This window comes from Aeromonas sp. CD, assembly GCF_033349375.1.
GTDB lineage: Bacteria > Pseudomonadota > Gammaproteobacteria > Enterobacterales > Aeromonadaceae > Aeromonas > Aeromonas hydrophila.
Window position 1 is genome coordinate 4,118,810 of sequence record NZ_CP137631.1, and the last position, 55,091, is coordinate 4,173,900.

The 55,091-nt window shown below is 60.8% G+C and carries 59 protein-coding genes (2 of these 59 running past the window's edge); 20 read left to right on the plus strand and 39 right to left on the minus strand.

From position 1 onward, the window contains the following. The 10 genes from tolA to ruvA all read right to left on the minus strand — a co-directional run. A protein-coding gene (gene tolA / locus R2E40_RS19065) for a cell envelope integrity protein TolA (RefSeq protein ID WP_011707364.1) crosses the window boundary here: on the minus strand, positions 1-861 show its 5' portion. The gene continues 303 nt to the left of window position 1, outside the view; 861 of the gene's 1,164 nt are visible here — the first part of the coding sequence; it begins with the start codon at positions 859-861; its stop codon lies beyond the left edge, outside the window. A gap of 5 nt (positions 862-866) precedes the next feature. Then, positions 867-1,313, minus strand: a complete 447-nt coding sequence (tolR, locus tag R2E40_RS19070) for a protein TolR (RefSeq protein ID WP_011707365.1) — start codon at positions 1,311-1,313, stop codon at positions 867-869. Then, positions 1,313-1,990: a protein TolQ gene (gene tolQ / locus R2E40_RS19075; protein WP_211274729.1), complete on the minus strand. Its 678-nt coding sequence runs from the start codon at positions 1,988-1,990 to the stop codon at positions 1,313-1,315. The genes tolR and tolQ overlap by 1 nt, the downstream gene beginning before the upstream one ends. Position 1,991: 1 nt before the next feature. Further along, positions 1,992-2,399, minus strand: a complete 408-nt coding sequence (gene ybgC / locus R2E40_RS19080) for a tol-pal system-associated acyl-CoA thioesterase (protein ID WP_011707367.1) — start codon at positions 2,397-2,399, stop codon at positions 1,992-1,994. A 105-nt stretch (positions 2,400-2,504) separates the two neighbouring features. Continuing rightward, positions 2,505-2,816, minus strand: a complete 312-nt coding sequence (locus R2E40_RS19085; protein WP_039213707.1) for a cyd operon YbgE family protein — start codon at positions 2,814-2,816, stop codon at positions 2,505-2,507. After that, positions 2,803-2,919 carry a cytochrome bd-I oxidase subunit CydX gene (gene cydX, locus R2E40_RS19090; protein ID WP_005304933.1) on the minus strand — a complete coding sequence of 39 codons (117 nt, stop codon included), beginning with the start codon at positions 2,917-2,919 and terminating at the stop codon, positions 2,803-2,805. The genes R2E40_RS19085 and cydX overlap by 14 nt, the downstream gene beginning before the upstream one ends. Positions 2,920-2,933: 14 nt before the next feature. After that, complete coding sequence (gene cydB / locus R2E40_RS19095; RefSeq protein ID WP_011707369.1) at positions 2,934-4,070, minus strand: cytochrome d ubiquinol oxidase subunit II; 1,137 nt, start codon at positions 4,068-4,070, stop codon at positions 2,934-2,936. A 12-nt stretch (positions 4,071-4,082) separates the two neighbouring features. After that, positions 4,083-5,639 (minus strand): cytochrome ubiquinol oxidase subunit I, encoded by a 1,557-nt coding sequence (gene cydA / locus R2E40_RS19100; protein ID WP_318164142.1) that lies wholly within the window; start codon positions 5,637-5,639, stop codon positions 4,083-4,085. 936 nt (positions 5,640-6,575) lie between these two features. After that, a complete protein-coding gene (gene ruvB / locus R2E40_RS19105) occupies positions 6,576-7,586 on the minus strand; it encodes a Holliday junction branch migration DNA helicase RuvB (RefSeq protein WP_011707371.1) in 1,011 nt (336 codons plus the stop codon). Between the two features lie 8 nt (positions 7,587-7,594). Continuing rightward, positions 7,595-8,209 carry a Holliday junction branch migration protein RuvA gene (ruvA, locus tag R2E40_RS19110; protein ID WP_016351960.1) on the minus strand — a complete coding sequence of 205 codons (615 nt, stop codon included), beginning with the start codon at positions 8,207-8,209 and terminating at the stop codon, positions 7,595-7,597. A gap of 238 nt (positions 8,210-8,447) precedes the next feature. Between ruvA and R2E40_RS19115 the strand changes: the two genes are divergently transcribed. Continuing rightward, positions 8,448-10,457 carry a methyl-accepting chemotaxis protein gene (locus R2E40_RS19115; protein WP_318164143.1) on the plus strand — a complete coding sequence of 670 codons (2,010 nt, stop codon included), beginning with the start codon at positions 8,448-8,450 and terminating at the stop codon, positions 10,455-10,457. Positions 10,458-10,592: 135 nt separating this feature from the next. Then, positions 10,593-12,317: a proline--tRNA ligase gene (locus R2E40_RS19120; RefSeq protein ID WP_318164144.1), complete on the plus strand. Its 1,725-nt coding sequence runs from the start codon at positions 10,593-10,595 to the stop codon at positions 12,315-12,317. An 85-nt stretch (positions 12,318-12,402) separates the two neighbouring features. On the opposite strand, the gene R2E40_RS19125 is transcribed toward R2E40_RS19120, so the two are convergent. The 3 genes from R2E40_RS19125 to R2E40_RS19135 form a co-directional block, all read right to left on the minus strand. After that, on the minus strand, positions 12,403-13,080 hold the full coding sequence (locus R2E40_RS19125; protein WP_011707375.1) for an SDR family oxidoreductase: 678 nt from the start codon (positions 13,078-13,080) through the stop codon (positions 12,403-12,405). A gap of 64 nt (positions 13,081-13,144) precedes the next feature. After that, complete coding sequence (locus tag R2E40_RS19130) at positions 13,145-13,774, minus strand: TIGR04219 family outer membrane beta-barrel protein (protein WP_011707376.1); 630 nt, start codon at positions 13,772-13,774, stop codon at positions 13,145-13,147. A gap of 95 nt (positions 13,775-13,869) precedes the next feature. Then, positions 13,870-14,310, minus strand: coding sequence for a copper chaperone PCu(A)C (locus tag R2E40_RS19135; RefSeq protein ID WP_318164145.1), 441 nt, complete (start codon positions 14,308-14,310; stop codon positions 13,870-13,872). An 89-nt stretch (positions 14,311-14,399) separates the two neighbouring features. Here R2E40_RS19135 and R2E40_RS19140 point away from each other — a divergent pair, with 89 nt between their 5' ends. Continuing rightward, positions 14,400-15,149, plus strand: a complete 750-nt coding sequence (locus R2E40_RS19140) for an enoyl-CoA hydratase-related protein (protein ID WP_318164146.1) — start codon at positions 14,400-14,402, stop codon at positions 15,147-15,149. A 3-nt stretch (positions 15,150-15,152) separates the two neighbouring features. Here the strand turns inward: R2E40_RS19140 and R2E40_RS19145 are convergent, their stop codons facing one another. After that, the gene (locus tag R2E40_RS19145) at positions 15,153-15,581 is read right to left on the minus strand and encodes a DUF2753 family protein (protein ID WP_318164147.1); all 429 of its coding nucleotides are present in this window, start codon (positions 15,579-15,581) and stop codon (positions 15,153-15,155) included. 290 nt (positions 15,582-15,871) lie between these two features. Between R2E40_RS19145 and R2E40_RS19150 the strand changes: the two genes are divergently transcribed. Further along, positions 15,872-16,537, plus strand: a complete 666-nt coding sequence (locus tag R2E40_RS19150; protein ID WP_318164148.1) for a CatB-related O-acetyltransferase — start codon at positions 15,872-15,874, stop codon at positions 16,535-16,537. 51 nt (positions 16,538-16,588) lie between these two features. On the opposite strand, the gene R2E40_RS19155 is transcribed toward R2E40_RS19150, so the two are convergent. After that, positions 16,589-17,296, minus strand: coding sequence for a ParB-like protein (locus R2E40_RS19155; protein ID WP_318164149.1), 708 nt, complete (start codon positions 17,294-17,296; stop codon positions 16,589-16,591). Between the two features lie 172 nt (positions 17,297-17,468). On the opposite strand from R2E40_RS19155, the gene R2E40_RS19160 reads away from it, so the two are divergent. Further along, positions 17,469-19,073, plus strand: coding sequence for a peptide ABC transporter substrate-binding protein (locus R2E40_RS19160; protein ID WP_318164150.1), 1,605 nt, complete (start codon positions 17,469-17,471; stop codon positions 19,071-19,073). A 112-nt stretch (positions 19,074-19,185) separates the two neighbouring features. Continuing rightward, positions 19,186-19,497: a hypothetical protein gene (locus tag R2E40_RS19165; protein ID WP_168967790.1), complete on the plus strand. Its 312-nt coding sequence runs from the start codon at positions 19,186-19,188 to the stop codon at positions 19,495-19,497. Positions 19,498-19,545: 48 nt separating this feature from the next. Here the strand turns inward: R2E40_RS19165 and R2E40_RS19170 are convergent, their stop codons facing one another. The 5 genes from R2E40_RS19170 to R2E40_RS19190 are packed head-to-tail and all read right to left on the minus strand — an operon-like array spanning position 19,546 to position 22,459. Next, a complete protein-coding gene (locus R2E40_RS19170) occupies positions 19,546-19,965 on the minus strand; it encodes a DUF4426 domain-containing protein (protein ID WP_011707384.1) in 420 nt (139 codons plus the stop codon). Between the two features lie 18 nt (positions 19,966-19,983). Then, positions 19,984-20,283 (minus strand): DUF167 family protein YggU, encoded by a 300-nt coding sequence (gene yggU / locus R2E40_RS19175; protein WP_011707385.1) that lies wholly within the window; start codon positions 20,281-20,283, stop codon positions 19,984-19,986. Beyond that, complete coding sequence (locus R2E40_RS19180) at positions 20,283-20,834, minus strand: YggT family protein (RefSeq protein WP_318164151.1); 552 nt, start codon at positions 20,832-20,834, stop codon at positions 20,283-20,285. The genes yggU and R2E40_RS19180 overlap by 1 nt, the downstream gene beginning before the upstream one ends. 40 nt (positions 20,835-20,874) lie before the next feature. After that, positions 20,875-21,699 carry a pyrroline-5-carboxylate reductase gene (proC, locus tag R2E40_RS19185; RefSeq protein WP_318164152.1) on the minus strand — a complete coding sequence of 275 codons (825 nt, stop codon included), beginning with the start codon at positions 21,697-21,699 and terminating at the stop codon, positions 20,875-20,877. A 58-nt stretch (positions 21,700-21,757) separates the two neighbouring features. Beyond that, a complete protein-coding gene (locus R2E40_RS19190; RefSeq protein ID WP_016351971.1) occupies positions 21,758-22,459 on the minus strand; it encodes a YggS family pyridoxal phosphate-dependent enzyme in 702 nt (233 codons plus the stop codon). A gap of 39 nt (positions 22,460-22,498) precedes the next feature. Between R2E40_RS19190 and tapT the strand changes: the two genes are divergently transcribed. From tapT to yaaA, 3 genes are read left to right on the plus strand one after another with little or no spacing between them, the layout of a single operon-like run. After that, complete coding sequence (gene tapT / locus R2E40_RS19195; RefSeq protein WP_011707389.1) at positions 22,499-23,533, plus strand: type IVa pilus ATPase TapT; 1,035 nt, start codon at positions 22,499-22,501, stop codon at positions 23,531-23,533. Positions 23,534-23,561: 28 nt separating this feature from the next. Then, on the plus strand, positions 23,562-24,671 hold the full coding sequence (tapU, locus tag R2E40_RS19200; RefSeq protein ID WP_017411211.1) for a type IVa pilus ATPase TapU: 1,110 nt from the start codon (positions 23,562-23,564) through the stop codon (positions 24,669-24,671). 31 nt (positions 24,672-24,702) lie between these two features. Further along, on the plus strand, positions 24,703-25,476 hold the full coding sequence (gene yaaA / locus R2E40_RS19205) for a peroxide stress protein YaaA (protein WP_318164153.1): 774 nt from the start codon (positions 24,703-24,705) through the stop codon (positions 25,474-25,476). Between the two features lie 176 nt (positions 25,477-25,652). Here yaaA and srmB read toward each other — a convergent pair whose 3' ends face one another. Further along, on the minus strand, positions 25,653-26,876 hold the full coding sequence (srmB, locus tag R2E40_RS19210) for an ATP-dependent RNA helicase SrmB (RefSeq protein ID WP_318164154.1): 1,224 nt from the start codon (positions 26,874-26,876) through the stop codon (positions 25,653-25,655). Between the two features lie 128 nt (positions 26,877-27,004). Here srmB and R2E40_RS19215 point away from each other — a divergent pair, with 128 nt between their 5' ends. The 3 genes from R2E40_RS19215 to brnQ (R2E40_RS19225) all read left to right on the plus strand — a co-directional run bounded on the left by R2E40_RS19215 (position 27,005) and on the right by brnQ (R2E40_RS19225) (position 30,885). After that, the gene (locus R2E40_RS19215; protein WP_318164155.1) at positions 27,005-27,715 is read left to right on the plus strand and encodes a tRNA1(Val) (adenine(37)-N6)-methyltransferase; all 711 of its coding nucleotides are present in this window, start codon (positions 27,005-27,007) and stop codon (positions 27,713-27,715) included. 191 nt (positions 27,716-27,906) lie between these two features. Beyond that, a complete protein-coding gene (gene brnQ / locus R2E40_RS19220) occupies positions 27,907-29,214 on the plus strand; it encodes a branched-chain amino acid transport system II carrier protein (protein WP_011707394.1) in 1,308 nt (435 codons plus the stop codon). Positions 29,215-29,607: 393 nt separating this feature from the next. After that, entirely contained in the window at positions 29,608-30,885 is a 1,278-nt protein-coding gene (gene brnQ, locus R2E40_RS19225) for a branched-chain amino acid transport system II carrier protein (RefSeq protein ID WP_236665452.1), read from the plus strand. Between the two features lie 70 nt (positions 30,886-30,955). On the opposite strand, the gene R2E40_RS19230 is transcribed toward brnQ (R2E40_RS19225), so the two are convergent. The 3 genes from R2E40_RS19230 to zur are packed head-to-tail and all read right to left on the minus strand — an operon-like array spanning position 30,956 to position 32,100. Continuing rightward, on the minus strand, positions 30,956-31,186 hold the full coding sequence (locus tag R2E40_RS19230) for a hypothetical protein (RefSeq protein WP_016351978.1): 231 nt from the start codon (positions 31,184-31,186) through the stop codon (positions 30,956-30,958). 4 nt (positions 31,187-31,190) lie between these two features. Beyond that, the gene (locus R2E40_RS19235) at positions 31,191-31,652 is read right to left on the minus strand and encodes a chemotaxis protein CheX (RefSeq protein ID WP_016351979.1); all 462 of its coding nucleotides are present in this window, start codon (positions 31,650-31,652) and stop codon (positions 31,191-31,193) included. Beyond that, on the minus strand, positions 31,642-32,100 hold the full coding sequence (gene zur / locus R2E40_RS19240; RefSeq protein WP_011707398.1) for a zinc uptake transcriptional repressor Zur: 459 nt from the start codon (positions 32,098-32,100) through the stop codon (positions 31,642-31,644). The genes R2E40_RS19235 and zur overlap by 11 nt, the downstream gene beginning before the upstream one ends. A 138-nt stretch (positions 32,101-32,238) precedes the next feature. Between zur and dusA the strand changes: the two genes are divergently transcribed. Continuing rightward, positions 32,239-33,225, plus strand: coding sequence for a tRNA dihydrouridine(20/20a) synthase DusA (dusA, locus tag R2E40_RS19245; protein WP_318164156.1), 987 nt, complete (start codon positions 32,239-32,241; stop codon positions 33,223-33,225). Positions 33,226-33,227: 2 nt separating this feature from the next. Next, positions 33,228-33,377 (plus strand): hypothetical protein, encoded by a 150-nt coding sequence (locus R2E40_RS19250; RefSeq protein ID WP_318164157.1) that lies wholly within the window; start codon positions 33,228-33,230, stop codon positions 33,375-33,377. Positions 33,378-33,452: 75 nt separating this feature from the next. On the opposite strand, the gene R2E40_RS19255 is transcribed toward R2E40_RS19250, so the two are convergent. Both R2E40_RS19255 and hupA read right to left on the minus strand, forming a co-directional pair. Then, complete coding sequence (locus R2E40_RS19255) at positions 33,453-33,878, minus strand: hypothetical protein (protein ID WP_010636148.1); 426 nt, start codon at positions 33,876-33,878, stop codon at positions 33,453-33,455. A gap of 101 nt (positions 33,879-33,979) precedes the next feature. Then, a complete protein-coding gene (gene hupA, locus R2E40_RS19260; RefSeq protein ID WP_005305063.1) occupies positions 33,980-34,252 on the minus strand; it encodes a nucleoid-associated protein HU-alpha in 273 nt (90 codons plus the stop codon). Positions 34,253-34,593: 341 nt separating this feature from the next. On the opposite strand from hupA, the gene R2E40_RS19265 reads away from it, so the two are divergent. Both R2E40_RS19265 and R2E40_RS19270 read left to right on the plus strand, forming a co-directional pair. Next, positions 34,594-35,076 (plus strand): Rsd/AlgQ family anti-sigma factor, encoded by a 483-nt coding sequence (locus R2E40_RS19265; protein WP_011707403.1) that lies wholly within the window; start codon positions 34,594-34,596, stop codon positions 35,074-35,076. A 101-nt stretch (positions 35,077-35,177) separates the two neighbouring features. After that, on the plus strand, positions 35,178-35,558 hold the full coding sequence (locus R2E40_RS19270; protein ID WP_011707404.1) for a PilZ domain-containing protein: 381 nt from the start codon (positions 35,178-35,180) through the stop codon (positions 35,556-35,558). A 72-nt stretch (positions 35,559-35,630) separates the two neighbouring features. On the opposite strand, the gene radA is transcribed toward R2E40_RS19270, so the two are convergent. Next, a complete protein-coding gene (gene radA / locus R2E40_RS19275; protein ID WP_011707405.1) occupies positions 35,631-36,995 on the minus strand; it encodes a DNA repair protein RadA in 1,365 nt (454 codons plus the stop codon). Between the two features lie 100 nt (positions 36,996-37,095). Here radA and R2E40_RS19280 point away from each other — a divergent pair, with 100 nt between their 5' ends. Next, positions 37,096-39,474, plus strand: a complete 2,379-nt coding sequence (locus tag R2E40_RS19280) for a PilZ domain-containing protein (protein ID WP_318164158.1) — start codon at positions 37,096-37,098, stop codon at positions 39,472-39,474. A 128-nt stretch (positions 39,475-39,602) separates the two neighbouring features. Here R2E40_RS19280 and R2E40_RS19285 read toward each other — a convergent pair whose 3' ends face one another. Both R2E40_RS19285 and serB read right to left on the minus strand, forming a co-directional pair. After that, entirely contained in the window at positions 39,603-40,508 is a 906-nt protein-coding gene (locus R2E40_RS19285) for an alpha/beta fold hydrolase (RefSeq protein ID WP_011707407.1), read from the minus strand. A gap of 52 nt (positions 40,509-40,560) precedes the next feature. Then, positions 40,561-41,571 (minus strand): phosphoserine phosphatase SerB, encoded by a 1,011-nt coding sequence (serB, locus tag R2E40_RS19290; protein WP_318164159.1) that lies wholly within the window; start codon positions 41,569-41,571, stop codon positions 40,561-40,563. A gap of 120 nt (positions 41,572-41,691) precedes the next feature. On the opposite strand from serB, the gene R2E40_RS19295 reads away from it, so the two are divergent. Then, a complete protein-coding gene (locus tag R2E40_RS19295; RefSeq protein WP_017411238.1) occupies positions 41,692-42,300 on the plus strand; it encodes an AhpA/YtjB family protein in 609 nt (202 codons plus the stop codon). Between the two features lie 53 nt (positions 42,301-42,353). Next, positions 42,354-44,600 (plus strand): PAS domain S-box protein, encoded by a 2,247-nt coding sequence (locus R2E40_RS19300; protein ID WP_318164160.1) that lies wholly within the window; start codon positions 42,354-42,356, stop codon positions 44,598-44,600. Positions 44,601-44,669: 69 nt separating this feature from the next. Here R2E40_RS19300 and deoD read toward each other — a convergent pair whose 3' ends face one another. The 7 genes from deoD to R2E40_RS19335 all read right to left on the minus strand — a co-directional run bounded on the left by deoD (position 44,670) and on the right by R2E40_RS19335 (position 51,863). Beyond that, positions 44,670-45,386 carry a purine-nucleoside phosphorylase gene (deoD, locus tag R2E40_RS19305; protein ID WP_011707410.1) on the minus strand — a complete coding sequence of 239 codons (717 nt, stop codon included), beginning with the start codon at positions 45,384-45,386 and terminating at the stop codon, positions 44,670-44,672. 77 nt (positions 45,387-45,463) lie between these two features. Further along, complete coding sequence (locus tag R2E40_RS19310) at positions 45,464-46,672, minus strand: phosphopentomutase (protein ID WP_011707411.1); 1,209 nt, start codon at positions 46,670-46,672, stop codon at positions 45,464-45,466. A gap of 14 nt (positions 46,673-46,686) precedes the next feature. Beyond that, the gene (gene deoA / locus R2E40_RS19315) at positions 46,687-48,018 is read right to left on the minus strand and encodes a thymidine phosphorylase (protein WP_318164161.1); all 1,332 of its coding nucleotides are present in this window, start codon (positions 48,016-48,018) and stop codon (positions 46,687-46,689) included. A 109-nt stretch (positions 48,019-48,127) separates the two neighbouring features. Then, on the minus strand, positions 48,128-48,901 hold the full coding sequence (gene deoC / locus R2E40_RS19320) for a deoxyribose-phosphate aldolase (protein ID WP_011707413.1): 774 nt from the start codon (positions 48,899-48,901) through the stop codon (positions 48,128-48,130). 391 nt (positions 48,902-49,292) lie between these two features. Then, positions 49,293-49,463, minus strand: a complete 171-nt coding sequence (locus R2E40_RS19325; RefSeq protein WP_005305103.1) for a XapX domain-containing protein — start codon at positions 49,461-49,463, stop codon at positions 49,293-49,295. Between the two features lie 123 nt (positions 49,464-49,586). Then, a complete protein-coding gene (locus tag R2E40_RS19330) occupies positions 49,587-50,861 on the minus strand; it encodes a NupC/NupG family nucleoside CNT transporter (protein ID WP_011707414.1) in 1,275 nt (424 codons plus the stop codon). A 213-nt stretch (positions 50,862-51,074) separates the two neighbouring features. Continuing rightward, entirely contained in the window at positions 51,075-51,863 is a 789-nt protein-coding gene (locus tag R2E40_RS19335; RefSeq protein WP_318164162.1) for a TatD family hydrolase, read from the minus strand. Between the two features lie 40 nt (positions 51,864-51,903). On the opposite strand from R2E40_RS19335, the gene tppF reads away from it, so the two are divergent. After that, on the plus strand, positions 51,904-52,521 hold the full coding sequence (tppF, locus tag R2E40_RS19340) for a type IVa pilus pseudopilin TppF (RefSeq protein ID WP_318164163.1): 618 nt from the start codon (positions 51,904-51,906) through the stop codon (positions 52,519-52,521). On the opposite strand, the gene R2E40_RS19345 is transcribed toward tppF, so the two are convergent. The 3 genes from R2E40_RS19345 to amt all read right to left on the minus strand — a co-directional run. Further along, positions 52,490-52,672, minus strand: coding sequence for a DUF5363 family protein (locus R2E40_RS19345; RefSeq protein ID WP_318164164.1), 183 nt, complete (start codon positions 52,670-52,672; stop codon positions 52,490-52,492). The two genes, tppF and R2E40_RS19345, sit on opposite strands and share 32 nt — an antisense overlap. Positions 52,673-52,875: 203 nt before the next feature. Next, the gene (gene rlmD, locus R2E40_RS19350) at positions 52,876-54,228 is read right to left on the minus strand and encodes a 23S rRNA (uracil(1939)-C(5))-methyltransferase RlmD (RefSeq protein WP_318164165.1); all 1,353 of its coding nucleotides are present in this window, start codon (positions 54,226-54,228) and stop codon (positions 52,876-52,878) included. A gap of 336 nt (positions 54,229-54,564) precedes the next feature. Next, positions 54,565-55,091 carry the 3' end of an ammonium transporter gene (amt, locus tag R2E40_RS19355; protein ID WP_016351995.1) on the minus strand. It continues 910 nt past the right edge of the window, so 527 of the gene's 1,437 nt are visible here — the last part of the coding sequence; its start codon lies off the right edge, out of view; the stop codon is at positions 54,565-54,567.

Genomic DNA, 55,091 nt, shown 5'->3' on the forward strand with positions numbered 1-55,091 from the left:
GGCATTGGCCTCAGCCGCCAGCTGCTGCTGCATCATGTCTTCCATCTCTTTTTGCAGCTTGGCCTCCTCGGCCGCCTTGCGCTTGCGCTCTGCCGCGATCTTGGCCTGCTTGTCGGCCTCCGCCTTGGCTTTCTTCTCTGCGTCAGCTTTTGCCTTCTTGGCGGCCTCTTCCTTGGCCTCCTTGGCTTTCTTGTCGGCTTCGGCCTTGGCCTTTTTCTCGGCCTCCGCCTTGGCTTTCTTGTCCGCTTCGGCCTTGGCTTTCTTCTCAGCCTCCTGCTTGGCCTTCTTCTCGGCTTCCGCCTTCTTGGCTGCGTCCGCCTTGGCCTGCTTCTCTTCGGCCTCTTTCTTCTCTTGTTCCTTTTTCTTCTTCAGCGCCAGCGCCTTGCTCTCTTCTTCCGCGGCCTTGCGCTCGGCTTCCACCTTCTTGGCTTTCTGCTCTTCCAGCTTGCGGGCTTCCTCGGCCTTCTGGGCCTTCTCTTCCGCCTGCTTCTGCTCGGCTACCTTCTTCTGCTTTTCAGCCTCGGCCTTGCGGGTGGCCTCTTCGGCCTCCTTGCGCTTGGTCTCGGCGATACGCAGCCGCTCCTGCTGCTGGGCCAGCTCGCGCTTGGCGATGTCCGTGTCTTCCTTATCCTTCTCTTTCTCTACCTTCTGCGGCTTGGGCTGAGACTTCTGTTGCTGGATCTGCTTGGCCTGCTCGTTGAGGAAATTCTCGTCGAGCATGACAGCATTGACGATCTGCCCCTTCGACTCGGGTCGCTTCGGCTTGCTGAAGTCGAGCCCGACAAACAGGATGATGCCGATGATCAGGTGCAGCAGAAGCGACGCGATGAGATAACCGGAAATACCACGCTTCACATCCATCTCCGTCAGTTCACCGGATCCGTCATCAGGCCGACCTGAGGCACACCCGCTTTCTTGAGGGCCACCATCAGCAGGATCACCTCTTCGTAGCGCACCGACTTGTCGCCGGCGACCACCACGGGGGCGTTCTGGTTGATGGCCAGATAGCCCATGGCCTTCTCGGTGATGTATTGCTGCATCGCCTCGGGAGTACCGGCAGGCACCGGCTCGTCATCGGCCTCACCGGCCTTGATGACGTACTCACCCTCGGTATTGACGCTGACGATGAAGGGCGGCTTGGCATCTTCCGGCAACTGCTCGGATTCCGCCTGCGGCAGGTCAACCTTGACCCCTTGCGTGATCACGGGCGTCACCGCCATGAAGATGATAAGCAGCACCAGCATGACGTCGATATAGGGAACCACGTTGATCTCAGCCACCTTCTTGCGCCGGATCCGCTGATAGGTTTGCATTACTGATCACCCTGCTGCTGAGCAATTTGACGGTTCAGAATGGTGGTGAACTCGTCCATGAAGTTGGCGTAGGCGTTTTCCAGCCGCTCGACCTTGTTGGAGAAGCGGTTGTAGAAGATAACGGCCGGGATGGCGGCAAACAGACCCATGGCGGTGGCGATCAGCGCTTCCGCGATACCGGGTGCCACCATCTGCAGGGTGGCCTGCTGCACCTGACCCAGGGCGATAAAGGCGTTCATGATCCCCCAGACGGTACCAAACAGACCGATGTAGGGGCTGATGGAGCCGATGGTCGCCAGCACCGGCAGGTTGGATTCCAGTTCGTCCACGGCACGGGAAAGGGAGACCCGCATGGCACGGTAAGTACCGTCCATCACCGCATCCTGACCACGAGCACCGGCCTTGAGTAGACGGGCGTACTCCTTGAAGCCGGAGTAGAAGATGTCTTCCATGCCTTCGATGTCGTCGCGACGGGAGGAGGACTCCTGGTAGAGACGGTTCAGATCGACCCCGGACCAGAATCTGTCTTCAAATTGCTCCGATGCGAGATTGGCTGCCTTGATGGCCTTGGAACGCTGGATGATCAGCGCCCAGGAGACTACCGACATACCCATCAGGGTCATCATGACCAGTTTTACCAGCAGGCTGGCTTGCCAAAACAGGCCAATAAACGAAATTTCAGCGTGCACTTAACAGCACTCCCTTCACATTTTCAGGTATTGCAACAGGTTTCATATGCGGATGACTGACACAAGCTATCTGTACCATGGCCTGGGTGATCAGTCGTCCATCAGCCGCTAGTATCCGTTGTGAAAAACGCATGGAGGCACGTTTCACTTCAGTCACTTGCGTTAATACAGTCAAAAGCTCATTAAATCGGGCCGCCGAGCGGAAATCGATCTCTGTTCGACTCACCACAAACGCGAACCCGTCGCGCAGCATGACATCCTGTTCGATGCCGCCGCAGCGCAGGAACTCGGTGCGAGCACGTTCCATAAACTTGAGATAATTGGCGTTGTAGACGATGCCCCCGGCATCGGTGTCTTCGTAGTAGACCCGTACCGGAAACTCAGAGACTTCCCCCATAACAATCTGTGATCCATTCGACAGTCAGATGGGGGGCTATCATAGCGCAGGGCTGAATAGGAAAGAAGCAGGGGGAAGCAGGGAAATCCTGCCTCCCCCCGTTTTTTATGAAAGGAAATAGCCTTGGGTCAACCAGAGCCCATATAACAAACTGGGCCAAGCGAGCCAGGGGCAAAACAGCACACGACCGATGAGGCTGCGGGGATGAAATCCCAGCCCGTGCATGACGCCACAACAGACCGCCCACATCAGCCAGGGCGCGAGCCAGAGCCCGTGTTCACTGGTATTGGCGGCCACCAGGTTGGGAGCCTGTAAAATAGCGACGGCCAACAGGGCCGCCGCCAACAGCATCAACCCCTGCCAGGGTTGGCGCTCCAAGGGAGCGGCCAACCGGGCGAGTCGATCACTTGTTCTCATCGATCTGGCGATCCATGTTCTCGGTGTGCTCCAGCCAGAGCGCATTGATGATGCCGAATGCGCAAGCCAGCAACAGACCCAGGATCCAGGTGAAATACCACATATCAGGGCACCTTCTTAGTAGAGCGATTGTTGGTTGTCTTCGATGTGCTTGCTGGTCACCCGGCCGAACATCTTGATGTAGGTCCACAGGGTATAACCCAGCACAATCGGTACGAAGATGGCAGCCGCCACCGTCATCACCTTGAGGGTGTTGAAGGAGGCAGTGGCATCCCACATGGTCAGGCTCAGTGACGGCTCAAGACTGGAAGGCATCACGAACGGGAACATGGAGAAGCCCGCAGTCAGGATCACGCCGGCAACCGCCAGGGAGGAGGTAGTGAACGCCAGCCAGCCCTTGTTCAGTTTGGCGAACAGCGCGGTCAGCAGGCTCATGGCCAGACCCAGCACAGGTGCTGCAACCATCCAGGGATAGAGGCTGTAGTTGTTCATCCAGGCTCCGGCCTGGCGCACCACTTCCTTGTTCATCGGATTGGAAACGGCATCGGTCGCGGCCGCCTTGACCACCACATAGCCTTCCATGCCGCTGACCCAGAAACCGGCCAGACCGAACAGCACCAGAGTCAGCAGCGAGCAGATCATGGCGGCAGTGCGGGAGCGGGCCAGCACTTCACCGTCGGTCTTCATCATCAACCAGGTCGCACCCTGAGTGACCAGCATGAACAGGCTCACCAGACCGGCCAGCAGGCCGAACGGATTGAGCAGACCGAAGAAGTTGCCGTGATAGGTCAGCATCATGAACTGGTTGAAGTCGAACGGTACGCCCTGCAGCAGGTTGCCGAATGCCACGCCAAACACGATGGGTGGTACCGCACTGCCGACGAACAGTGCCCAGTCCCAGTTGCTGCGCCACTTGGCGTCTTCACGCAGGGAGCGGTACTTGAAGCCGACCGGGCGGAAGAACAGGGCCATCAGCGTCAGGATCATGGCGATGTAGAAGCCGGAGAAGGCTGCGGCATAGACCATGGGCCAGGCGGCAAACAGGGCACCACCGGCAGTCACCAACCATACCTGGTTACCTTCCCAGTGCGGGCCCATGGTGTTGAGCATCACCCGACGCTCGACATCCTTCTTGCCGACGAAGGGGAGCAGTGCGCCCACCCCCATATCGAAGCCGTCGGTGATGGCGAAACCGATCAGCAAGACACCGACCAGCACCCACCAGACCAGACGCAACATTTCGTAATCAAACATGGGTTACTCTCCTTATGCCTTGCTCTGTTCGAAGTGGTACTTGCCCGTCTTCAGACTGCTTGGGCCCAGACGCGCGTACTTGAACATCAGATACATCTCGATGATCAGCAGTACGGTATAGAACAGGCAGATCCCGATCAGGGAGAACCAGATCTCGGACGCCGGCACATTGGATGCGGAGACGGAGGTCGGCAACACTTCGGCGATGGTCCAGGGCTGACGGCCATACTCAGCGACGAACCAGCCACACTCGATGGCGATCCAAGGCAAGGGGATACCGTACAGCAGCGCCTTGAGCAGCCATTTGCGCTCGCCGATCTTGTGGCGGGTGCTGTCATAGAAGGCCAGACCGATCAGCAGCAGCATCAGCATGCCGCAGGCAACCATGATGCGGAAGGCAAAGAACAGCGGCGCAACCTGCGGGATGGAGTCATCCACGGCAGCCTTGATCTGTTCGTCGGTGGCATCGGTGACGTTGTTGGTGTAGCGCTTGAGCAGCAGACCGTAGCCCAGATCCTGCTTCACTTCATCGAAGCGGGTACGGGTATCGTCGGACTTGTCGCCGGATTGCAGCTTGGTCAGCAGGTCGTAGGCGGTCATGCCGTTGCGCACGCGCAGCTCATGCTCGCTCTTCAGATCCTTGAGGCCGGTGACCTGACCATCCAGGGAACGGGTAGCGATGATGCCGAGCGCATAGGGGATCTTGATGGCGTAGTCGGTGCGCATCTCTTCCTGATTCGGAATGCCAAACAGGGTAAAGGAGGCAGGTGCCGGCTCGGTGTTCCACTCGGCCTCGATGGCCGCCAGTTTCACCTTCTGCACCTCACCGGTCTCGTAACCGGACTCGTCACCGAGGATCAGCACGGAGAGGATGGAAGCCATGCCGAAAGCGGCTGCGATGGCGAAGGAGCGACGGGCAAAGGCCACATCACGATTCTTTAGCAGGTAGTAGGAAGAGATACCCAGCACGAACATGGCGCCCGTGGTGTAGCCGGCCGCGACGGTATGCACGAACTTGACCTGAGCAACCGGGTTGAACACCAGTTCGGCGAAGCTCACCATCTCCATCCGCATGGATTCGAAGTTGAACTCGGCACCGACCGGGTTCTGCATCCAGCCGTTGGCCACCAGGATCCAGAGGGCGGAGAGGTTGGTCCCCAGCGCCATCAGCCAGGTCGCAGCCAGGTGCTGACGCTTGGAGAGGCGATCCCAACCGAAGAAGAACATACCGACGAAGGTGGATTCCAGGAAGAAGGCCATCAAGCCTTCGATGGCCAGCGGGGCCCCGAAGATATCGCCGACGTAGTGGGAGTAGTAAGCCCAGTTGGTACCGAACTGAAACTCCATGGTCAGCCCTGTGGTGACCCCAAGGGCAAAGTTGATACCAAACAACTTGCCCCAGAACTTGGTCATGTCCCGGTAGACAGGGTTGTTGGTCATCACATAGACAGACTCCATGATCGCCAGAATGAAGGCCATTCCGAGCGTCAGGGGCACAAACAGGAAGTGATAAAGGGCCGTCGCAGCGAATTGGAACCGCGATAGGTCTACCACATGCTCAGCAATCATGATGTTTCCTCACCGATTATTGGCACGGCTATTTTAAGTTTTAAGGACAAAGCTTCCGTTGGAAGTCCCCGAATTATCGGTCATGTTCCAGTTTTGCACTGACGACCGGATTCGACTGCCACCACATTAACAACAAGGCAATAATAGGGAACAAAAAAAGCTAATGTTTAACAATTGCAAAACAATCTAGCTTGCTTTATTCCCGCCCATAATGACCTGCGTTTTATATCACCTTTATTTGATTGAAATCAATGTAAAACCATCATGAATACATGCCTTTTAAAGGCATTTTCATGACCGATGAGATTTATTTTAGAGAGCTGCGTCACAAAAAAACAAAGATCGCAAATCATTGATTTAAATCAAATTTATATTTATCACCAATTAGTAATGGTTCTGTTAAAAAACAACTGACAAGGTCGTTTTCATAATGTTTCCTGTGGCTGTGCCGGGTCCGAATAAAACTAATTAAAAACCACTAAAAACGCATGTTCATGCTAATTCCACAAGCCGGCAAAATGATTAGTTAATCTAATCTGAGATAGGTAATTTTTCTTGTTTGTCCGAGTCCGATAGAGCTCCTACAATGCGCCTCGCAGTGAGGGCATACCCTTGGATACAGGCCGGTCAATCTGGGTTCCCGGTACGTATTCGATGAACATTTCGAACCTGTTTATTGGAATCAAAGATGAAAAAGTTTGTTGCTAAAACCATCCGTTACTACAAGCTTTCGTTCGTGCAGCTCTATCAAATGAACCGACTCTGAGGCCTCGCGACGGCTCCTCTGTTTTTTTACCGGTCTGTCTCCAGACGCACTCACTGTCTGTGAACATCCATCCTGAATTGTCTTTGCCCACCGCATCCGCAGTGGGCTTTTTTTTGCCCGGATAACAAAAAACCGCCTCTGGCGGCGGTTTTTTGTTCAATCAGCTATTTTCACCCTTCATCTGGCCGTTGCAGGCCAAAATGCGCATAAGCTCTTGGTGTCGCGATCCGCCCTCTGGGTGTACGTTGCAGATAGCCCTGCTGGATCAGATAAGGCTCGAGTACATCCTCGATAGTGTCCTTCTCCTCCCCGATGGCAGCCGCCAGGTTGTCGAGCCCCACCGGCCCGCCCAGAAACTTGTCTATCACAGCCAACAATAACTTGCGGTCCATGAAGTCGAAGCCTTCATTATCCACGTCCAGCATGTCCATGGCTCGGGCCGCTATGGGTCCATCGATGCGGCCGTCAGATTTCACCTGGGCAAAATCGCGCACCCGGCGCAACAAACGGTTAGCAATTCGCGGCGTACCGCGCGAACGACGCGCCACCTCCAGTGCACCGTCTTCCGTCATGTCGAGCCCGAGGCAACGGGCGCTGCGCGCGACGATGTCGGTCAGATCCTTGACGTTGTAGAACTCGAGCCGTTGCACTATGCCAAAACGATCCCGCAGCGGACTGGTGAGGGAGCCAGCCCGGGTCGTGGCACCGATCAGGGTGAAGGGGGGCAGATCGAGCTTGATGGAACGGGCGGCGGGCCCCTCCCCGATCATGATGTCGAGCTGGTAGTCCTCCATCGCCGGATAGAGCACCTCCTCCACCACCGGACTGAGGCGGTGGATCTCGTCGATGAACAGCACGTCGTTTGGTTCGAGGTTGGTGAGCAGCGCCGCCAGATCGCCGGCCTTCTCCAGCACCGGGCCGGAAGTGGTCTTGATGTTGACCCCCATCTCGTTGGCCACGATGTTGGCCAGCGTCGTCTTGCCAAGCCCCGGCGGGCCGAAGATCAACAGGTGATCGAGCGCCTCGCCACGCTGGCGCGCCGCCGCGATGAAGATCTCCATCTGCTCGCAGACGGGATCCTGACCGGTGTAATCGGCCAGCAGCTTGGGCCGGATGGCCCGATCGATGACTTCCTCTTCCCGCCCGCCGGAGGCGGAGATGAGACGATCCGCTTCAATCATTGTCTACCTCACACCAGGCTGCGCAGTGCTTCACGGATGATATCTTCCACCGACATGCCGTCGACAGCGACCTTGCTGACGATCTGGCTGGCCTGCTGCGGCTTGTAGCCGAGCGCCACCAGCGCGCTGGCCGCCTCTTCGCTCGAATCCGGCGCCCGCAGGGCACTCTCTCTGGCAGGCAGGGTGATCTCGGCCGGCGAGAAGAGATCATGGCTGACCCAGCCCTTGAGCCTGTCCTTCATCTCCACCACCAGCCGCTCGGCGGTCTTCTTGCCCACCCCCGGCAACTTGACCAGGGAGCTTATCTCTTCGCGCTCGACGCTCAGCACGAACTGGGTGGCGGTCATGCCGGAGAGGATGGCCAGCGCCAGCTTGGGACCGACCCCGTTGGTCTTGATCAGCTCGCGAAACAGCGCCCGTTCCTGCTTGTGGTTGAAGCCATAGAGCAGCTGGGCATCTTCCCGCACCACGAAATGGGTGTGGATGGTCGCCTCCTTGCCGATCTCGGGCAGATCATAGAAGCAGCTCATGGGCATCTGTACCTCATAGCCCACGCCCCCGACCTCCAGCAGTACCTCGGGGGGTTGTTTCTCAATGACTACGCCTCTCAAGCGACCAATCACGGCAATCTCCTCACCAAACCAGCTATCTGTAAATTGGCTCATAGCATAAAGAATAACTGGATAAGTATCCAGCATAGGGCGGTGAGGATCGGGGCGGATTCTCGGCACGTTCGCCCGTTGCCAGTCATGCTTGGATCCGGGCATGGCAACAACTTTATTTTTCATCGGGAATGGCGGATTCCCGCCATTGATAAAACACTGAATTGGGTTTGTTCGGAGCCAAGGAAGGTCCTGCATCATGAAAATTGTCACCACATCGAATCTCGGGCTGACCATTCTGCTCAGCTGCACGTTGGGGATGGGCATCGTCGGCTGGTATGGCAGCCAGCGACTGGCGGATCTGCTCTCCTATGTACTGGGCGCCGCCTGGCAAACTGCCGACGGCGCCATGGAGGGGTCCATCGAGCTCGGCAACCAGTCGCTCTACATCCAGAAGATGCTCAGAGGCATGCCGCTCGACGAGCCGGAGCTGCAGCGCGCCAGAGCGGCCACCGCCGATGCCATGCGCCGGGTGGGGGAAGGTCGGCTGATCGACGCCACCACCATCAGCGCGATGGAGCAACAGCATCAGGCCTATCAGCAGCAACAGGAGCAGTTGCTGGCACTCTACCAGGCCTTTACCAGCGTCGATCAGGCGCTGCGCGCCAGCTCGGAGCGCATGTCCCGCCTCTCGACCCAGCTTGAGGTGGTGGGGGACGGCGCGGTCGAGAGCCTGACCCAGTCGCCGGATCAGGCCATCAGCTGGAATGGCGGTCTGGCGACCCGCTGGCATGCTGCCGATGGCGGCATGGAGGCCAACATCGGCTTCCTGCGCCAGCTCTATGCCCTGGAGAAGATGCAGAGCGAGGGGCCGACTCCCGCCATCCAGGCCGAGATGAAGGAGGCGACCCGCTTCTACCAGGAAGCGGTCGACGCCATGCTGGGCAGCGGCATGTTTGATGTGCCCGGCGAAGGGGAATTTGCCGGCCAGTCGCTGGCAACCCAGTACCGCACCTTGCAAATCGAGGTGCAGCGGCTGATGGTGCAGTGGATGGCAGCACTGAGTGAGTATCAGGGTCAACTGGTCAACTATGAACGCAGTGCCGACCAGCTCAAGCAGCAACTGGTCGAGGTCGAAGCCAAGGGGGATGCCACGGTCGAGGATCAGGTGAACCAGCTCAACAGCATCATCAGCCACACCAAGAACCTGCTGCTGGGGGGCCTGCTGTTGAGCCTGCTGCTCGTGACCCTGTGCGGCTTCTGGCTGGTGCGCGCCATCGTCAAACCCCTGCTGCAGGTCAATCAACGCATGCAGGACATAGCCGCCGGTGAGGGCGATCTCAACGCGCGGATCAATCTCAAGCGCGACGACGAGATTGGCTCGCTGGCCGGCAGCGTGGATCGCTTCATCGAGAAACTGCAGAAGATGATCAGCTCCACCATGGACAACAACCAGCACATCAGCGAGCACGTCCACACCTCGGTCAACCGGGTCGAAGCCATCAGCCAGAGCAGCCGCCAGACCGCCGAACACGCCCAGGCACTGCACCACGACAGCGAGCAGATGGTCCAGGTCGCCACCTCCATCTCGGACAACTGCAGCCTGGCGGCGCAAAACGCCAACGAGGTACGCCAGCTCACCGCCGAGAGCAGCCAATACGTGACCTCCGCCAGCAACGGCATGCAGCGGGTAGTGGTGGAAGTGGGCGAGTGCGCCAACGCCATCAACGCCCTCAAGGAGCAGGCCAGCCAGATTGGCCAGATCATCTCCACCATCAGCAGCATCTCGGAGCAGACCAACCTGCTGGCGCTCAACGCCGCCATCGAGGCGGCCCGGGCCGGCGAAATGGGCCGCGGCTTTGCCGTGGTCGCCGACGAGGTACGCACCCTGGCCAATCGCACCGCCTCCTCCAGCGCCGAAATAACCGAGGTGATCAACAGCATCCAGCAACAGACCGAGAAAGCCTATCTGATGATGCAGCGCAATCTGAAGACGGTGGAATCCGGCATGGAGGACTCCGACAACACCAGGCAGATCCTGTTCAAGGTGGAAGAGGCCATCGACCATCTGGCGGACATGGTGCAACAGGTGGCCGATGCCACCGGCCAGCTCTCCCATACCCTGAGCCACACCTCGGACAAGGTCTCCGGCATCAGCCTGCAGGCCCAGACCGGCGAACAGGAGGCACAGGAGTGCCTGCAGCTCGCCTCCTCCCTGCATCAGGCCAGCCTGCTGCAACAGCGCCTGCTGTCGCAATTTCGGGTCTGACCAACACGGGGGCTATGCCCCCGCTTTCTCCCGTCGTACGAATTTAGCCCTTGGGCCGCAGGGTCCGGCCTGTTAAAATTCCGCTCTTGAAATTATCCAGGGCCCAGCCGCCCGTCTTAGCTAAGGTCTACCGCGATGCGTACCAGCCAATATCTGCTTTCCACTCTCAAGGAAACCCCGTCCGATGCCGAGATCGTCAGCCACCAGCTGATGCTGCGCGCCGGCATGATCCGCAAACTGGCCTCCGGCATGTATGCCTGGCTGCCATCCGGTCTGCGGGTTCTGAAAAAAATCGAGAACATTGTTCGCGAAGAGATGAACAATGCTGGTGCCATCGAAGTCTCCATGCCGGTGGTGCAGCCCGCCGAGCTGTGGCAGGAGTCCGGCCGCTGGGATGACTACGGTCCCGAGCTGTGCCGTCTGACCGACCGTCACAACCGCCCCTTCGTACTGGGTCCGACTCACGAAGAGGTGATCACCTCGCTGGTGCGTTACGAAGTGAACAGCTACAAGCAGCTGCCGCTCAACCTCTACCAGATCCAGACCAAATTCCGCGATGAAGTGCGTCCCCGCTTCGGCGTGATGCGTGGCCGTGAATTCCTGATGAAGGACGCCTACTCCTTCCACATCGACAAGGCTTCGCTGATCGAAACCTACGAGCGGATGCACGCCGCCTACTGCGCCGCCTTCACCCGCATGGGGCTGAACTTCCGTCCGGTGCAGGCCGATACCGGCTCCATCGGTGGTACCGGCTCCCACGAATTCCAGGTGCTGGCCGAGAGCGGTGAAGATCTGATCGCCTTCTCCGACACATCAGATTACGCCGCCAACATCGAGATGGCCGAAGCGCTGGCACCGGCTGGCGAGCGTGCTGCCGCCACCTCGGCCCTGACCAAGGTCGCTACCCCGGCCGTCCACACCATCGACGAAGTGGCCGCCTTCCTGAACGTGGCGCCGAGCGCCATTGCCAAGACCCTGCTGGTGCTGGGTGAAGAGGACGAGCACGGCAACCAGGCCGTCATCGCACTGGTCCTGCGTGGCGATCACGAGCTGAACGAAATCAAGGCCGAGAAGCTGGCCGGCGTTGCCAACCCGCTGACTTTCGCCAACGACGAGCAGATCAAGGCTGCTGCCGGTTGCGACGCAGGCTCCATCGGTCCGGTCGGCTTTGCCGGTCGCATCATCGCCGATCGCAGCGCCGCCCATCTGGCGGACTTCGTCTGTGGCGCCAACGAGACCGGCTTCCACCTGACCGGTGCCAACTGGGATCGCGACATCGCAACCTATGAAGTGGCCGACCTGCGCAACGTGGTAGAAGGTGACCCGAGCCCGTGCGGCCAGGGCAAGCTGCTGCTCAAGCGCGGCATCGAAGTGGGCCACATCTTCCAGCTGGGTACCAAGTACTCCGAAGCCATGAAGGCGAGCGTGCTGAACGAGGGCGGCAAGTCCGTCACCATGGAGATGGGTTGCTACGGTATCGGGGTTTCCCGTCTGGTGGCTGCCGCCATCGAGCAGAACAACGACCAGTACGGCATCATCTGGCCGGAAGCCATCGCCCCGTTCGAAGTGGCCATCGTGCCGATGAACATGCACAAATCCGAGCGTGTGGCCGAGCAGGCACAGCAGTTCTACACCGAGCTGAAGGCCGCTGGGGTGGATGTGCTGTTCGATGACCGTAAAGAGCGCCCGGGCGTGATGTTTGCCGACATGGAGCTGCTGGGTGTGCCGCACGCCATCGTCATCGGCGATCGCGGTCTGGACAACGGCGTGGTGGAGTACAAGTGCCGCCGCACTGGCGAGAAGCAGGAAGTGGCGATCAGCGAGATCGTTGCCCTGCTCAAGGCCAAGCTGGGCCGTTAATTACGCCCCTAGCCACCATAAAAAAGCGCGCCATTAGGCGCGCTTTTTGTTTTCTGCCGCAGGGCAGAGGCGAGACCGGCCGCAGCTAGTTGCGACCGATGAAGAGATCGGTCACATGGCAGCTGCTTCTGGCTTCCAACGCATCCAGCATGTAGGCGGCGGCGTCTTCCGGGGTCATGAAGCCGCTGCTGTCCACGTGATCCGAGTTGTCCCAGAATTCACTGCGGATCCCGCTCGGATAGAGGTTCACCAGCCGCAGCGGCGAGCCTTTCAGCTCGGCCCGCAACGACTCCAGAAAACCCCGCATGCCCCATTTGGAGGCGCAGTAGAGGCTCTCGTTGGCCTTGCCCACCTGGGCGGCGGAGGAGAGCACGTTGGCCAGCACGCCGCCCTTGTCGCCGATGAGGCGCACCGTCTGCTGGGCCACCAGAATGGTGGAGATGAGGTTGCTCTCCACCACCCGGCGGATCTGCTCGGCGGTATAGACGCCGACCGGGCCGAACTCGCCCACGCCGGCGCAGTGCAGCACCAGCTCGGGCAGGCCGCCCCACTCCACCGCGGCGGCAAACGCCACGTCCACTTCCTCGTGGTGTGCCAGATCGGCGGCGATGCCGATCACCGCCTTGCCGAGCAACTCCTCCTGCTCCTGCAGCCTCTGATAACGACGCCCCATCATGGAGACCTGATGACCGCGTTCAACCAGACCTATGGTGAGCGCCCGGCCCAGACCGGACCCCGCCCCCGTCACTATGATATGACCCATGCTCTTTCCTCGTCGGATGCCGCCATCGGGATGATGGAAGCATCGTCATCAGCCGTTGCCGGAATTAGAAGGTGAATTCGCCACCGATGAACCAGCCGTCGACCCGCTGGTCAACGCGATCGAAGTCCATACTCGCATCACGCCAGCCGGCACGCACCTTGAGCGGTACGGTCGCGAACTTGTAGGAGCCACCCAGACGGTAGTCGTAGTTGTCGGCATCCTGCACGCGGGCATCGCCGAAGGCGGCAAAGCCGGTACCCGGGATGCGCACTTCGGCGCCGGTGTAGGCCATCAGCACGTCCTTGTCATAGGAGTAGTGCTGGGTGTTGAAATCACCATCGTAGCGACGACCGGTCAGACCCAGATCGATCTGGAACAGGTCGTTGTTGAACAGGCGATAGTAGAGGCTCAGGTCATACGCCATCAGATCGTTGTTGAGGGCGCCGCCGCTGGTACCGAAATCGGAGATCTCGAACTTGGCGTTGGGCAGCAGGATGATGCCGTGCTCCAGTTGCAGGTAGCCGCTCCAGTTGTAGTTCTCGTCGTAGCTGCCGTTGGCCCCGACACCGTTGATCTGGCCGCTGCCCTGAGCATTCCATACATCGGTACCGGCAGCGAAACGCCAGTCATCGGCAGCCATGGCAGCTTGGCTGAACAGGGCCAGTACGCAACCGGCAATCAAGGTCTTCTTCATCACGTCACTCTCTATCTATGGACTGGAAAGGCCATCATTTTACCCAGTGCGACGGGAATACACAGTGTAAAAAACTGAACAAGCGTCCATTAATGTCAGTGCTGCATGCCTGTCATGGGTTCAATCGGCTTCACCGGCAGGCTCAACTCCAGCTTCTGGCCATCATCCATGGTCAATGTCAGCGGGAAAGGGGTGCCCTGGGAGAGCTCGCGCACCTCGAACAGCATGATGTGAAAGCTGCCGGGTTTGAGCGCCACCTCCCCCTTGGCCGGCACCTCAATACTCTCGACCTGGCGCATCTTCATCACACCGTTCTCGTGCAGATGGGTGTGCAGCTCGGCGCGGCCCACCTCGGGCGAGGCGGCAGCCACCAGCTTGACCGGCTGATCGGCATCATTCTTCAGCACCAGAAAGGCGGCGGTGTTGGGCGAGCCCGGCGGCAGCAGACGCACATAGCCGTCGACGGCCTCGACCTTGGCCAGAGCGGGAGCAGCCAGCCCCAGGGCCAGCAGGGAGTAGAACGCACGTTTAAACATGGTTGAAATCCTTTTATGATGTTGTTAAACGCAGCAAAGATTACCGCAGCAGTAAGCTTTTGACAGCCAGCAATAACAAGGATTTAGACATGGACCCCATTATCATTGTCGAGCAGCAGGATGGCTTGCTCACCCTGACCCTCAATCGTCCCGACAAGCGCAATGCCCTCAATACCGCCATGTATCGTGCGCTCACCGACGCCTTGCGACAAGCGACGAAAGATGACGCCATCCATGCCCTGCTCATCCAGGGGCAGAGCGACTGCTTTACCGCCGGCAATGACCTGGTCGACTTCGTGGGGAAAGAGACTCTGGAGGCGGACGACCCCATCTTGCAGTTCCTCCATACCCTGGCCGACTTCCCGAAACCGGTGATCGCCGCGGTCGGCGGTGCAGCGGTGGGGATTGGCACCACCCTGCTGCTGCACTGCGATCTGGTCTATCTGGCCGACAATGCCCGCCTGCAACTGCCCTTTGTCGAGCTGGGGCTGGTGCCGGAGTTTGCCTCCAGCCTGTTGCTGCCGCGCAGTGTGGGTCACTTGAAGGCGGCGGAGCTGTTGCTGCTGGCCGAAGCCATCGATGCCGACGAGGCACTGCGGCTGGGGCTCGCCAACCGGGTGCTGGCGGCCGAAGCCCTGCTCCCCTTTGCCCGGGAACAGGGTTTGAAGCTGGCGGCCAAGGCGCCCAAGGCGCTGCAAAAGAGCAAGGCGCTGCTCAAGCAGGAGCTCAGGCAGGCGGTGCACTTCATCATCGATCTGGAGGCGCGCGCCTTCTCCCTCGCCCTGCAGGGGGAAGAGGCACAAACGCGGATCGCCCAGCGCCTCAAAGGCCGTAAATGATCCTCAGTTGAGGCGAAAGCGGCCGATCAGCTCGCAGCCCTGCACCTGATCCTGCAGCTGGATCAAGCGGGCGATGTCGGGATTGGGGTGGCGCTTGAGGAAAGAGAGCAGCGCCGCCCGACAGCAACCCAACTCGCTGATGAGGGATTCGCACGCCTGGTTCGGGCACTGGGGCACCAACGCCGTCACCAGCTCGGAGGCCAGCTTGAGGTAGCGCAGCTCGTAGGCTGGCTCCTCCATGGCGCGCCAGAAGTCGGCCAGCCGGTGGCAGGTCGCCACCCGCATGCTGGCCAGTTCATCAAGCTCACCGTCACTCAGTTCGTATACCTCGGCGAGGGCCTGCTGATAGAGGCAGATGGCGGTGCCGAGCGCGCCCGCGCCCAGTGCGTTTTCAGCCTCCAGCATGTAACGCTGCCAGATTTGATGGGTCATGCCGATCTCCCAAGTTGATGGGTGGGACTTTTATCATGCCCAGTTGAGAATGAATATCAACCCGATATTTCGTGCAGGTTTTGACCAGATAACGATGGTTGGCTTGGCCCCCATCCCCATATGACTTACCATGCTGATCCACTCTTCAGGACCCGCACACTCCATGCTGCGACCCCGCTTTCCCCAGGATCTGGGCTGCTCGACTCTGTGCGTGCCCCGCCTGCTGGTCTGGATCTATTAGCTGCGCTCCTCGCGTCATCCACCCTATCCATTTGAACGAGGAGACAATCATGAAACCCTGCCAACACTGGTCGCAGGTCGAGTACCTGCACCTGACGGTGAGCAACCCCAACATCCACCTGAAGGGGCGCCACAGCTACTACTCCGGCGCCTGGGACGGCCCGTTTGAAGAGGCCGCCGTGCGCTATCTGCACGGCGACAGCTTCAGCCGCAGCCCAGAGACCGGCTGGGAGCCGCTCTGGCACATCGATCAACTCCATATCGGTGACTATGTGCAAATAGCCGCCGGGGTGAAGATCCTGATGGGCGGCAACCACACCCACAATGCCAACTTCATCAGCACCTATCCGTTTGCCGATCTCGACGCCCTCCAGCGCAGCTATCGCCCTGCCGGCGACACTCGCATCGGCAACGACGTCTGGATCGGCATGGACGCCATGATCATGCCGGGGGTCACCCTCGGCGACGGCGCCATCATAGCGGCGCGCGCCCTGGTCAATCAGGATGTGCCGCCCTATGCCATGGTGGCCGGTACCCCGGCCCGAGTTATCAGGATGCGCTTTGCTGAGGAGGAGATCGCCCGCTTGCAGGCGCTGGCCTGGTGGGAGTGGCCGGATGCCCAGGTGCAGGCCTTGCTGCCGCTGATCCAGCAAGGCGAAGTGGCCCTGCTGGAACAGGCCGCCGCGCACTGGCAGCAGACCCGGCAACCATCATGACGAAGCGGGGGGCATTGGCCCCCCGCAATTGCTGTGATAGCGGCCATCCCCTCAGTTGCCGCTGCGCGACTGATTGACCCGGCACTGCTTGCCCGGATAACCGGGCAGATCCGCCGCCTTGCTGCTGCACGCCAGCCGCTTGGCCTGATAGAGACGATCCGCCAGGTTGGCGCTGTCGACCGGCAGCCAGTCCATCTGCTGGCCGAGCCAGCTGGCCCAGGCAAACTCGACGAAGTAGACCTGCTCCCGCTTGTCAAAATAGCCCGCATCCTGCAGCAGCCCGGCCACCGTCCGATAGGGGTAATCCGGCAGTTCGCCGATGTGGGCCGGCAGTTGCTGCGGCGTCAGTGCGCCGCCCTTTTCATCCTTGAGCCAGGCCCAGTGGTTGCACTGCATCTGGCTCCAGAAGTTCTCCTTGTCCTGCAACCTGGCGATCACCTTGACCCGCACCTGCTTCACGCCAGACTGCCACAGCGCCTTGGTCAGATGGTGCCTGTCCACCAGCCAGTAACCGCCATCGGGCGCAATGACGATGGGGATCTCTTTCTTTTTCATCAACTTGTCGAGCTGCTTTGCGCTCTTGCCCGCCAGCTCGGCCTGGGTGTTGTCGACCTGGATCTGGCCCACGCCACCCTGGGTCGGATGCAGCTGATCTATGTTCACCTCGCACCAACTGCCAACCTGGCTCTCGCGCTCACACGGCGCCAAGGCCCAGGCCCCCTGACTGATAGACAGAGCCAAAAGGATCCACGCTCTCATTACTCACTCCTCTGCCCGAATGGCGGGTCAAATAAGATGCCGGGGAGTCCCCTCATCCAAGGGACTCATACTGGCGGTCTGACCAGCAAACGGGATATCATGATTTCCCGTCTGTCGGCGATCACTTCTCGCCGAGTTTTCACCCCGCTTCACACTATTTGAAGGATCAACCATGAAAGGATGGAGTCCCCTGCTGGCCCTGCTGGGCTGTGCCTGTGTCCAGGCTGCCGATGTTCCACCCGGCACCCAGCTCGCCGCCGAACAGGCCGTCGTGCGTCATCTGAAAGACGAGCCGGCGAGCCTGAGCCCGCTCAAGCTGGTCGGCCTGCCCGAGTTGCAGGTACTGCGGGATCTCTACGAGGGGCTGCTAACCCAGGGACCGGACGGCAAGGTGCAGCCCGGGGTAGCCGCCAGCTGGGACAACCAGGGCAATCAGCGCTTCACCTTCCATCTGCGACAGGATGCCCGCTGGTCCAACGGCGATCCCGTGCAGGCCGCCGACTTCGTCTACGGCTGGCGCAAACTGGTCGATCCCAAAGAGGCAGCCACCTTTGCCTGGTTCGCTCAGCTGGCTCGCTTCGACAAGGTGGACGACATCGTGACCGGCAAGCTGCCCCCCACAGAGCTCGGGGTGAAGGCCCTCGATGAGCATACCCTGCAGGTGACCCTCTCCCAGCCGGTGCCCTACTTCCTGAGCCTGCTGACCCACCCCAGCCTGTCGCCGCTGCATCGTGCCAGCATGGAGCAATACGGCAACCAGTGGACCCAGCCCGGCAAGCTGGTCGGCAACGGCGCCTTCGTGCTGAGTCACCGGGTGGTGAACGAGAAGCTGGAGCTGACCCCCAACCCCTACTACTGGGATCGCGCCCATACCGTGCTGACCAAGGTCACCTTCGTACCCATCAACCAGGAGAGCGCGGCCACCAACCGCTACCTGGCCGGCGACCTGCACATCACCGAGTCCTTCCCCAAGGAGCAGTATCACAAACTGATGCAGCAGATCCCGGGCGAGGTCTATACCCCGGATCAGCTCGGCACCTACTACTACGCCTTCAACACCCAGCGCGCGCCCCTCAACGACGTGCGGGTGCGCAAGGCGCTCTCCTACACCATCGACCGTGGCCTCATCGCCAGCAAGATCCTGGGCACCGGAGAAAAACCGGCCTATCACTTCACCCCGGACGTGGTTACCGGCTTCGAGCCCAAGGCCAACCTGCTCTCCAGCAACAGTCAGCAGGTGCTGGACGACAAGGCCAGAGCCCTGCTCAAGGAGGCGGGCTACGGCCCGGCCAACCCGCTCAAGCTGACCCTGCTCTACAACACGGCCGAGGTACACAAGAAGATGGCGCTGGCCATCGCCAACCTGTGGAAACAGAAGCTGGGAGCCCGGGTCGAGCTCACCAATCAGGAGTGGAAAACCTATCTCGACAGCCGCCAGAGCGGGGAGTTCGAGGTGATCCGCTCCTCCTGGGTGGCCGACTACAACGACCCGTCCGCTTTCCTCGGCCTGTGGGGCTCCCACCACAGCGGCAACATGGCCCGCTTCGCCAACGCCGGCTACGATGCCCTGCTGGCCAAGGCTGCCAACAGCCAGGATCCCCGTGAACGGGCCCGCCTGTTCGATGAGGCCGAAACCATACTGCAGGACGAGGCGCCCATCGCCCCCATCTATCAGTACACCAACGCCCGGCTGATCAAGCCCTGGCTCAAGGGCTATCCCATCAACAATCCGGAAGACGTGGCCTACAGCCGCCAGCTCTACCTCGTCAAACACTGACCCTGTGGGGGCCGGCCATGCCGGCTCCCTCTCTTCCCCTGTTCATGCTCAAGTTTTCGGCATAGAATGCCGCCCTTTCAGACAACCACTCCCCTTAGTCACCGATGTTGTTATGCGCTATTTATTGATGATCGCCCTGCTGACGGCCCTGCCCGCCCAGGCAGCCAGCGAGGCACAGTGCCGCCAGGCCTTCACCGAGTGGATGCTGGCCCAGCACAAGCAGTTCAGCGACCGCAAGGCCAGCAAGATGGAGCGGCGCAGCGCGGAGCGGGCCATCGATCAGGTGCGCAGCGAATTCTCGAAGCGGGAGAGCTTCTGTCAGGCCATGGAGTGGGTGGAGCACAACCGGGATCAGGATCCCCGCTTCACCCCGCGGATCGGGGAGATCCACGACTTCACCCCGCCAACCGACTCGCCGTCATGAAAAAAGCCCCGAACCTGCGTTCGGGGCTTTTTCTGGGCATGACAAGTATCAGTCGACGTAGAAGGTCTGCTGGAAGGTCAGTGTCTGCTGCTGCCCCTCCCCCATAATCTTCAGGGTGAACTGGTAGGTATCCTCGTTGCGGTAGGGCAGCACCGCCAGATAGTAGATGGCATCCCCCTCCTTGACCTCCTGGAAGCTCAGGTTGCGGATGGTGCCGGTGAGGTTTTTGGCCTCGCCGCTGATCCCCACCGCCTGGGCGACCCCCTGCTTGTTCTGCACCGCGATGTTGACGATGCCGTTGTAGCGGCTGCGCTCCAGGCCGTAGGCCTTGGCCACCTCGGGGGTGAGGAAGCTGGAGTTGAAGGCGCTGTAGTGTACCTGCCAGGGGCCCAGTTCCTTCATCTGTTCGGCCCGCAGGGGCAAGGTCAGCAGCAGTGCCAGCAGGCAGCTTATCCAGGCTGTTTTCATGGTGTCATCCTTCTCGTGTTAACCCTGATTGTCCAGCAGGGCACTGACCTCGGCGGGGATCTGCCTGGGCGCCTCGATGGCGACCGTCTTGTGCCGTCCCAGCTCCCCCCGCACGATGCGAACCTGCCCCTTGGCCACCTTGAACTGCTTGGCCAGGTACTTGATCAAGTGGCTGTTGGCCTGGCCATCCACCGGCGGCGCCGTGATGGCCACTTTCAACTCTTCTCCATGCAATCCGACGATCTGATCCCGACTCGCCTTGGGCTGGATCATCAGATGCATTATCAGCTCATCCCCTTCCCGCAGGACGGCTGCCATCAAATCATCCACCACAGCTGGCCGAACAGATCACCCAACAGATAGTTTATGGCCTGCAGCCCGATAAAGGCGACCAGAACGGAGAGATCCAGCCCGCCCAGGGCCGGCAGAATGCGGCGGATGGGGGCCAGGAAGGGCTCGGTCAGCTGGTGCATCACATACTCGATGGGGTTGCGACCCTGGCTGACCCAGCTCAGGATGGCGCGGATCAGCAGCACCCAGAAGATCATGGAGCCGGCCTTCTTCAGCACGGTGAGGCCGGCAAACAGGCTGAGGGTGAGCCAGTCGGCCAGCAGCACGTTCATGCTCTTGAGCAGCGCCAGTTTGGCGAAGGCGATGATGATGGCCAGCAGCACAGAGGCTATGTCGAGCCCGCCAAACCCGGGAATGATCCGGCGCAGCGGCACCACCAGCGGATTGGTCAGCTTGACCACCATCTGGCTCATGGGGTTGTAGAAGTCTGCGCGGGCCCACTGCAGCCAGACGCGCAACAGCACCACCATGAGATAGAGGTCAAAAATCGTGTTAATCAGAAAGTAAGCAGTGTTCATCTGGGCTCCAGGTTGAGACAGAGAGTAAGAGAAATCGGGTTCAGAACAGGGTTTCCATTTCGCCGGCCCGGGCAACGGCCGCCTGCATGGCGTGTGCCGTCAGCGGCATCAGTCCCTGCTGCTGGAAAGTCTTGATCGCCTCGGCGGTGGTGCCGCCCTTGCTGGTTACCTGCTCGCGCAGGGTCTGCAGCGACAGCTCGGGATTCTGCTCCACCATGACGGCCGCACCAAGAGCGGTCTGCTGCACCAGCAGGCGGGCCTGCTCGGGGGAGAAGCCCATGGCCTCGGCCTCCTCGGCGATGGCTTGCATGAACAGGAAGAAGTAGGCAGGTGCACTGCCGGCCGCGGCGATGACGCCGTTGATGGCGGACTCCTGCTCCACCCACAGGGTTTTGCCCACCGCCTGCATCATCTGCTCGGCCAGCTCCCGGTCAGCCTGCTCGATGCCGGGCGGGGCGTACAGCCCGGTCATCCCCAGCCCCAGCAGAGAGGGAGTGTTCGGCATGGTGCGGATGATCCGGCCGTGGCCGCCCGCCATCTCGGCCAGCCGCGCCACCTTGATGCCGGCGGCGATGGAGATGAGCAGCTTGCCCTCCAGCGTGCCCAGCTGTGCCACCAGCGCACTCAGCATGGCGGCCATCAGCTGCGGCTTGACCGCCAGCACGATCACCTCCGCCGCCCGGGCCGCCTCGGCGTTGTCCTGGGTGATGCGGATGCCGTAGTCGTTGGCCAGCGCATCCAGCTTGGGCCGACTGGGGTTGGCGGCGATGATCCGGTCGGCCGGATAGCCCGCCTGAACCAGACCGGCAATGATACTGCGGCTCATGTTGCCCGCCCCGATAAAGGCGAGGATTCTATGCTGCATCAAACGCTCCTGTTACCTGAAAAAAGCACTGCCCGATGCATCGCATCCCGGGCCTTGCTCATGAATAGTCGCGGGCACCGAAGATGGCGGTACCGACCCGCACCATGGTGCTGCCGTGGCCGATCGCCAGTTCGAGATCCTCGGTCATCCCCATCGAGAGGGTGTCGACGCCCGGGTATTGTTGCGCAAGCTCGGTGAACAGAGTCTGCATGCGCACCATCTGGGCGGCCAGCACCGCCTCGTCGCTGGTGTGCTCCGGAATCGCCATCAGGCCACGCAGCCGCAGCCGTTCACAGCGGGAGACCAGTTCAGCCAGGCGGAAAATCTCTTGCTCCGACGTTCCGGATTTGCTGCTCTCTCCGCTAATATTGATTTGCAGACAGACATTTAGCGGCGCGAGCCCACTCGGGCGCTGGTTGTTCAGGCGTTCGATCAGCTTCTCTCTGTCCACGCTCTGCACCCAGTCGAAACGCTCGGCCACCAGCTTGGACTTGTTCGATTGCAGCGGGCCGATAAAGTGCCACTCTATGTCTGCACAGACCCCTTGCTCACGCAGGGTATCTATCTTGGTCGCCGCTTCCTGGGCGTAGGATTCGCCAAAGCGGCGCTGACCGGCGGCATAGGCCTCGCAAACGGCCTCCAGCGGTTTGGTCTTGCTGACCGCCAGCAGCTGGATGTGATCGCGGCTTCGACCCGCGCGACTGGCGGCTTGTACAATACGTTCCTTGACCTGAAGCAGGTGCTCGGCAATCTGGTTCATGTTTCGTTAGTGATCTTGTGATGGGAGAATGACAAATCTATGGATATCACAGAGTTATTGGCTTTCAGTGTAAAACATAAAGCCTCGGATCTACACCTCTCGGCCGGGGTTCCCCCGATGATCAGGGTTGATGGCGAGGTTCGCAAGATCAATTTGCCCGCCCTGGAACACCGGGAAGTGCACGCCCTCATCTACGACATCATGAACGACCACCAGCGCAAGGAACTGGAAGAGAACTTCGAGGTGGACTTCTCGTTCGAGGTGCCGAACCTGGCCCGCTTCCGGGTCAACGCCTTCCAGCAGGCGCGCGGCTCCGGCGCGGTATTTCGGACCATCCCCAGCACTGTGCTGAGCCTCGAAGATCTGGACGCGCCGGAGATCTTTCGCAAGATTGCCGAATACCCGCGCGGCCTAGTGCTGGTGACCGGCCCGACCGGCTCGGGTAAATCCACCACCCTGGCGGCCATGGTCAACTACATCAACGAGAACTTTCATCACCACATCCTCACCATCGAGGACCCCATCGAATTCGTGCACGAGAACAAGCGCTGCCTGGTGAACCAGCGGGAAGTACACCGCGATACCAAGAGCTTCAGCAACGCCCTGCGCTCGGCGCTGCGGGAAGACCCGGACATCATCCTGGTGGGCGAGATGCGCGATCTGGAAACCATTCGTCTGGCCATGACCGCGGCCGAGACCGGCCACCTGGTGTTCGGCACTCTGCACACCTCGTCGGCGGCCAAGACCATCGACCGGATCATCGACGTCTTCCCCGGGGCGGAAAAAGACATGGTGCGCTCCATGCTCTCCGAGTCGCTGCGGGCGGTCATCTCCCAGACCCTGCTCAAGCGCATCGGTGGCGGCCGGGTGGCGGCCCACGAGATCATGATGGGCATTCCCGCCGTGCGTAACCTCATCCGGGAAGACAAGATCGCCCAGCTCTATTCGGTGATCCAGACCGGGATGACCCACGGCATGCAGACCATGGATCAGAGCCTCAAGCAGCTGGTGAGCCGCGGCGTAGTGGCGGCGCTGGATGCCAAGGCCAAGGCGGTCGATCCCAACACCATCTAACCACGACGAATCTAGGGAAGGAGTCGTTATGAATCTGGATGCCCTGCTGACCGAGCTGGTCGCCCGCAAAGGCTCGGATCTGTTCATCACGGTCGGCACGCCGCCGACCCTCAAGGTCAACGGCCACCTGCAGTCACTGGCAGAAGCGCCCCTCGACAAGGCAAGGGCGCTGGCGCTGGTCAAGGAGACCCTGAGCCAGGAGCACTTCGAGCGCTACCTGCACACCAAGGAGGCCAACTACGCCATCCACCGCGAGGAGCTTGGCCGCTTTCGGGTCAGCGCCTTCTGGCAGCAGGAGCTGCCGGGCATGGTGCTGCGCCGTATCGAGACCCGCATCCCCACCTTCGACGAGCTGGCGCTGCCCCCCATCCTGCAGGAGATCGCCCTGGCCAAGCGCGGGCTGGTACTGTTCGTCGGTGCCACCGGCGCCGGCAAATCCACCACCCAGGCGGCCATGATCGGCTATCGCAACCAGCATGTGGACGGCCACATCCTGACGGTGGAAGATCCGGTGGAGTTCGTGCATCAGCACGGCCGCAGCCTGATCACCCAGCGCGAGGTGGGCATAGACACAGCGTCATTCGACGTGGCGCTGAAGAGTTCGTTGCGCCAGGCCCCTGACGTGATCCTGATCGGCGAAATTCGCAGCCAGGAGACCATGGAGTTTGCCCTCCAGTTTGCCGAGACCGGCCACCTCTGCCTCGCCACCCTGCACGCCAACAATGCCAACCAGGCGCTGGACCGCATCCTGCACCTGGTCCCTCAGGAGAAACATCGCCAGTTCCTGTTCGATCTCTCCTTCAACCTGCGTGCCATCGTGGCTCAGCAGCTGCTGCCCAGCCTGGACGGACGCCGTCGCTGTGCGGCCTTCGAGGTGCTGCTCAACACCCCGCTCATCACCGATATCGTCCGCAAGGGGGAGATGCACCGGCTCAAGGAGGTGATGACCAAGTCCACCGAGCTCGGCATGCAGACCTTCGATCAGGCGCTGTTCGCCCTGTTCTGTGCCGGCCAAATTGGCTACAGTGAGGCCCTTGCCCATGCCGACTCGGCCAACGACCTGCGACTGCTGATCAAGCTGTCGGGGCGCGAGCAGCTGGGTGCAGGCACTCTCGACAACGTCACCCTGGATGAATGAGGGGCGTGCGTCACCGCTATAAAGGATCGTTATGCTGATTGTGGTTTCCCCGGCCAAGACGCTGGACTACGAGTCGCCGCTGGTGACTTCCCGTTTCACCCAACCCGAGCTGCTGGACCACTCCGCCGAGCTGATCGGCCGGGCCCGCCAGCTGAGCCCGGACCAGATCGCCAGCCTGATGAAGATCAGCGACAAGCTGGCCGGCCTCAACGCCGCCCGCTTTGCCGACTGGCAACCCGACTTCACCCCGGCCAACGCCCGCCAGGCGCTGCTGGCCTTCAAGGGGGATGTCTACACGGGGCTGGCGGTGGAGGATTTTAGCGAAGCTGATCTCGACTTCGCCCAGGCGCACCTGCGCATGCTCTCCGGTCTCTACGGGGTGCTGCGCCCGCTCGATCTGATGATGCCTTACCGGCTGGAGATGGGGATCCGCCTCGACAACGCGCGTGGCAAGGATCTCTACCAGTTCTGGGGCGACATCATCACCGCCCACCTGAACAAGGCGCTGGCCGCTCAGGGAGACGAGGTATTGATCAACCTGGCTTCCGACGAGTACTTCAAATCGGTACGTCCCAAGGCCCTGCAGGGGCGCATCATCACGCCGGTGTTCAAGGACGAGAAGAACGGCCAGTTCAAGATCATCAGCTTCTATGCCAAGAAGGCGCGCGGCATGATGGCCCATCACATCATCAAGCACCGACTCACCAAGGTGGAGCAGCTGACCGGGTTCAACGCCGATGGCTACTACTTCGTAGCGGAAGAATCCGACGCCAATACCCTGATGTTCAAACGCGCTGAAAATTAATTACGACCCGAGGGAACCAAATTCAGGATCCCCAAGTCTGAATAGGTGAATCCTCTGTTGTAAGCACTTTTTATTGGCCGACGTTTATACGTCGGCTTTTTTCTTTTCTGGCCCCCGTCGAGTGAGCAGAAGATAGCACAACGGCCATCCGGGGATGGCCGTTGTGGCGGGCAGGCTTACTTCTTTTTCTTCTTGGCCGACTTCTTCTTGTCGTCCTTCGGCTTTTTCTTCTTCACCGGCACCCGCGCCTCTTTATGTTTGGGGCGCAGTTCGTCGATCACCCGGCGCTTGAGACGCTCTTCGGTGTAGCGCTCGATCTTGGCGACCATCGCCATGTCGTGGGCTTCCACCAGGCTGATGGCGCAACCACGGTTGCCGGCACGGCCGGTGCGGCCGATCCGGTGGACGTAAACATCGGCGCCGTAAGGCATGTCGTAGTTGATGACATGGCTGACGTTGGGCAGGTCGATGCCGCGGGCGGCCACGTCGGTGGCGATGAGGAAGGGCACTTCCCCTTCATGGAACTTGCGGATCGACTCGATGCGCTTGCTCTGCTCCATTTCGCCGCGGATCCAGGCGCAGGAGACGCCAGCCGCCTGCAGCTGACCGGACAGCTCCGCCAGCCGCTCACGGGTCTTGACGAAGATGATGGCTTTCTGGGTCTCGGGATCTTTGAGGATATGCACCAGCAGGGCCAGCTTGTGAGCGGCATCGTCGGCCAGGTGCACCCACTGGGTGATGGGACGACGTTCGCTGCGGGGCGGCTCGGCGTGCAGCTCCACCGGCTCCTTCAGGATATCGTTGGCGAACTTCTCAAGGCCTGCCCCTTCCAGGGTGGCGGAGAACAGCATGGTGTGCTTGCGGTAGCTCGCCTCTTCCACGATGCGGTTCACGTCCTTGATGAAGCCCATGTCCAGCATGCGGTCCGCTTCGTCCAGCACCAGCACCTCGATGTCGTGGCTCTCGAACTCCTCTTTCTCGATGTACTCGAGTAGACGGCCCGGGGTGGCCACCACGATGTCGGTGGTTTTGGTCAGGGCCGGCAGTTGCTCTTCATGGCTGACGCCGCCAATGATGGTCTCGATGCTGAGGTTGGTGTGAGCCGCCAGCGCCTTGGCGTGGGCGGTGACCTGCAGCGCCAGCTCGCGGGTCGGGGTCAGCACCAGCATGCGGCACGGGCCCGGCTTGCGGCGCGGGAAGTCCAGCAGGTGCTGCAGGGCAGGCAGCAGGAAGGCGGCGGTCTTGCCGGTACCGGTCGGGGCGGATGCCAGAATATCGCGGCCGTCCAGGGCTGGCTCCAGCACCATCTGCTGAATGGTGGTGGGGCGGGTGAAACCCATCTCGGCCAAGGCCCGGTTGAGGGCTGGATTCAGGTCGAAATCATCAAAGGACTGGCTCATGGCAATACTCGGTCATTAAGGAAACGGCAGATTATAGGCGATTATGTCGTCGGCTCCTATGGCGACTGTGGCTTAGTCGCTATAATCGCCGACCATTTTCTGCGGCGTTGGCACAGGACGGGAGTCGGATGGGACGAAACAGCGGTTTTACCTTCAAGCAATTTCACGTCGCGCACGATCGCTGCGCCATGAAAGTCGGCACCGATGGCATCCTGCTCGGCGCCTGGGCACCAGTCACCAATGTCCGCCGGGTGCTCGACATTGGCAGCGGCAGCGGCCTCATCGCCCTGATGCTGGCCCAGCGCAGCCCTGCCGACTGCCACATCGATGCGGTAGAGCTGGATAGCAATGCAGCCCGGCAGGCTCGCGAGAATGCGGCAGCCTCCCCCTGGCATGGGCGGGTCACCGTCATCGAGAGTGCCATTCAAACCTACCAGGCCGCCCCTTACGATCTCATCGTCTCCAACCCGCCCTACTTCGTGGCGGGCCAGTCATTTCGCGATCCGGCCAGGGCACTGGCACGTCATACCGGCGGCCTCGACAGCCGGGATCTGCTGGCCGCCTGTGACCGACTATTGGCACCCAACGGCGAGGTTGCGCTGGTCGTGCCAACGGCCATGGCCGATGAAATTTTATGCATCTCGGCGGATTATGATCTGCACGCCGTTTGTTATACAGCTGTTATCACCAGGGCAGGAAAAGAGGCAAATCGTGTTTTATTGCGACTTGGCAGAGGATTAAACAAGTGTGAGCAGGGTGAAATTGTGATCCATTCTGCTGATGGAACCTATTCCGACAGATACATCCAACTAACCAGCCCCTTCTATTTGAAGATGTAAATTTCGTCTTGAACTATTTTTCCACGCCATTATGCTGGCTTCTAAACGAGCGCCCGCTCAAGACCAGCTCAAACCACTGGTTGCGATGAAAAAACAAGCGGGGCTCCTTTTTTTTACCCCTGAACAATATCGGTCACTGACCAATAAAAAACTATAACAAGCAATAGTTTACAAGACAGACGAGGTTGAACTTGACGAAATCACTCACATTGTCCGACGTGCTCGGATTGGGCTTCATGACCTTCGCCTTCTATCTGGGCGCCGGCAACATCATCTTCCCGCCGCTGGCCGGTTACATGGCAGGTGAGCACCTCTCTCTCGCCATGCTGGGTTTCCTGGTCACTGCCGTCGGTCTGCCCCTCATCACCATCATCGCCGTCGCCAAGGCAGGCAACGGCTGGGCCGGCATGACCAAGCTGCTGCCGGCCGGCGTGGCCACCGCACTGGCCGTCGCCATCTATATCATCATCGGTCCGGCCTTCGCCGCCCCCCGTACCGGGCTGGTAGCCTACGAAATGGGCCTCAAGCCTTTCATCGGTGACATGGGTCAGGCCGGTCTGGCTGCCTACACTGTGCTGTTCTTCGGCGTGGCCATCCTGGTCTCCATGAATCAGGGCAAGCTGATGGATGCCATCGGCAAATACCTGACCCCGGTGCTGATGCTGTTGCTGCTGACCCTGGCCATCGGCGTGTTCGTCGCCCCGCAAGGTGACATGCCGGCCTCTTCCGGTGACTATCAGAACGGCCCCTTCGTGAAAGGGATCCTGGAAGGCTACAACACCATGGACACCCTGGCGTCCCTGATGTTTGGCGCCCTGATCGTCGACCTGCTGCGCCAGAAAGGCATTCATGACTACCAGAGCCAGTTCAAGTACCTGGCCATTGCCGGCATCATCTCTGCCATCGGTCTGTCCGTGGTGTACGTCTCCCTGTTCCAGCTGGGCAACACCGCAGCCGGTGTCGCCACCGACATCAGCAACGGCGGCGCCATCGTCAACGCCTACGTGTTGAGCCTGTTTGGTCAGCCGGGTCAGTTCATCCTGGCCGCCATCATCACCCTGGCCTGTTTCACCACCGCCGTGGGCCTGATCTCCGCCTGCTCCGACTTCTTCCACAACCTCACCGGCATGAGCTACAAGAAACTGGTGGTGTTGCTGGGGGTCATCTGCGCCGTGGTCGCCAACGTGGGCCTGAGCCAGCTCATCAGCCTCTCTATCCCGGTGCTGGTCGCCATCTACCCGGTTGCCGTGGCTCTGGTGCTGGTCACCTTCCTGAAGGGTTACTTCGGTCGTCCGCGCCTGGTGTTCCGCGCCGTACTGATGGTCGCCTTCCTGTTCGGCTGCCTGGACGGTCTGGGCGCCGCCGGCATGAAGATGGATGCATTTGCCTTCCTGCCGCTGTTCGACAAGGGCCTGGCTTGGCTGCTGCCGACGCTGTTGGCCTGTGGCCTCGGCATGGCGGTTCGCTCCGGCGAGAAACTGGCTGCCGAAGCCGCCTGATTTCACTCCCGTCCATCTCAAAGAGCCTGCCTTGCGCAGGCTCTTTTGTTTGTCTGCCAACAGCCTTTTACCACCCGTTACCCCTTTCCTGCGGCCAGCCCCCTGCCGCCATGCCGACCTCCTTCACTGCTGCCAACCGCTGGCTAATCGGTGATTTATTCTGGCCAATTAAATTGTTTCAAGATATTAATGTGTGATTGAGATCAAATTTCTCTTCTTTATGCTCAGAAGAGTGCTCCTTCGCCGATGTGCTCATCGTGGAGGAGAGGGAAGCATTGTTATCCGGTTATCTGCCAGGCAGTGGGTGCAATCAACAAGAACAAGCTGATAAGGCAGATGAGGTCAGGTTTGACGAAATCACTGAAGTTGTCCGACGTATTCGGACTGGGTTTTATGACGTTTGCTTTCTATCTGGGGGCAGGCAACATCATTTTTCCGCCGCTCGCCGGCTTTATGGCCGGTGAACATTTGATGCCAGCCATGGTCGGCTTTCTGCTGACGGCGGTGGGTCTCCCCCTGCTGACGCTGGTCGCCGTTGCCAGAGGCAGCGCCGGACAAGGCAGCAGCGGCTGGACGGCGATGACCCGCTATCTGCCGACCTGGGCAGCCACGGCGCTGGCCATCGCCATCTACATCATCATGGGGCCTGCGTTCGCCATTCCCCGCACCGGTCTGGTTGCCTACGAGATGGGGCTCAAGCCCTGGCTCGGCGATGCAGGTCATGGGGGGCTGCTGCTCTATACCCTGAGCTTCTTTGCGCTGGTGATCCTGGTGGCACTCGATCGCGGCAAGCTGCTCGATGCGGTCGGCAAGTACCTGACGCCGGCGCTGATGGTGATGCTGCTGATTCTGGCGGTCGGGGTCTTTGTGGCGCCGCAGGGCACCATGCCCGATGCCAGTGGCGAGTACGTGGACGCTGCCCTGACCAAGGGCATGCTGGAGGGGTACAACACCATGGATACCCTGGCCTCCCTTATGTTCGGTGCCCTGATTATCGGTTTGCTGCGCCAGAAGGGGATTGAGGATTATCGCAGCCAGTTCAAATATCTGATCATCGCGGGTTTGGTCTCGGCGGTCGGGCTGTCGGCTGTCTATATCTCGCTCTTTCATCTGGGCAACAGCGCTGAAGGGGTGGTGAGTGATATCAGCAATGGCGGCACCATCGTCAATGCCTATGTGTTGAGCCTTTTTGGTCAGCCGGGTCAGTTCATTCTGGCGGCCATTATTACGTTGGCCTGCTTTACCAGCGCGGTCGGCCTGCTCTGCGCCGGTGCCGACTACTTCCACGGTCTGACTGGCTGGGCCTATCGCAACTGGGTCATGCTGCTGGGGGCGCTCTGTGCGCTGGTGGCCAATATGGGTCTGAGCGAGCTGATCGGCCTCTCCATCCCGGTGCTGGTGGCCATCTATCCAGTCGCCATCGCGCTGGTGCTGGTCACCTTCCTCAAGGGCTATTTTGGCCGTCCCCGTCTGGCGTTCCGCTGCGTGCTGGCGGTGGCCTTCCTGTTTGGCTGTCTAGACGGGCTGGGCGCGGCCGGCATGCAGATGGATGCGTTTGCCTTCCTGCCGCTGTTCGACAAGGGGCTGGCCTGGCTGCTGCCCACCCTGCTGACCTGCGGCCTCGGCATGCTGCTGCGCCCCCGCGAAGATCTGGCCGCCGAAGCGGCCTGATCAACCGGGCGACCAACGACAAGAGGCCAGCATCAGCTGGCCTCTTGCATTGCATCTGTCATCCTGGCTGCTACAGCAGCGGGTCTACCTGCTTGGGTCTGCCTGCCAGACCATACCAATGGGTCTCCACCCGCCCGGCATGCCACTCAAAGGTGCCCCAGGGCTGGTCTGCCTGCCAGCGCGGAAAGTTCACCACCACCCGGTTGTCTTCATACTTGTAGAGCGAGGTAGTGATCTGGAGATCAGACAGGATGAGCAGCAGGGCCCACCCGATGAAGAACCATTTCAGCGCTTTCCACATAGGGTTACTCGAAACAAATCTCGATGGTGGCACGACCATAATCTGATTCGAACGGCATCATGATCTTGGTGCCGTCGGCACGATGGGTGATGGTGTGATTGGGGCCGGAGACGATGATGGGAGTCGCCATGTCGAACTCATACCCCTTCTCCCCCAGCATGCGCTTGGCGCCGCCGGTCACCATGTTGGTGATCTCGCCCACCATGTCGGTCACTTCTTCATTGATGGTGGCCGGTGCCTCGCCCAGCATACGGCGCATGATCTCCAGCGCCAGTCCCTTCTCGAAGCTGATAGACAGCGAACCACGGGTCTGCGGGCCGACCATGCCGATGAGACCGGAGACATCGCCGCGCGCCAGCTCGTCCATCTTGCGTTTGGGTTTGCCCGGCTTGAGCTCGAGCTGTGCCATGGTGGAGAGCACATTGAGCAGGGAGAGCAGGAACGGGTTTACAAAATCAGCCTTCATGTTGACTTCCTACGGTGGGCGTACAGCGAGCACATTGGCCATGTGCCTCTATTGTCTTATTGGTAATAGTAAAGCCATGCAAGTGGGCTTGCTCGGAAAACGCGCCATCGATCGCCGAGTCATGCAACTCGACCACCTCGCCACACCGATCGCAGATGAGCAGTTGCATCGGGTGGGCATGATCGAAGTGACAGCAGAAAATGAAGGCGTTGAGCGACTCCACCTTGTGGGCAAAGCCCTGTTCGAGCAGAAAATCCAATGCCCGATAAACGGTCGGCGGCTTGGCATGGGCCTCGGTCTGCTGCAACTGGGCCAACAGATCATAGGCGCTGATGGCATTGCCGTGGGCAGCCAGCAGCCTGAACACCTGACGCCGGGTAGGGGTGAAGCGGATCCCGCGTTGTTCGCAGAGTCGTTCGGCTCGTTGTAAAAGTTGGTCTTGATTCATGATCACGCAATTACCCTTTTTATTAGCCGGATACTATCACAGGGCCCCCTTTGACGCGGTGACAAAATTCATTTTCTGGGGCTGCCTCACGTTGTGGTAAAATCCGCCCCCTTTGTTTAGCCAACCCGGATGATTTTTATGCAGGCGCAGCGTTTTTCCATCGCCCCCATGCTGGACTGGACCGATCGGCATTGCCGTTATTTCCATCGTCTGATGACTCGCCAGACCTTGCTTTATACCGAGATGGTGACCACCGGCGCCATCATCCACGGCAAGGGTGATTATCTGGGTTACAGCGAGCAGGAGCACCCCATCTCCCTCCAGCTGGGTGGCAGCAATCCGGCCGATCTGGCGCGCTGTGCCAAGCTGGCCGAGGAGCGCGGCTATGACGAGGTGAACATCAACGTCGGCTGTCCCTCCGATCGAGTGCAAAACGGCCGCTTTGGCGCCTGCCTGATGGGCGAACCCGCACTGGTGGCTGACTGCGTCAAGGCGATGCGCGATGCGGTCGATATCCCGGTGACGGTAAAGACCCGTATCGGCATCGACGATCAGGACTCCTACGAATTTCTGCAGGCCTTCATCGAACAGGTGCGCGACGCTGGTTGCGACACCTTCATCGTCCATGCCCGCAAGGCGTGGCTGAGCGGCCTGAGCCCCAAGGAAAACCGCGAGATCCCGCCGCTCGATTATCCCCGCGTCTATCGGGTCAAACAGGATTACCCGGAGCTCACCATCGCCATCAACGGCGGCGTCACCTCCATGGAGCAGACTCTCGAGCACCTGCAGCACCTGGATGGCGTCATGATGGGGCGAGAAGCCTATCAGAACCCCTACATTCTGGCGCAGGTGGATAATCTGGTGTTCGGCCAGAACCACGCCGTGCCGTGCCGCCACGAGGTGGTGCGAATGATGCTGCCCTATATCGAGCAGGAGCTGGCCAAGGGCAACTATCTCTCCCACATGACCCGCCACATGCTGGGGCTGTTCCAGAACATGCAGGGGGCTCGTGCCTGGCGCCGCCATCTGAGTGAAAACGCCTGCAAGCCGGGAGCGGATATCCAGGTAGTGCTGGATGCCATGGCCAAGGTGCCGGAATTCTCCACCACGGAGGCGGCGGAGTAACCATGTACCGTTTCACCGGCTCCTGGCTGCACAAGGCCATCGTCCGGCTCTGCGCCAGCCTGCTAGCCATTCTGGGTATCAAACTCAGCGCCTTCTACTTCCTCGGCTTGCTCATCGTGCTGGGGCTGCATCGGGATCAGCTGCTCGGCTGAGCTAGCCCCGCGTCGACCAATAAAAAAACCGGCAACACCCAGTGTGGCCGGTTTTTTATTGTCTCTTCAGCCTCGCTAATCGCCTTTGTCCACGAACTGCAGCTCGGGCGCTCTGGACGTCAGCACATCGGCGCAATAATCCCAGGTCGAAATGCGGTAGTGCTGCAAATCCTCGTCCAGGTGCAGACCATCCGACTCCTGATGGAACCAGCTGGCAAATCGGGACGGGGTGATGAGCTGGATCTGCTCCTCGATGGCATGGCTATCCTTGCCCTCCGCCAGATCGCAATCCTCCATTACCCGCACCGCAAAGATGTGCCGGAAATAGACCCGACAGAGGATCTGCGGCGGCAGATCGATGCTGCGAGCCCTGCCCAGCATGATGGTGAGGGAGTCGCTCCAGATATCCTGATGAAGTTCGGCCACAACCAGGCCCGGGGGGAGTTGGCGAGACGGAGCCCAAGGTACGGCAACCTGCCGAATGGCATTTTTCTGTTCCATCATCCACCTCACTACGGCGCACGCCATATCTTGAGTGTATCTGAAACAATTTCCGCTGACGATGGCAATAAAAAACCCGGCTGGCGCCGGGTTTTTGGGGATTACTTGACGGCGTCTTTGAGCGCCTTGCCTGCCACAAAGGACGGCACATTCGCGGCTGCAATCTGGATCTCTTTACCAGTTTGCGGATTGCGACCGGTACGGCCAGCACGATGGTTCACCTTGAAGGTGCCAAAACCCACCAACTGCACAGCATCACCTTCTTTCAGGCTCTGGGTAATACCATTGATGATCTCTTCCAGAGCGACTTTGGCCTGAGCTTTGCTCAGATCTGCTTTGGCTGCAATTGCATCGACAAGTTGAGCTTTGTTCATAACATTTCCTTTATGATCGGGCATTTAGCACCGGGCCACTCTATTCAAAAAAAAACACTCAGGCAAAGGCTTTATCAGCCGGATTGGCTTGAATGCTGGGGTTTTCATCAAGATCTGCGGAAATAGTCACATATCTCGCCCCTTCGTGATCGTAATTGACGGGAAGAGGAGAGCAAATGAGGGTGCCTTGTAACCAAAACGCCACCCGGTGTAACAATATCCCCATGCCCCTATTGACGGTCAACTGGATTTTCCCTAGTTATAGGAGGGTGTCGTCAGTCAATAAAAAGGCCGGAGGCCCGTCACGATAGCACTCCATGCCTATGCCCCACGGAGGGACTATGTTAACTGAACTGGAACAAACCAAACGCGCATTGGCAGGAAAGCACAGAGCTATCGACGACTGGCTGGATGCCAGGCAGGCATTGCTGGTCGAATACATGCGGCTTGCCGGACTGACTCCCGCCCGCACCAAGCAGCGTTCGCTGCCCGGCCATGTGGAACTGCAAGGCTTTTGTGAACGCCTGGTCGACTACGTCAGCGCCGGACACTTCGAAATCTACAACCATGTGGTGACCGCCTTCGAACAGGCCAGCGGCGACAAGCTGGAACTGGCGAAACGCATCTATCCCCACATCCGGGCCTGCACCGAGTTCGCGCTGGAGTTCAACGACAAGTACAGCAATGCCGATGAGGCCCAGTTGCTGTTGCTGGATGAGGATCTGAACCAGCTAGGTCCCGTGCTGGAAGATCGTTTCAAGCAGGAAGATCGGCTGATCAAGGCATTGCAGGTCGTGGAGTCACTCAGCGCCCAGCAGGTTTGATATCCAATTTCGGAGCCAGTTCAAGATCCTGATGTGCAAGGTGCATTACACTCTATGTCATGACCTTTAGCTCCAATTCCTATTGCTGACAGGAGATGAGAATGTCCGAGCGTCGCCGTTTTTCACGGATCCTCTACTTGACCATGGCCGACCTCGTCCAGGGAGATAAGAAATGGCGTACCCAGCTGGTGGATATCTCCCTGCAGGGCGCCCTGTTGATCCGGCCCGATGACTGGGAAAGCCACGACAACAAAGAGTATTCACTCAGCTTCGTGCTGAGCGGTAGCGACATCGAGATCAAGATGCAGGTCATGCTGACCCATGAAGCCAGCAAGAAGCTGGGGTTCTACTGCCATCACATCGACATCGACAGCGCCACCCACCTCAAACGGATGATCGAGCTCAACGTTGGCGATGAAGACTTGCTGCACCGGGAGCTGGAGCAGCTGCTAAGCGAACATCTCGAACACCCTCACCCCTGAGCGGTATACCCGATGTAAAAAAGGAGCGCCGTTGCGCTCCTTTTTATGGCCTGCCTGCGGCCACCATGCCGATTACAAGGCCTCCAGGGCATCGGCCAGTTTCTTGACCGGCACCACTTCCATGCCTTCGATGGGATGCTTGGGCGCGTTGGCGTGCGGCACTATGGCCCGGCGGAAACCATGCTTGGCCGCCTCCTGCAACCGCTCCTGGCCGGAGGGCACGGGGCGGATCTCGCCGGACAGCCCCACTTCCCCGAACACCACCAGATCCTTGGGCAGGGATTGATCCCGGAAACTGGAGACCATGGAGAGCAGCAGAGCCAGATCCGCGCTGGTCTCTTCGACCTTGACCCCGCCGACCACGTTGATGAAGACATCCTGATCCGCCATCTGCAGGCCGCCATGGCGATGCAGCACCGCCAGCAACATGGCGAGACGGTTGTGATCCATCCCCACCGCCACCCGGCGCGGGTTGGAGAGCTGGGAGTAATCCACCAGCGCCTGCAGTTCCACCAGCAGGGGCCGTGTCCCTTCCCAGATTACCATCACCACCGACCCCGGCGCCTGCTCTTCACCGCGACTGAGGAAGATGGCGGAGGGGTTGCTCACCTCCCGCATCCCCTGCCCGGTCATGGCGAAGACACCGAGCTCGTTGACCGCCCCGAAGCGGTTCTTGTGGGAACGCAGTGTCCGGAAGCGGGAATCGTGACCGCCATCGAGCAGCACAGAGCAGTCGATGCAGTGCTCCAGCACCTTGGGGCCTGCCAGGGTGCCATCCTTGGTCACGTGGCCCACCATGAAGATGGCGACGTGATTCTGTTTGGCATAGCGGGTCAGCAGGGCAGCGGCTTCCCGCACCTGAGACACGGAACCCGGCGCCGACTGCACATCCGCCACATGCATCACCTGGATGGAGTCGATGACCATGATCTGCGGCTGCTCCTGCTGGGCAATCAGGCAGATCTGCTCGACCGAGGTCTCCGACAGCATGCGCAGCTTGTCGGTCGGCAGGCCGAGGCGCGAGGCACGCATCGCCACCTGTTGCAGCGACTCCTCGCCGGTGACATAGAGGGTCTTCATCCGCTCCGCCAGACCGCACATGGTCTGCAGCAGCAGGGTCGACTTGCCCGCCCCTGGGTTGCCACCGATCAAGATCGCCGACCCCGGCACCACCCCGCCACCCAGGACCCGGTCCAGCTCCTTGAAACCGGAAGAGAAACGGGGGATCTCGGTGGTGGCGATCTCCGCCAGCGTCTGCACCTGGCTGCCAATGGCGCCGGCATAACCGGTATAGCGGGCGCTCTTGCCCGGGGTCACCGAGCCGAGGCGCACCTCGCTGATGGTGTTCCACTCCTTGCACTCACTGCACTGGCCCTGCCAGCGTGTGAAGTCGGCGCCACATTCGGTACAAACATAGGCAGTTTTGTTTTTGGCCATGGATAACTCGGGGACAGGATGAATTCCTGCTTGATATACTTGTTTGCGACCGACAGATCAAACCCAGAATCGGAAAAGTGACTTTCCGTGGCAGGAACACATGGATTCAGAACAACAACAGCACCTGATTGAACAGCTCATCCCCCTGCTCAGAGAAAAGGATTTCGATGACATCTTCAATCGCCTGACCCAGGACGAAAACAGCAACAACCGTTTTCTGATCAAGATGGAGATCAAGCGCAAATGCACCCCCTGCCGTCGCGTGATCGACATGCGGGACGAACTGGGTGACGAGTGTCTGGTACATGAATTCGAAGGGATCACCCACTTCATGCCGGCCGAGGCCATCGGCCTGTTCCAGTCGCAGTGCTATCTCTACAAAGACGATTACACCCTGGGAGTCTACGAGGCACTGCAATACTGGCAGAAACACCACCATGGCAAGAGCGATGGTCCGCTGCAGCCCCCTGCCAGCCCGTTTCGCCAATACGACGTCAATCCTATCGCCTTTGCCAGCTACTATGGCCGACGTCAGGAGCGGATGCACTTCAGCTCCCCTGTGCTCATCAAGTTCGCCGATGGCGACAAGCTGTTTGCCAAAAGCTCCGACCTCTCACTCGGCGGGATCCGGGTCTCGGTGCCCTATCTGCCCAACTACCAGACCGGCGCCCAAGTCGAGGTGTTCTTCACCGGGCTGGAGCGGGATCACCCCAACCCGGTCCTGCACCATTCGGTCAGCTACCAGATCCTCGGGGAGGAGAGCAAGGAGGGCAAGTTCTGGCTCAGACTGGTCAAAACCGGCGAACACCCCGGCTTCGACCAGTTCCTGAGCGAGTTCATCGAGAGCAACAAGAGCCGCTATCGGGTCAGCGTCGACTACCTGCTCTCCGCCGCCATCATCAAGGGGTATGAGCAGTTCTATCTGCCGCGCATGACCGGCATGCCGCTGTTTTTCGGTTCGGGCGACAGCCCCAGCCTCGAGATCGCCCTGCGCACCGAGAACAACCAGCACATCCTCGAATACTGGCGCGATGCCAAGAACCGCGACATGCTCGCCAGCCTGTTCTCCGCCACCCGCATGCAGGCCCTGCTGCCGGCGGTGGGTGAATTGAAAGAGACCCTGATCTACTGCTTCACCCACTCGGTACGCAGCCACCTCTATTTCTTCTCCGCCACCCGGGAAGAGCTGTTGCAGAGCGGGCTGATGTCGCTCTTCTTCCAGGTCGGCGCCCGGCGCCCCAGCTGGCGGGTCTACAAATTCAGCCTGGAGCGCTGTGACCTGCACGAGGCCGATCTGGCCAGCCAGCAGAGCAAGGAGAGCCCCCAGCTGCAAGACATGCTGCTGCAGGAGCGGCTCAAGCAGATAAGCTATGTCGGCCTGCTGCAGGATGTCGGCCTCGACAGTCAGCGGGAGGAATTCCAGTACGATGCCAGCGCCCAGCACAATGCCAACGAGCTGCAGCGTTTCGGCCACGACAGCAGTGCCGCCCCCTTCGAGATCGAGACGCTGCACTATGTCCAGCTGCGCAAGGAGGCCCGCTACATCCACAAGACGGCCGTGGCCATCAAGCACAATGGCCGGGCCTGGCTCGGCTGGACCCGCGACATCTCGGCTCACGGCATGCAGATCGAGCTGGAAGAGCCGTTCGAGGGGGTGAAGGACGATATCGTCACCATCGCCCTGCCGCGTCTGCAGGAGCTCTCCAAGAGCATGGATCTGCAGCGTCTGCCCTACCGGCTGGTCAGCATCAACCTGACCCGCACCGTGCTGCACCTGTGCATCGAGGGCGATCCGGAGCGCCACACCGGCCGCCAGTTCTTCAAGCTGCTGATCGAGAGCAACCAGAACAAGCTCAAAGCGGCCCAGGAGCAGCGCCGCTATCGCGGCATGGCGCGGGCGCTGCGCAACATCTACACCCACCACGTCTTCAGCACCCCGGTCTACATCAACAAGCTGAAGGGTGCCCCCAGGCCGGCCTCCATCGGTCATGCCCCGCAGCCCCGCAGCCTGTCGCGGTTGCTGAAAGCCTGTGCCGAGCAGGGTGACCAGGACAACCTCTATCCCCTGTTCCAGGGCGAATTGCTCAAACAGCTCATCATGAACCCGCTGCGGGCCATCGAGCGGGAGGATCAGCCCCAGGAAGAGGAGGTCTACATCGCCAGTCTGCAGACGGCGGCCGGACTGCCCATCTTCACCAGCCGGCTCGCCAGCAGCTTCAAGAATGTGGCGGAGAAGCGCAGCTTCATCGAACAGGCGCTGCGTCAGGGGGAGTTCTACTCGGTGCTGGTGGGCATCTCCCGCACCGGCCGCCCCGACACCAACTTCATCGCCAACGAGCTGGACTACATCGCCAAGTTCGCCATTCACAAGGCTAAGAAGCTGGAAGAGGAGCTGTGGAGCGTAGTCGGGGTGGGTGAGCTGACCGATACCAGCCAGGCGACCCTGTTCCGGCTCGGCATCACGGCCCCCGTCAATTGAGCAGGCCCCTGCAAACCACGGCCCTCAACCCGGCGGACAGGCAATAAAACCATGGCGGGCCTCTGGCCCGCCATGGTTTGTTTATCCATCAACACACCGGATAACCGGCTCCACCAGCCCGGTCTTTGTCAGGCAGCCTGCGGGTTGAGCAGCCATTCCAGGATCTGCGGGAAGTGATCTTCCTGCGCCTGCGGGGCGGTCAACATGTTGATGTGGTCGTAATCGAGCCGGTTGCCATTGTCCCGACCGAGGCGGGTATGGCGCGCGGCCGAGCCCATCTCGGCGCTGAAGCGGCGCACGTCGGTCGGGTGACCCAGCACCTTGTCCGCCTTGGCCGAAATCATCCAGAGCGGTGGCCAGTTGACCCGGGCGGCCGCCTCGTCATAGGCGAACCCGTCGCTGGGATCCTGCCAGGGACCGCATTTGACCCAGGGGATGGTCTCCTGCAGGTAACGCAGCGGCTCGTCATCCGCCCCGATCTTCAGGCTGCGCGCGGCCAGAAAGCCGTTGCGCCTGGCCAGCCAGGGGGCCAGCCGGTTCCAGATCAGATCCACTTTGAGCCAGCGCTCCGGATTTTGTACCGACACGCCGCGCTTGGTGCCAAAGAACACCAGACTGGCCACCTGCTCCGCCAACTCGGGAAAGCGCACCAGGGTCGACGCCATGATGACGCCGCCCCAGGAGTGGGCCATCCAGTGCAGCTTGAAGCCGGCATGGCGGGCGGCAATCCAGCGGTGCAGGGCCGGCAGATCCTCGGTGATGAGCTCATGCTGGCCATGTTCGGCCTGCTCGGCGATGGCCGGTGTGCTCAACCCCCGTCCCCGCAGGTCGGCCACATAGACCTGATAGCCGTGGCGAGCCAGAAAGCAGGCCAGTCCCTTGCCCGATTCGGTGTAGAAGATGCGGCCGTTCTCGATGGCGCCGTGCACCATCAGGATCGGTTCGCCATGTACCGCGACCCGCGGTTGAATGTGGCGCACGTGCAGCCGATGTGCGCCGCAGGGAATAAACAGGGATTGCTGTAACAGTTCCATTATGAGACTACGTCCTCCGTGACGTGGGGGGGGTCTTGCCGAGGTGCCGGGACTAGCGGCGATCCCAGCGCTGCTGGCGGCAGGTCAGCGCACTGAGCAGGCAGATCACCCCTTCCAGATCGTGGTGATTGAGAGTGGCCGCCGCCTGTGCCCGCACCAGCGGCTTGGCATGGATGGCGATGCCGAGCCCGGCTACCCCCATCATTTTGAGATCGTTGGCGCCATCGCCGACGGCCACGGTCTGGCCAGCGGCGATGGCGTACTCCTGCGCCAGCTGCTGCAAGACCTCGGCCTTGACGGCGGCATCGACGATACGCCCGCTCACCTTACCGGTCAGCTGTTGCCCTTCCACCGCCAGCTCGTTGGCGAAGATGGCATCCAGCCCCAGCTCCCGCTGCAACTGGCCAGCAAAACGGGTGAAACCACCGGAGGCGATCGCCACCTTCCAACCGGCCTGCTTGAGGGTGTCGACCATCAACTGCAAGCCCGGCATCCAGGGCATGTTGGCCGCCACCTGGTCGAGAAGGGTGAGCGGCGCTCCTTCCAGCAGGGCGACCCTGGCCCGCAGGCTGTCGGCAAACTCCAGCTGACCCTGCATGGCGGCCGCCGTGACCGCCGCCACCTGCTCACCGACCCCGGCCAGCCGGGCAATCTCGTCGATGCACTCGATGCGGATGGCGGTGGAGTCCATGTCCATCACCAGCAAACCGGGCTCGGCCAGGCTGGGCAGGGCTGGCAGATGACACAGATCGATGTCCCACTCCTCCCCCTTGAGCGCCTGTACCAGAGCGGGTGAGAAGCGATCCGTGCCCAGCAGCAGCAAAGGCACTCCGGCCGGCATGGCGGGCGGATAGAGCCTGGCCTGCAACTCGTGCTGCGCCAGCAGCCCGGCCAGCCGCCCGAGATGATGAGCGGCCAGCGCGCGCCCGAACAGCACCAGCCAGCCGCCATCCAGCGCACTGGCGGCAGGCAGCAACGCCTGCGGCGTCGGCTCCCACCAGGGGGCGCCGGACAGGCACTCGGGCCACTCTGAAATCTCTGCGGGCAATTGGGACAACAACATAGGGATAACGCCTTCCTTGGTGATCATGGGGTTAACAATGCTGGCCCAGAGTAGCGTATTGCTTTTTGTACAGGCAAGCGCCAAGATCCCGCCACCCCTTGTCAGCAAAAGGCTCAACGCTTGCGTCATCTCCCCATCAAACGTGTGCTCAGTCTCGGTGCCGGCGTCCTGCTCGGGCTCTGGGTGCTCGCGGTACTCATCCACATGCAGGGTGAGAGCCAGGCTTCGCTGCACAGCGAGGCACGCAACCGGGCCCAGGCGCTGGTGGCCTACGCCGCCCGCGACATGAAGCGCTGGCTCAAGGAGGACAAGAACAGCGAGCTGGAGCGGCTGGCCCAGGATCTGGCCGCCGAGCCCGAGATCCTCGACGTCACCCTCTACGATGCCCGCGGCATCCCCCTCGCCCAGTCGGACAATGCGGTGCCGCTGGACAGCCTGCTGCCCATCGGCGACAGCAACAAGTCGATACCGGAACAGGGCAAGGGACGCATCCAGTTCGTGCAGGAGATCCTGGATGGGGAGCAGACCCTGGGGTATCTGCGCATTACGCTGGAAGAGCAGCAGATGCTGGCGGACAAGGATACCCGGCTCAAGGTGGTACAGGAGAAGCAGCGGCTGATGCTGCTGGTCGCCCTGCTGGCCGGGTTGCTCATCTCCTACGGGATCCGTCGCAACTACATGCGGGTGCGCAAGCACAAGAAGAAAAGCAAACCGGTCGAGCCGCAATAAGGCGGCGCGATCCCCCGACCCGAAACTGGCAATGCCACCAGCAGGAGCGCTGTATGATTGCCCCCTCACTGCCGCTGGATGAAGAGAGTCGACTGGAACGACTCCGCATCCTCGGCCTGCTTGACCGCGAGCCCATCGATCAGCTGGATCGTCTGACCCGGCTCATTACCCGCCATTTCTCGCTGCCCATCGCCATGGTCTCGCTGACCGACGTGAACCGGCAGTGGTTTCTTGCCCGCACCGGCGTCGCCCTGTGCGAGATCAGCCGGGAGCACTCCTTTTGCGGCCACGCCATCCTGCGTCCCGACATCATGCAGGTGCCGGATGCCAGGCTCGACCCGCGTTTTGCCGACAACCCGCTGGTGACCGAGGAGCCGCACGTGGTCTTCTATGCCGGCCGGCCACTGCGGGCGCTGGATGGCGTGGTGCTCGGCACCCTCTGTCTGGTGGATCATGCACCGCGCCACCTCGACCAGGAGGCCTGTCGCGATCTCGATGACTTCGGCCGCCTGGTGGAGAACACCCTGCACGATCTGGAGCGGCGCCATCAGGTGCGCAGCCTCAATCAGGTGCTGGAGGACAAGGATCACCTGTTCACCCTCACCTTCAACCAGTCGTCGGTGGGCATGGCCCTCTCCTCCCTCGAAGGCAAGTGGCTGCGGGCCAACCCGGGGCTGGAGCGGCTGCTCGGCTACAGCGAGCAGGCGATGCTGAGCCGTACCTGGCACGCCATGACCCATCCCGAGGATCTGCCACGCGAGCTGCCCCTGTTCAACGCCCTGCTCGCGGGGCAACGGCAGGACTACCGGCTGGAGAAGCGGATGATCCGGGCCGACGGCAGCCAGTGCTGGGTCCAGCTCAGCGTGACCCTGTGCCATAGCCGCACCATGGCGCCGCACCTGATCGCCGTGTTCGCCGATCTCACCGAGCGCAAGCAGGCCGAAGCCGAGCTGCTGCAACTGCAGCAGGGGCTAGAACGGCAGGTCCGTGAGCGCACCCGCGAGCTGTCGAGCACGGTGGAGCAGCTGCATCGCGAGATGCAGGAGCGCGGCGCCATGCAGCAGCGCCTGTGGCAGGAGCAGCGCCGCCTGCAGCACATGCTGGAACATACCAGCAACGCCTTCCTCGAACTCGACGAGACGCTGGTCATCACCGGCTGGAATCCGGCCTCCACCACCCTGCTGGGCTGGCACCCCGAAGAGATGCTGGGACGTACCCTGCCCGCCCTGCTCGGCAGCGCTCACCCCCTGCTGGCCCAGCTGACCCATCCCCAGAGTGCTGCGCGCCGTCTGGAGTGCGAGATCGGCACCCACGACGGCCGGCGCATCCCGGTGGAGGTGATTGCCGAGCGCTACCAGTTCGACGGCAAGGTGCGCATCGCCCTGTTCTTGCACGACATCACGGCTCGCCGCCAGGTGCTGGCCGAGATTGAGCGCGGGCGGGCCAGGCTGCGGGCCATCACCGACGGCCTGCCGGTCACCATCAGCATGGTCTCGCCCGAGGGGCGCTACCTGTTCGCCAACCAGGCCTACTGCCGCTACTTCGGGCTCGATGCCGAGCTGATGCGGGAGATGAGCGTGCGGGAGGTGATCGGCGACGCGGCCTACGGCCGGGCCATCGCCCATCTGGAGCGGGCCCTCGCCGGCGAGCAGGTGAGCTTCGAGCACCGTTTCGAGCTGCCCATCGGCCCGCGCGATCTCAGGATCACCATGATCCCTAGCCGGGGCGATGAGCCGGGGGTCTACATCCTCGGCAGCGACATTACCGAGTTCAAGGCACTGCAGAACCAGCTGGAGCACGAGGCAGCCCACGACCCCCTAACCGGCCTGCCCAATCGGCGCGCCTTCACCCTGCGCCTCTCCCGGGAGCTGGAGCGGGTGCGCCAGAATGCCGAGACCCTGGGCCTGCTGTTTCTCGATCTCGACGGCTTCAAGCGGATCAACGATCAGCTTGGCCATCACGTCGGCGACGCTCTGCTGCAACGCTTCGCCAGCGTGCTGAGTGCCGAGGTGCGCCCCGGCGACATGGTGGCGCGCCTGGCTGGCGACGAGTTCACCATCATACTGCCGGCCCTGCGCCAACCGGAGCTGGAGCTGCCCGCCCTGTGCGAGCGGCTGCTGGCGGCCATGGCGGTGCCGACCGACGTGGCCGGCCACCTGTTGCCCCTCGCCGGCAGCATCGGCGGTGCGCTCTGCCACTCGGGCCAGTATTGCCACATCGACGATCTGCTGCACCGGGCCGACAGCGCCATGTACCAAGCCAAGCAGGCCGGCAAGGGGCGCTTCGCCCTCGACCTCTGATCTGCCATCCTTGAAATGCAAAACGGCGGCCCGAGGGCCGCCGTTGTCATTATTCATGCGCGAGGGGGATTAGTTGTCGCCCAGCAGGACGGAATCCAGCGCGATTTCGATCATGTCGTTGAAGGTCAGCTGACGCTCTTCGGAGGTGGTCTGCTCACCGGTACGGATATGGTCGGAGACGGTGCAGATGGTCAGTGCCTTGGCACCGTACTCTGCGGCCACACCGTAGATGCCGGCGGCTTCCATCTCGACACCCAGGATGCCGTACTTTTCCATGACGTCGAACATGGAGGGGTCCGGGGTGTAGAACAGGTCGGCGGAGAAGATGTTGCCCACGCGCACGGCGACGCCCTTGTTCTTGGCGGCCTGTACGGCATTGGCAACCAGATCGAAGTCGGCGATGGCGGCGAAGTCGTGATCCTTGAAGCGCAGACGGTTCACCTTGGAGTCGGTGCAGGCACCCATGCCGATCACCACGTCACGCAGTTTCACGTCTTCACGCACGGCACCGCAGGAACCGACGCGGATCAGGGTCTTCACGCCGTAATCGGTGATCAGCTCTTTTGCATAGATGGAGCAGGACGGGATGCCCATGCCGTGACCCATGATGGAGATGCGACGACCCTTGTAGGTGCCGGTGAAACCGAACATGTTGCGCACGTCGCACACCTGCTCGACGTTCTCCAGGAAAGTCTCGGCGATGTACTTGGCGCGCAGGGGGTCGCCCGGCATCAGCACGGTATCAGCAAAGGCGCCATCTTTCGCATTGATATGAGGAGTTGCCATTCTCTTGATTCCTTCACACTAGGTTGAGTTTTATTGTCTTTATTGGTTGCCCGCCGCCGAGGCGGCGGGCGGGTAAATTACAGGAAGCTGGTACCGTATGCCAGTTTGGGCAGGCCGTGGTACGCCGCGATGCTCTGGCCGATGTCGGCGAACGTCTCGCGACGACCGACGGAGCCGGCCTTGACCGGCTTGCCGTAGAACAGCACCGGGATGTACTCGCGGGTGTGATCGGTACCACCCCAGGTCGGATCGCAGCCGTGGTCGGCGGTCAGCACCACCACGTCGCCATCTTCCAGCAACTCGAACAGCTCCGGCAGGCGGGAGTCGAAATACTCCAGCGCATCGGCGTAGCCCTTCACGTCGCGACGGTGACCGTAGGAGGAGTCGAAGTCGACGAAGTTGGTGAAGACGATGGTCTGGTCACCGGCCGCTTTCACCTCTTCCAGAGTACGATCCCACAGCTCGGTCAGACCGGTCCCCTTCACCTGCTTGGTGATGCCCTGCTGGGCATAGATGTCGGCGATCTTGCCGATGGAGACCACCTGGCCGCCCGCTTCCTTCATGTAGTCCAGCACGGTCGGTGCCGGCGGCAGCACGGAGTAGTCGTGGCGGTTGCCGGTGCGCTTGAAGTTGCCCTTGCCGCTGCCCACGAACGGACGCGCGATGACGCGGCCGATGTTGTAGGGCTCCAGCAGCTCGCGCACGATGTGGCACAGCTCATAGAGCTTCTCGAGGCCGTAGGTCTCTTCGTGGCAGGCGATCTGGAACACGGAGTCGGCAGAGGTGTAAAGGATCGGCTTGCCGGTGCGCATGTGCTCTTCGCCCAGATCATCCAGCACCTGGGTACCGGAGGCGTGGCAGTTGCCGAGGTAGCCCGGCAGACCGGCCTTCTCGACGATGGCATCCAGCAGCTCCTGCGGGAAGCTGTTGTGGTGGTCATGGAAATAACCCCACTCGAACAGCACGGGCACGCCGGCGATCTCCCAGTGACCGGACGGGGTGTCCTTGCCGGAGGAGAGCTCCTGGGCAAAGCCGTAGGCGCCGACCACGTCGATGTCCTTGTTCAGGCCGGCCGGGAAGGTACCGCTGGCGAGTTCGCCTGCGTGACCCAGACCCAGCTTGCTGAGGTTCGGCAGATTGAGGGCGCCACGGCCTTCGATCTCACCGGCGGCGCAGGCCTTGGCGATATGGCCAAGGGTATTGGCGCCCACATCTCCGAACTTGTCGGCGTCGGCGGCAGCGCCAATACCGAAAGAGTCCATCATCAGAATAAAGGTACGTTTCATGGGACTTCCCCTTGTTACAAATCAGCCAGACCGATGCGACGGTAGACCTCGGGCAGCGCCTCTGGTCGGGTGTCACCGATCTTGACGGCGGCCTGCACCATGCTGGCAGCCTGAGCGAATTGCTCTTCAGTTTGAGCGTGGATCAGGGCGAGCGGCTTGTCTGCCTCGACGCTTTGACCCAGGCGGATAAAGTCGGTCAGACCGACCGCATAATCAAGTTTGTCACCGGCAGCGCGACGACCACCGCCCATGGCGACCACGGCCAGGCCCAGTTCACGGGTGTCCATGGCAGTCACGAAACCGCTGTTGGCAGCATAGACAGGGCGCACGATGGCGGCCTTCGGCAGGTGGTGATCGTAGCGCTCCATGAAGTCGCTCGGGCCACCGAGACCGGTCACCATGCGACCGAAGATCTCGGCCGCCTTGCCGTTGTCGAGCACGGCTTGCAGCTTGCGGCGGGCCTCGCCGTCATCGCTGGCCAGGCCGGCGGAGATCAGCATCTCGGCACACAGTGCCATGGTCACGGCGTGAATGCGCGGGTTGCGATATTCACCGGTCAGGTAGCGCACCGCTTCGCGCACTTCCACCGCGTTGCCAGCGCTGGAGGCCAGCACCTGGTTCATGTCGGTCAAGAGTGCTGAAGTACGGCAGCCGGCACCGTTGGCCACGGCAACGATGCTCTTGGCCAGCTCTTCGGAAGCTTCAAACGTCGGCATGAAGGCTCCGGAGCCAACCTTGACGTCCATCACCAGCGCTTCCAGCCCGGAGGCGAGCTTCTTGGAGAGGATGGAGCCGGTGATCATGGCGATGGATTCGACGGTGGCAGTGATGTCCCGTACCGCATAGATACGCTTGTCGGCCGGGGCGAGATCGCCGGTCTGGCCGATGATGGCGACACCCGCCTCTTTCACCACTTTCAGGAAACGATCGTTGTCGACCGAGGTCTGGTAGCCAGGAATGGCATCCAGCTTGTCGAGGGTACCGCCGGTGTGGCCCAGGCCACGGCCGGAGATCATCGGCACGAAACCACCGCAGGCGGCGACCATCGGGCCAAGCATCAGGGAGACGACGTCACCCACACCACCGGTGGAGTGCTTGTCGACGATCGGGCCACCCAGATTGAGGTGATCCCAGGTCAGTACCATGCCGGAGTCGCGCATGGCGCAGGTCAGGGCAACCCGCTCATCCATGGTCATGTCTTTGAAGTAGACCGCCATCGCCAGCGCCGCAATCTGGCCCTCGCCGATGGTGTTGTTGGTAATGCCCTGAACGAAGAATTGAATCTCTTGGGTACTGAGCACTTTACCGTTGCGCTTCTTGCGAATAATTTCTTGAGGCAAAAACATCTTTCATTCCCTCCGCCATTGCTGGCGTTACACAAGCCTGAATCCTTGCCCGCACACCGCATGGTGGGGGCGAAACAGGGCGGACCAGGTCCGCCCTCTCATCAACCTATTAGTAACCGCTGGTGTTGGCCGGCTTGTCGCCATGCCCCAGTGTGGCCAGCAGGCTGGCCAGCAGGCTGGATGCACCAAAGCGGAAGGTGCGGGCGGATACCCAGTCCTTGCCCAGGATCTCTTCGGCCATGGCCAGGTACTGACCCGCCACGGCGGCGTCTTTCACGCCACCGGCCGGCTTGAAGCCGACTTTCGGGTTCTTGGCCTTGATCACTTCCATCATGATGCGCGCCGCTTCCGGGGTCGCATTGACCGGTACCTTGCCGGTGGAGGTCTTGATGAAGTCGGCACCGGCGTCGATGGAGATTTCAGAAGCGCGGCGGATCAGCGCCTCTTCTTTCAGTTCACCGGTTTCGATGATCACTTTCAGCAGGGCTTGGCTACCACAGGCTTCCTTACAAGCTTTGACCAGATCGAAGCCGACCTGTTCATTGCCGGCCATGAAGGCGCGGTACGGGAACACCACGTCCACTTCATCAGCACCGTAGGCCACGGCGGCGCGGGTTTCGGCCACGGCGATCTCGATGTCGTCGTTGCCGTGCGGGAAGTTGGTCACGGTCGCAATGCGCACGTCGGCGGCGCCGATTTCACGCAGGGTCTTGCGAGCGATGGGGATGAAACGGGGATAGATGCAGACGGCGGCGGTCAGGCCGGCCGGTGACTTGGCCTTGCGGCACAGGTCGATCACCTTCTGATCGGTGTCGTCATCGTTCAGAGTGGTCAGGTCCATCAGGTTCAGGGCGCGCTGGGCGGCCAGTTTCAGATCAGTCATTCTGTTCTCCAAAGTCTCGATTTAGTCCGGATTCCAGGGCATGGGTCCGCCTGTCGCAACGCAACCGGCAAGACACGACTCCCAAAGAAACGGGAATGGAATTGCAGCGCAATTGCACGGGCAATAAGGCTGCAAATAAGGCAAGAGCCCTGTCACTTTCTTACAAAAGTGCGGACTTGGTTCCATGAAGACTTGAGAAAGGCAGACAAGGTCTGACCCGACTTCCCAATCAATTCCATTTGACCGCCAACACCCGATTTCATCGGGCATTAGTCAATGCCAGCACCCTGCTGGCAATGCCTATTTCAGCCGAGATACCCCTTGTTTGCAAGCCGGATTTGCCATTTTCAGAGGTACCTCACATCTGGCAAATCCGGTACTGAAAAGTGCGTTAAGAGAAGAAGCGAGTGAGTATCCAGGAGTATGCCAAGCCCCCCAGGTAGACTCCAACGATCCCCATTACCCCGGACAATACGGGCGGAGCCGGGATCGGCAATTTGAGGAAAGAAAACAACAAGCCAACGATAAAGCCGGCCGCCATCGCCAGTAGCACTTCATTCATATAACCTCCGATTTGACTCATTTTATTATTAGTTTAGAAAGGAAAACGGTTGTCACCGCCCCAAACGCGAACGCCACAGCTTCTCGCTGTGGCGTTCGTCTTTACCCTGACAGTCAGGCGATATTACATGCCGGACAGCGCCAGGAAGAAGCCTGCGATGGTCGCAGACATCAGGTTGGACAGAGAGCCAGCCAGTACGGCTTTCAGACCAAATTTGGCAATGGTGCCGCGACGGTTCGGTGCCATGGAGCCCAGACCACCCAGCAGGATGGCGACGGAGGACAGGTTGGCGAAACCGCACAGGGCGAAGGAGATGATGGCCTTGGTGTGGTCGGACATGGCCACGCCATTGATCAGCACTTCATCTTTCAGATACGGGGCGAAGTTCAGGTAGGCCACGAACTCGTTGACCACCAGTTTCTGACCGATGAAGGAACCGGCCACGATGGCTTCGCTCCACGGCACCCCGATCAGGAAGGCCAGCGGGGAGAAGATCCAGCCCAGCAGCAGTTCCAGGGAGAGCTGCGGATAACCGAACCAGCCACCTACACCGGAGAAGATGCCGTTGATCATGGCGATCAGACCGATGAAGGCCAGCAGCATGGCGCCAACGTTCAGGGCCAGTTGCAGACCGGCAGAAGCACCGGCGGCAGCGGCATCGATCACGTTGGCAGGCTTGTCTTCCAGCTCGCCATCGGCATTGTTCTCGTCGTAGCTCGGGGTCTCGGTTTCCGGTACCAGCAGCTTGGCGAACAGCAGACCACCCGGAGCGGCCATGAAGGAGGCGGCGATCAGGTATTCCATCTTGACGCCCATGGAGGCGTAGCCAGCCAGTACGGAACCGGCAACGGAGGCCAGACCACCACACATGACGGCAAACAGCTCGGAGTCAGTCATCTTGGAGATGAAGGGACGCACCACCAGCGGGGCTTCAGTCTGACCCACGAAGATGTTGGCAGTGGCAGAGAGGGATTCGGTACGGGAAGTGCCCAGTACTTTTTGCAGGCCACCACCCAGCAGTTTGATGACCCACTGCATGATGCCCAGATAATAAAGAACGGCGATCAGCGAGGAGAAGAAGATGATGACCGGCAATACGCGGAAGGCGAAGATAAAGCCGCCGCCACCGAATACTTCGAACATCTTGTTGCTGACCAGACCACCGAACAGGAATTCGATACCGTTTTGACCATAACCGATGACGCTGGAAACGGCATCGGATACACCCACCAGAATATCTCGGCCAACCGGGACGTACAGCACGAATGCACCCAGTCCAGCTTGAATTGCAAAGGCACCGACAACGGTGCGAATTTTTATTGCTTTGCGATTACTGGAGAACAGCACCGCGATAAGGACGAGCGTTGCCATCCCTACCAGACCCATTATCAAATTCATTATTAACACTTCCTCTTTAGTAGCACCTTTCAGCTTGTTAACAACTTGTATCTCAAAGCCATCAATCAAGGGTGCGCATTATACTAATTACGGTGCGACAAAGTAGAATGCTGGTCACATTTTATAAGCATGAAATGCGCTAGGGGTCGTCAAATTAGACCGCAAACGATTTTTACTCACCCCGTTTTTTATCATGCCGCTATCAATAGTTAATCAGCTGTTAATTTGTGACTTGCCCAGTTGGAAAGCCTGCAAAGTGGATTCACGTAACACCGAAGCAACATGGGCCAGCGGTTGTTGCCGCAAATCGGCCAGCAGTTGCGCAATTTTTGGCAGGTTGGCGGGGGTGTTGGGCGCCCCCTGCTGACCCTGCAGCGGCATGTCGGGAGCGTCGGTTTCCAGCAGCAAGGATTCCAGCGGCATGTCGCGCACCGCCTCCCGGGTCTTGTTGGCCCGCTCGAAGCTGATGACCCCGCCGATACCGAGCCGAAATCCCAGTTGCCAGAACGTCTCTGCCTGCTGCAGAGAACCGCTGAAGGCGTGGATGACGCCCCCGCTGGCCGGACGCAGGCGCCTGAGGATCTTGGCAACCGTGTCGTTGGCGCGCACCGAATGGACGATCAAGGGCAGCTCATGCTCCATGGCCAGCGCGATCTGGGCCTCGAACATCTCGAGTTGCCCCTCCTGCGGCACATGAGAGCGCAGATCCAGCCCGCACTCGCCCACCGCCACCAGCCCGCGTGGACGCTCGGCCAGCAGTCGCCGCAACCAGGTCAATACCGCCGGAGTCTGCCCCCCCACATACCAGGGGTGCACACCCAGGGCATAGGAAATACCGTCGTGCTCTGCCGCCAGCTCCATCACCCGGCCCCAGTTTTCCTCTCCCACGGCGGGGATGATATACTCGCTCACCCCCAGCTGGCGGCACTCGGCCAGCAGCGCCGCCCGATCGGGATCGAAGACCGGAAAATCGAGATGGCAATGGGTGTCGATCAGTTGCATGTCGCTCTCACCTGTTTGTCGTAATTAATGGGTCCATATCATGATGAAACGCACAAGCCACGGCTTTACCCTGATAGAACTGGTGCTGGTCATCATAGTGCTGGGGATCCTGGCCGTCACCGCCCTGCCCCGTTTCATCAATCTCAAGGATGACGCCCTCAAGAGTACGGTCGCCACCACCGCCACCAGCTTCGCCAGCGCGGTGCAGCTGGCCCATGCCGGCTGGGCGGTCAAGGCGCAGGATCAGGCGCTCTACAATCTCGGCAGCATGGGGCAACGCAATCTCGACATCAACCGCTATGGCTGGCCCGCCGGCACCGACGAAGATCAGGGCCGCAAGGGGATAGATGAGCCCTATGTCGCAGGTCAGGGTGACTACATCTCGGTGAGCAACCAGTCAGACTGTCGCCTGCTGTTTCAGGGGCTGCTGGACAGCAGCTATACCGTCGCCTCGGTCGATCAGGATCCCGAGATCCAGCTCAAAGCCGACTACCTGTCCAGCGAACTGCCTGCCAACCAGGTAGATGCGGATGGGGAGCCGCACAGCAACTGCCGCTATACCCTGCGCGACTCCATCGGTCGCTTCCCGGCCTATCCCGCTGGCCTCTCCTTCGACTACAACAGCGTCACTGGTGCCGTGACCCGCAATTTCCAGTGAGCGATTCCGACTCCTGCTGCTGCTCCGTCTGCGGCGCGTCATCCTGCTCGCGGCGCACCGGCACGCAGCAGCGCCGGTTCTCCGGTGTGAGTCCCCACTCCTCGCACCAGCCATCGTAGCGAGCCAGCCAGCGTAACAAGATGCCTTTCATGGTCTGTTCCTCGTCTCTGTCACACCCTTGCCGTTTCTATCTATCTGCTCCGAATCCGCTAATGTCACGACTCGATACCGGAATGACAGGTATAAAAAAACGACTCCATTTGGAGTCGTTTTTATCAGAGCCATCTGGCTAATTCAATTCACGCCTGGGTGGGCAGGCTCAGTCGAGCGGTCTCTACGTGCATGACCCGGCGATCAGGCCTTGGCCGACAGGCTCAGGCGGGCAACCGCTTCCACGTGCATGGAGTGCGGGAACATGTCGACCGGCTGCACCTCGTCCAGCACGAAGCCCTGCTTGACCAGCCAGGCGAGATCGCGGGCCAGGGTCTGCGGGTTGCAGGAGACATAGACCAGCCGGCGCGGCGCCATGGCGACCAGGGTCTGCAACACGGCCTTGTCACAACCCTTGCGCGGCGGATCCATCACCACCACGTCAGCGGTCACGCCCTGAGCGTGCAGCTCGGGCATCAGCTGTTCGGCCTTGCCGACGTGGAATTCGGTGTGCTCGATGCCGTTGAGGGCAGCGTTGCGACGGGCATCGCTGATGGCGCTCTCCACCGACTCGATCCCCACCACCTTGGCAGCCTTGCCGGCCAGGAACAGGGAGATGGTGCCGATACCGCAATAGATGTCGAACACCGTTTCGTTGCCGGTCAGTTCCGCATACTCGAGGGCGCTGGAGTAGAGCACATCGGTCTGGCTCGGGTTGTTCTGGAAGAAGGAGAGCGGCGAGATCTCGAACTCGAGCTCGTGGATCTTGTCGCGGATCACCCCTTCGCCCAGCAGCACCCGGTTGGTGGCACCCAGGATGCGGTTGGTGCGTTCCTCGTTGATGTTCTGCACCAGGGTGGTAACCGGCAGATCACTCAGGGCCGCCAGCAGCTCGGCTTCAAACGGCAGCTCCTCGCCCAGGGTCACCAGCACCACCATCAGCTCGCCGCTCTTGAAGCCCTTGCGGGTCATCAGGTTGCGCACACAGCCGGTGTGGTTCACTTCGTCATAGGCGGCGATGTTGTGCTCGCGCATCCAGCTGCGTACCCGGGCGTTCAGCTCGACGTGCAGGGAGTCCTGCACCGCGCAATCATCGGCGGTGATGAGGTCATGGGAGTGTTTGCGATAAAAGCCGATCTCGGCGCCGGCGTCGCAACCGCGCACCGCATATTGGGCCTTGTTGCGATAGGCAAACGGGCTGTCCATGCCGAGGATCGTCCTGACGATGGTATCACCCAGCCCGGCCTGTTCCAGCGCACTCTCCACCAGCGCCTGTTTGAGCTTGAGCTGGGCCGAATACGCCAGCGGGCGCACCTGGCAGCCACCACATTCGGTGTTGGGGCAGAAGTCGGCGACCCGATCGGCGGAGGGCTGGAGCAGCTCGGTCACCTTGCCGTGCAGATAGTTGGGCTTGACCTCGGTCAGCTCCACCAGCGCCTGCTCACCGGGCAGCAAACCTTCGACAAACAGGGGGCGGTCGAACAGGCGTCCTTTGCCATCTCCTTTGTCGGTCAGTTCCAGGATCTCGATCTGGTGTTGATGTCCCACTAACGGCATGAGCGGCTCCAAAAGTACATATAAAGAGGGGTGATGGAACCGGCCCGGCCAGCCCCATCAAGAAAAGGTGGCAGAGTTTAGCGGAGATCCGGCCAAATTGCAGGCATAAAACAGCAACAAGACCGAGGACATTGCCCCGCCTGGCGTTATCTGCCGAAAAAGCCGGAGTCCCCCGGCGCGATCCAGGGGTTGTCCTTAATAAGAGAGCATGGTGACCACGGACTGGCTATCACCCCAACGGCCCAACCACCAAACCGGCCCCCCAACCCTGACAGCCCGACATAAAAAAGCCGCCGGCATGACCGGCGGCAATATAGCTGACTAACAGATGGCGGATTACAGGCTATAGGCCTTCTCGCCGTGGGTGGTGACATCCAGCCCCTCCCGCTCCGCGTCTTCTTTCACTCGCAGGCCGATCAGCAGATCCACCAGCTTGTAAGCCACCACCGAGATGATGCCGGACCAAAGGATGGTCACGCCGACCCCGATGGCCTGAATTTTGACCTGCGCCAGGATGGAGTAGCCCTCCGCCACCTGGTTGGTGACATAGTCCCACACCCCGGTACCGCCCAGATCCGGGCTGGCGAAGACGCCGGTCAGCAGCGCCCCCAGGATGCCGCACACCCCGTGCACGCCGAACACGTCCAGACTGTCATCGGCGCCCAGCAGCCGCTTGAGACCGTGGACACCCCACAGCCCGGCAACACCGCTGATGAGGCCCATCACCAGACCGCCGCCCACTCCGACGAAGCCAGCCGCCGGAGTGATCACCACCAGCCCGGAGACGGCGCCGGAAGCAGCGCCCAGCAGGGAGGGGCGACCCTTCATCACCCACTCGGCCAGGGTCCAGGAGAGGGCCGCCG

Coding starts and splice junctions, on each gene's coding strand:
- tolR (WP_011707365.1), bottom strand. CDS start 1,313: ATGCAAACCTATCAGCGGATCCGGCGCAAGAAGGTGGCTGAGATCAAC.
- ybgC (WP_011707367.1), bottom strand. CDS start 2,399: ATGGGGGAAGTCTCTGAGTTTCCGGTACGGGTCTACTACGAAGACACC.
- R2E40_RS19085 (WP_039213707.1), bottom strand. CDS start 2,816: ATGAGAACAAGTGATCGACTCGCCCGGTTGGCCGCTCCCTTGGAGCGC.
- cydX (WP_005304933.1), bottom strand. CDS start 2,919: ATGTGGTATTTCACCTGGATCCTGGGTCTGTTGCTGGCTTGCGCATTC.
- cydB (WP_011707369.1), bottom strand. CDS start 4,070: ATGTTTGATTACGAAATGTTGCGTCTGGTCTGGTGGGTGCTGGTCGGT.
- cydA (WP_318164142.1), bottom strand. CDS start 5,639: ATGATTGCTGAGCATGTGGTAGACCTATCGCGGTTCCAATTCGCTGCG.
- ruvB (WP_011707371.1), bottom strand. CDS start 7,586: ATGATTGAAGCGGATCGTCTCATCTCCGCCTCCGGCGGGCGGGAAGAG.
- R2E40_RS19115 (WP_318164143.1), top strand. CDS start 8,448: ATGAAAATTGTCACCACATCGAATCTCGGGCTGACCATTCTGCTCAGC.
- R2E40_RS19120 (WP_318164144.1), top strand. CDS start 10,593: ATGCGTACCAGCCAATATCTGCTTTCCACTCTCAAGGAAACCCCGTCC.
- R2E40_RS19125 (WP_011707375.1), bottom strand. CDS start 13,080: ATGGGTCATATCATAGTGACGGGGGCGGGGTCCGGTCTGGGCCGGGCG.
- R2E40_RS19130 (WP_011707376.1), bottom strand. CDS start 13,774: ATGAAGAAGACCTTGATTGCCGGTTGCGTACTGGCCCTGTTCAGCCAA.
- R2E40_RS19135 (WP_318164145.1), bottom strand. CDS start 14,310: ATGTTTAAACGTGCGTTCTACTCCCTGCTGGCCCTGGGGCTGGCTGCT.
- R2E40_RS19140 (WP_318164146.1), top strand. CDS start 14,400: ATGGACCCCATTATCATTGTCGAGCAGCAGGATGGCTTGCTCACCCTG.
- R2E40_RS19145 (WP_318164147.1), bottom strand. CDS start 15,581: ATGACCCATCAAATCTGGCAGCGTTACATGCTGGAGGCTGAAAACGCA.
- R2E40_RS19150 (WP_318164148.1), top strand. CDS start 15,872: ATGAAACCCTGCCAACACTGGTCGCAGGTCGAGTACCTGCACCTGACG.
- R2E40_RS19155 (WP_318164149.1), bottom strand. CDS start 17,296: ATGAGAGCGTGGATCCTTTTGGCTCTGTCTATCAGTCAGGGGGCCTGG.
- R2E40_RS19160 (WP_318164150.1), top strand. CDS start 17,469: ATGAAAGGATGGAGTCCCCTGCTGGCCCTGCTGGGCTGTGCCTGTGTC.
- R2E40_RS19165 (WP_168967790.1), top strand. CDS start 19,186: ATGCGCTATTTATTGATGATCGCCCTGCTGACGGCCCTGCCCGCCCAG.
- R2E40_RS19170 (WP_011707384.1), bottom strand. CDS start 19,965: ATGAAAACAGCCTGGATAAGCTGCCTGCTGGCACTGCTGCTGACCTTG.
- yggU (WP_011707385.1), bottom strand. CDS start 20,283: ATGGCAGCCGTCCTGCGGGAAGGGGATGAGCTGATAATGCATCTGATG.
- R2E40_RS19180 (WP_318164151.1), bottom strand. CDS start 20,834: ATGAACACTGCTTACTTTCTGATTAACACGATTTTTGACCTCTATCTC.
- proC (WP_318164152.1), bottom strand. CDS start 21,699: ATGCAGCATAGAATCCTCGCCTTTATCGGGGCGGGCAACATGAGCCGC.
- R2E40_RS19190 (WP_016351971.1), bottom strand. CDS start 22,459: ATGAACCAGATTGCCGAGCACCTGCTTCAGGTCAAGGAACGTATTGTA.
- tapT (WP_011707389.1), top strand. CDS start 22,499: ATGGATATCACAGAGTTATTGGCTTTCAGTGTAAAACATAAAGCCTCG.
- tapU (WP_017411211.1), top strand. CDS start 23,562: ATGAATCTGGATGCCCTGCTGACCGAGCTGGTCGCCCGCAAAGGCTCG.
- yaaA (WP_318164153.1), top strand. CDS start 24,703: ATGCTGATTGTGGTTTCCCCGGCCAAGACGCTGGACTACGAGTCGCCG.
- srmB (WP_318164154.1), bottom strand. CDS start 26,876: ATGAGCCAGTCCTTTGATGATTTCGACCTGAATCCAGCCCTCAACCGG.
- R2E40_RS19215 (WP_318164155.1), top strand. CDS start 27,005: ATGGGACGAAACAGCGGTTTTACCTTCAAGCAATTTCACGTCGCGCAC.
- brnQ (WP_236665452.1), top strand. CDS start 29,608: ATGACGTTTGCTTTCTATCTGGGGGCAGGCAACATCATTTTTCCGCCG.
- R2E40_RS19230 (WP_016351978.1), bottom strand. CDS start 31,186: ATGTGGAAAGCGCTGAAATGGTTCTTCATCGGGTGGGCCCTGCTGCTC.
- R2E40_RS19235 (WP_016351979.1), bottom strand. CDS start 31,652: ATGAAGGCTGATTTTGTAAACCCGTTCCTGCTCTCCCTGCTCAATGTG.
- zur (WP_011707398.1), bottom strand. CDS start 32,100: ATGAATCAAGACCAACTTTTACAACGAGCCGAACGACTCTGCGAACAA.
- dusA (WP_318164156.1), top strand. CDS start 32,239: ATGCAGGCGCAGCGTTTTTCCATCGCCCCCATGCTGGACTGGACCGAT.
- R2E40_RS19250 (WP_318164157.1), top strand. CDS start 33,228: ATGTACCGTTTCACCGGCTCCTGGCTGCACAAGGCCATCGTCCGGCTC.
- R2E40_RS19255 (WP_010636148.1), bottom strand. CDS start 33,878: ATGGAACAGAAAAATGCCATTCGGCAGGTTGCCGTACCTTGGGCTCCG.
- hupA (WP_005305063.1), bottom strand. CDS start 34,252: ATGAACAAAGCTCAACTTGTCGATGCAATTGCAGCCAAAGCAGATCTG.
- R2E40_RS19265 (WP_011707403.1), top strand. CDS start 34,594: ATGTTAACTGAACTGGAACAAACCAAACGCGCATTGGCAGGAAAGCAC.
- R2E40_RS19270 (WP_011707404.1), top strand. CDS start 35,178: ATGTCCGAGCGTCGCCGTTTTTCACGGATCCTCTACTTGACCATGGCC.
- radA (WP_011707405.1), bottom strand. CDS start 36,995: ATGGCCAAAAACAAAACTGCCTATGTTTGTACCGAATGTGGCGCCGAC.
- R2E40_RS19280 (WP_318164158.1), top strand. CDS start 37,096: ATGGATTCAGAACAACAACAGCACCTGATTGAACAGCTCATCCCCCTG.
- R2E40_RS19285 (WP_011707407.1), bottom strand. CDS start 40,508: ATGGAACTGTTACAGCAATCCCTGTTTATTCCCTGCGGCGCACATCGG.
- serB (WP_318164159.1), bottom strand. CDS start 41,571: ATGTTGTTGTCCCAATTGCCCGCAGAGATTTCAGAGTGGCCCGAGTGC.
- R2E40_RS19300 (WP_318164160.1), top strand. CDS start 42,354: ATGATTGCCCCCTCACTGCCGCTGGATGAAGAGAGTCGACTGGAACGA.
- deoD (WP_011707410.1), bottom strand. CDS start 45,386: ATGGCAACTCCTCATATCAATGCGAAAGATGGCGCCTTTGCTGATACC.
- R2E40_RS19310 (WP_011707411.1), bottom strand. CDS start 46,672: ATGAAACGTACCTTTATTCTGATGATGGACTCTTTCGGTATTGGCGCT.
- deoA (WP_318164161.1), bottom strand. CDS start 48,018: ATGTTTTTGCCTCAAGAAATTATTCGCAAGAAGCGCAACGGTAAAGTG.
- deoC (WP_011707413.1), bottom strand. CDS start 48,901: ATGACTGATCTGAAACTGGCCGCCCAGCGCGCCCTGAACCTGATGGAC.
- R2E40_RS19325 (WP_005305103.1), bottom strand. CDS start 49,463: ATGAATGAAGTGCTACTGGCGATGGCGGCCGGCTTTATCGTTGGCTTG.
- R2E40_RS19330 (WP_011707414.1), bottom strand. CDS start 50,861: ATGAATTTGATAATGGGTCTGGTAGGGATGGCAACGCTCGTCCTTATC.
- R2E40_RS19335 (WP_318164162.1), bottom strand. CDS start 51,863: ATGCAACTGATCGACACCCATTGCCATCTCGATTTTCCGGTCTTCGAT.
- tppF (WP_318164163.1), top strand. CDS start 51,904: ATGATGAAACGCACAAGCCACGGCTTTACCCTGATAGAACTGGTGCTG.
- R2E40_RS19345 (WP_318164164.1), bottom strand. CDS start 52,672: ATGAAAGGCATCTTGTTACGCTGGCTGGCTCGCTACGATGGCTGGTGC.
- rlmD (WP_318164165.1), bottom strand. CDS start 54,228: ATGCCGTTAGTGGGACATCAACACCAGATCGAGATCCTGGAACTGACC.